The 48,411-nt window shown below is 65.0% G+C and carries 48 protein-coding genes and 1 pseudogene; 29 read left to right on the forward strand and 20 right to left on the reverse strand.

Annotated features, from left to right (window positions below; all coding sequences use genetic code 11):
* Positions 1–52: 52 nt before the first annotated feature.
* Entirely contained in the window at positions 53–1,516 is a 1,464-nt protein-coding gene (betB, locus tag NHF53_RS04845) for a betaine-aldehyde dehydrogenase (RefSeq protein WP_252833313.1), read from the reverse strand.
* Between the two features lie 106 nt (positions 1,517–1,622).
* Positions 1,623–2,255 carry a transcriptional regulator BetI gene (betI, locus tag NHF53_RS04850; RefSeq protein WP_252833314.1) on the reverse strand — a complete coding sequence of 211 codons (633 nt, stop codon included), beginning with the start codon at positions 2,253–2,255 and terminating at the stop codon, positions 1,623–1,625.
* Positions 2,256–2,462: 207 nt separating this feature from the next.
* Here betI and NHF53_RS04855 point away from each other — a divergent pair, with 207 nt between their 5' ends.
* From NHF53_RS04855 to NHF53_RS04875, 5 genes are all read left to right on the forward strand, one after another.
* Positions 2,463–3,011 (forward strand): HdeD family acid-resistance protein, encoded by a 549-nt coding sequence (locus NHF53_RS04855; RefSeq protein WP_114364503.1) that lies wholly within the window; start codon positions 2,463–2,465, stop codon positions 3,009–3,011.
* 106 nt (positions 3,012–3,117) lie between these two features.
* Positions 3,118–4,926, forward strand: coding sequence for a bifunctional diguanylate cyclase/phosphodiesterase (locus NHF53_RS04860; protein WP_252833315.1), 1,809 nt, complete (start codon positions 3,118–3,120; stop codon positions 4,924–4,926).
* 111 nt (positions 4,927–5,037) lie between these two features.
* Positions 5,038–6,039 (forward strand): NAD(P)H-quinone oxidoreductase, encoded by a 1,002-nt coding sequence (locus tag NHF53_RS04865; RefSeq protein WP_252833316.1) that lies wholly within the window; start codon positions 5,038–5,040, stop codon positions 6,037–6,039.
* A gap of 130 nt (positions 6,040–6,169) precedes the next feature.
* The gene (locus tag NHF53_RS04870; protein ID WP_252833317.1) at positions 6,170–8,098 is read left to right on the forward strand and encodes a glycosyl transferase; all 1,929 of its coding nucleotides are present in this window, start codon (positions 6,170–6,172) and stop codon (positions 8,096–8,098) included.
* Positions 8,099–8,439: 341 nt separating this feature from the next.
* On the forward strand, positions 8,440–9,447 hold the full coding sequence (locus NHF53_RS04875) for an asparaginase (RefSeq protein ID WP_252833318.1): 1,008 nt from the start codon (positions 8,440–8,442) through the stop codon (positions 9,445–9,447).
* 387 nt (positions 9,448–9,834) lie between these two features.
* On the opposite strand, the gene NHF53_RS04880 is transcribed toward NHF53_RS04875, so the two are convergent.
* Positions 9,835–10,254, reverse strand: a complete 420-nt coding sequence (locus NHF53_RS04880; RefSeq protein WP_114364508.1) for a VOC family protein — start codon at positions 10,252–10,254, stop codon at positions 9,835–9,837.
* 79 nt (positions 10,255–10,333) lie between these two features.
* Entirely contained in the window at positions 10,334–10,990 is a 657-nt protein-coding gene (locus tag NHF53_RS04885) for a glutathione S-transferase family protein (RefSeq protein WP_252833319.1), read from the reverse strand.
* A gap of 292 nt (positions 10,991–11,282) precedes the next feature.
* Here NHF53_RS04885 and NHF53_RS04890 point away from each other — a divergent pair, with 292 nt between their 5' ends.
* Positions 11,283–11,846 carry a DUF2087 domain-containing protein gene (locus tag NHF53_RS04890; RefSeq protein ID WP_252833320.1) on the forward strand — a complete coding sequence of 188 codons (564 nt, stop codon included), beginning with the start codon at positions 11,283–11,285 and terminating at the stop codon, positions 11,844–11,846.
* A 29-nt stretch (positions 11,847–11,875) separates the two neighbouring features.
* On the opposite strand, the gene NHF53_RS04895 is transcribed toward NHF53_RS04890, so the two are convergent.
* Positions 11,876–13,246, reverse strand: coding sequence for a TIGR03808 family TAT-translocated repetitive protein (locus NHF53_RS04895; RefSeq protein ID WP_252833321.1), 1,371 nt, complete (start codon positions 13,244–13,246; stop codon positions 11,876–11,878).
* A 190-nt stretch (positions 13,247–13,436) separates the two neighbouring features.
* Between NHF53_RS04895 and NHF53_RS04900 the strand changes: the two genes are divergently transcribed.
* The 3 genes from NHF53_RS04900 to NHF53_RS04910 all read left to right on the forward strand — a co-directional run bounded on the left by NHF53_RS04900 (position 13,437) and on the right by NHF53_RS04910 (position 15,622).
* A complete protein-coding gene (locus tag NHF53_RS04900) occupies positions 13,437–13,637 on the forward strand; it encodes a hypothetical protein (protein ID WP_114364512.1) in 201 nt (66 codons plus the stop codon).
* A gap of 274 nt (positions 13,638–13,911) precedes the next feature.
* Positions 13,912–14,724, forward strand: a complete 813-nt coding sequence (locus tag NHF53_RS04905; protein ID WP_374591024.1) for a L,D-transpeptidase — start codon at positions 13,912–13,914, stop codon at positions 14,722–14,724.
* A gap of 175 nt (positions 14,725–14,899) precedes the next feature.
* Positions 14,900–15,622, forward strand: coding sequence for a L,D-transpeptidase (locus tag NHF53_RS04910; RefSeq protein ID WP_252833322.1), 723 nt, complete (start codon positions 14,900–14,902; stop codon positions 15,620–15,622).
* A gap of 60 nt (positions 15,623–15,682) precedes the next feature.
* Here NHF53_RS04910 and NHF53_RS04915 read toward each other — a convergent pair whose 3' ends face one another.
* The gene (locus tag NHF53_RS04915) at positions 15,683–16,390 is read right to left on the reverse strand and encodes an SDR family NAD(P)-dependent oxidoreductase (protein ID WP_252833323.1); all 708 of its coding nucleotides are present in this window, start codon (positions 16,388–16,390) and stop codon (positions 15,683–15,685) included.
* A gap of 57 nt (positions 16,391–16,447) precedes the next feature.
* Here NHF53_RS04915 and NHF53_RS04920 point away from each other — a divergent pair, with 57 nt between their 5' ends.
* The 3 genes and pseudogenes from NHF53_RS04920 to NHF53_RS24265 form a co-directional block, all read left to right on the forward strand.
* Complete coding sequence (locus tag NHF53_RS04920; protein WP_252833324.1) at positions 16,448–17,077, forward strand: Crp/Fnr family transcriptional regulator; 630 nt, start codon at positions 16,448–16,450, stop codon at positions 17,075–17,077.
* 57 nt (positions 17,078–17,134) lie between these two features.
* Complete coding sequence (locus NHF53_RS04925; protein WP_252833325.1) at positions 17,135–17,701, forward strand: class I SAM-dependent methyltransferase; 567 nt, start codon at positions 17,135–17,137, stop codon at positions 17,699–17,701.
* 12 nt (positions 17,702–17,713) lie between these two features.
* Positions 17,714–17,833, forward strand: a pseudogene (locus tag NHF53_RS24265) (RES domain-containing protein); the annotation flags it as partial.
* Positions 17,834–18,139: 306 nt separating this feature from the next.
* Here the strand turns inward: NHF53_RS24265 and NHF53_RS04935 are convergent.
* Positions 18,140–18,682 (reverse strand): hypothetical protein, encoded by a 543-nt coding sequence (locus NHF53_RS04935; RefSeq protein WP_252833326.1) that lies wholly within the window; start codon positions 18,680–18,682, stop codon positions 18,140–18,142.
* Positions 18,683–19,389: 707 nt separating this feature from the next.
* The gene (locus NHF53_RS04940) at positions 19,390–19,839 is read right to left on the reverse strand and encodes a MarR family winged helix-turn-helix transcriptional regulator (protein ID WP_252833327.1); all 450 of its coding nucleotides are present in this window, start codon (positions 19,837–19,839) and stop codon (positions 19,390–19,392) included.
* Positions 19,840–19,988: 149 nt separating this feature from the next.
* On the opposite strand from NHF53_RS04940, the gene NHF53_RS04945 reads away from it, so the two are divergent.
* The 3 genes from NHF53_RS04945 to NHF53_RS04955 all read left to right on the forward strand — a co-directional run bounded on the left by NHF53_RS04945 (position 19,989) and on the right by NHF53_RS04955 (position 21,645).
* Positions 19,989–20,411, forward strand: a complete 423-nt coding sequence (locus tag NHF53_RS04945; protein WP_252833328.1) for an organic hydroperoxide resistance protein — start codon at positions 19,989–19,991, stop codon at positions 20,409–20,411.
* Positions 20,412–20,540: 129 nt separating this feature from the next.
* The gene (locus tag NHF53_RS04950; RefSeq protein ID WP_252833329.1) at positions 20,541–20,924 is read left to right on the forward strand and encodes an MbcA/ParS/Xre antitoxin family protein; all 384 of its coding nucleotides are present in this window, start codon (positions 20,541–20,543) and stop codon (positions 20,922–20,924) included.
* Complete coding sequence (locus NHF53_RS04955; protein WP_252833330.1) at positions 20,884–21,645, forward strand: RES family NAD+ phosphorylase; 762 nt, start codon at positions 20,884–20,886, stop codon at positions 21,643–21,645. The genes NHF53_RS04950 and NHF53_RS04955 overlap by 41 nt, the downstream gene beginning before the upstream one ends.
* A gap of 43 nt (positions 21,646–21,688) precedes the next feature.
* On the opposite strand, the gene NHF53_RS04960 is transcribed toward NHF53_RS04955, so the two are convergent.
* Positions 21,689–22,135 (reverse strand): MarR family winged helix-turn-helix transcriptional regulator, encoded by a 447-nt coding sequence (locus NHF53_RS04960; protein WP_252833331.1) that lies wholly within the window; start codon positions 22,133–22,135, stop codon positions 21,689–21,691.
* 68 nt (positions 22,136–22,203) lie between these two features.
* Here NHF53_RS04960 and NHF53_RS04965 point away from each other — a divergent pair, with 68 nt between their 5' ends.
* From NHF53_RS04965 to NHF53_RS04980, 4 genes are all read left to right on the forward strand, one after another.
* Positions 22,204–22,926: a thioredoxin family protein gene (locus NHF53_RS04965; RefSeq protein ID WP_252833332.1), complete on the forward strand. Its 723-nt coding sequence runs from the start codon at positions 22,204–22,206 to the stop codon at positions 22,924–22,926.
* Positions 22,927–22,983: 57 nt separating this feature from the next.
* The gene (locus NHF53_RS04970; protein ID WP_252834917.1) at positions 22,984–23,472 is read left to right on the forward strand and encodes a DUF1579 domain-containing protein; all 489 of its coding nucleotides are present in this window, start codon (positions 22,984–22,986) and stop codon (positions 23,470–23,472) included.
* Between the two features lie 24 nt (positions 23,473–23,496).
* Entirely contained in the window at positions 23,497–24,282 is a 786-nt protein-coding gene (locus NHF53_RS04975; RefSeq protein ID WP_252833333.1) for a VOC family protein, read from the forward strand.
* A 515-nt stretch (positions 24,283–24,797) separates the two neighbouring features.
* On the forward strand, positions 24,798–25,964 hold the full coding sequence (locus NHF53_RS04980) for an MFS transporter (protein ID WP_252833334.1): 1,167 nt from the start codon (positions 24,798–24,800) through the stop codon (positions 25,962–25,964).
* Positions 25,965–26,135: 171 nt separating this feature from the next.
* On the opposite strand, the gene NHF53_RS04985 is transcribed toward NHF53_RS04980, so the two are convergent.
* From NHF53_RS04985 to NHF53_RS05000, 4 genes are all read right to left on the reverse strand, one after another.
* Positions 26,136–26,924: a carbon-nitrogen hydrolase family protein gene (locus NHF53_RS04985; RefSeq protein ID WP_252833335.1), complete on the reverse strand. Its 789-nt coding sequence runs from the start codon at positions 26,922–26,924 to the stop codon at positions 26,136–26,138.
* A gap of 212 nt (positions 26,925–27,136) precedes the next feature.
* Positions 27,137–27,817 (reverse strand): phosphatase PAP2 family protein, encoded by a 681-nt coding sequence (locus NHF53_RS04990; protein WP_252833336.1) that lies wholly within the window; start codon positions 27,815–27,817, stop codon positions 27,137–27,139.
* Between the two features lie 90 nt (positions 27,818–27,907).
* Entirely contained in the window at positions 27,908–29,527 is a 1,620-nt protein-coding gene (groL, locus tag NHF53_RS04995) for a chaperonin GroEL (RefSeq protein WP_252833337.1), read from the reverse strand.
* Between the two features lie 147 nt (positions 29,528–29,674).
* Complete coding sequence (locus tag NHF53_RS05000) at positions 29,675–30,214, reverse strand: HXXEE domain-containing protein (RefSeq protein ID WP_252833338.1); 540 nt, start codon at positions 30,212–30,214, stop codon at positions 29,675–29,677.
* 224 nt (positions 30,215–30,438) lie between these two features.
* Here NHF53_RS05000 and NHF53_RS05005 point away from each other — a divergent pair, with 224 nt between their 5' ends.
* Complete coding sequence (locus NHF53_RS05005) at positions 30,439–31,506, forward strand: acyltransferase (RefSeq protein ID WP_252833339.1); 1,068 nt, start codon at positions 30,439–30,441, stop codon at positions 31,504–31,506.
* Between the two features lie 31 nt (positions 31,507–31,537).
* Here the strand turns inward: NHF53_RS05005 and NHF53_RS05010 are convergent, their stop codons facing one another.
* On the reverse strand, positions 31,538–33,094 hold the full coding sequence (locus NHF53_RS05010) for a helicase HerA-like C-terminal domain-containing protein (RefSeq protein ID WP_252833340.1): 1,557 nt from the start codon (positions 33,092–33,094) through the stop codon (positions 31,538–31,540).
* 250 nt (positions 33,095–33,344) lie between these two features.
* On the opposite strand from NHF53_RS05010, the gene NHF53_RS05015 reads away from it, so the two are divergent.
* The 3 genes from NHF53_RS05015 to NHF53_RS05025 all read left to right on the forward strand — a co-directional run bounded on the left by NHF53_RS05015 (position 33,345) and on the right by NHF53_RS05025 (position 35,277).
* A complete protein-coding gene (locus tag NHF53_RS05015; RefSeq protein ID WP_252833341.1) occupies positions 33,345–33,734 on the forward strand; it encodes a hypothetical protein in 390 nt (129 codons plus the stop codon).
* Positions 33,735–34,133: 399 nt separating this feature from the next.
* The gene (locus NHF53_RS05020; RefSeq protein WP_252833342.1) at positions 34,134–34,655 is read left to right on the forward strand and encodes a hypothetical protein; all 522 of its coding nucleotides are present in this window, start codon (positions 34,134–34,136) and stop codon (positions 34,653–34,655) included.
* Between the two features lie 82 nt (positions 34,656–34,737).
* Entirely contained in the window at positions 34,738–35,277 is a 540-nt protein-coding gene (locus tag NHF53_RS05025) for a hypothetical protein (protein ID WP_252833343.1), read from the forward strand.
* A gap of 437 nt (positions 35,278–35,714) precedes the next feature.
* On the opposite strand, the gene NHF53_RS05030 is transcribed toward NHF53_RS05025, so the two are convergent.
* The 3 genes from NHF53_RS05030 to NHF53_RS05040 all read right to left on the reverse strand — a co-directional run bounded on the left by NHF53_RS05030 (position 35,715) and on the right by NHF53_RS05040 (position 37,102).
* Complete coding sequence (locus NHF53_RS05030) at positions 35,715–35,969, reverse strand: BrnA antitoxin family protein (protein ID WP_252833344.1); 255 nt, start codon at positions 35,967–35,969, stop codon at positions 35,715–35,717.
* The gene (locus NHF53_RS05035; protein WP_252833345.1) at positions 35,911–36,201 is read right to left on the reverse strand and encodes a BrnT family toxin; all 291 of its coding nucleotides are present in this window, start codon (positions 36,199–36,201) and stop codon (positions 35,911–35,913) included. The genes NHF53_RS05030 and NHF53_RS05035 overlap by 59 nt, the downstream gene beginning before the upstream one ends.
* A gap of 76 nt (positions 36,202–36,277) precedes the next feature.
* On the reverse strand, positions 36,278–37,102 hold the full coding sequence (locus tag NHF53_RS05040; protein WP_252833346.1) for an aldo/keto reductase: 825 nt from the start codon (positions 37,100–37,102) through the stop codon (positions 36,278–36,280).
* A 213-nt stretch (positions 37,103–37,315) separates the two neighbouring features.
* Here NHF53_RS05040 and NHF53_RS05045 point away from each other — a divergent pair, with 213 nt between their 5' ends.
* Complete coding sequence (locus NHF53_RS05045; RefSeq protein ID WP_252833347.1) at positions 37,316–38,437, forward strand: FecR domain-containing protein; 1,122 nt, start codon at positions 37,316–37,318, stop codon at positions 38,435–38,437.
* Between the two features lie 35 nt (positions 38,438–38,472).
* On the forward strand, positions 38,473–41,235 hold the full coding sequence (locus tag NHF53_RS05050; protein WP_252833348.1) for an EAL domain-containing protein: 2,763 nt from the start codon (positions 38,473–38,475) through the stop codon (positions 41,233–41,235).
* Positions 41,236–41,471: 236 nt separating this feature from the next.
* Here NHF53_RS05050 and tam read toward each other — a convergent pair whose 3' ends face one another.
* Both tam and NHF53_RS05060 read right to left on the reverse strand, forming a co-directional pair.
* The gene (gene tam, locus NHF53_RS05055; RefSeq protein ID WP_252833349.1) at positions 41,472–42,242 is read right to left on the reverse strand and encodes a trans-aconitate 2-methyltransferase; all 771 of its coding nucleotides are present in this window, start codon (positions 42,240–42,242) and stop codon (positions 41,472–41,474) included.
* A 2-nt stretch (positions 42,243–42,244) separates the two neighbouring features.
* A complete protein-coding gene (locus NHF53_RS05060; protein WP_114364545.1) occupies positions 42,245–42,895 on the reverse strand; it encodes a haloacid dehalogenase type II in 651 nt (216 codons plus the stop codon).
* Positions 42,896–43,069: 174 nt separating this feature from the next.
* On the opposite strand from NHF53_RS05060, the gene NHF53_RS05065 reads away from it, so the two are divergent.
* Positions 43,070–43,402 carry a hypothetical protein gene (locus NHF53_RS05065; protein ID WP_252833350.1) on the forward strand — a complete coding sequence of 111 codons (333 nt, stop codon included), beginning with the start codon at positions 43,070–43,072 and terminating at the stop codon, positions 43,400–43,402.
* A gap of 40 nt (positions 43,403–43,442) precedes the next feature.
* Here NHF53_RS05065 and NHF53_RS05070 read toward each other — a convergent pair whose 3' ends face one another.
* The gene (locus tag NHF53_RS05070) at positions 43,443–44,672 is read right to left on the reverse strand and encodes an ROK family transcriptional regulator (RefSeq protein ID WP_252833351.1); all 1,230 of its coding nucleotides are present in this window, start codon (positions 44,670–44,672) and stop codon (positions 43,443–43,445) included.
* A 244-nt stretch (positions 44,673–44,916) separates the two neighbouring features.
* On the opposite strand from NHF53_RS05070, the gene xylF reads away from it, so the two are divergent.
* The 3 genes from xylF (at position 44,917) to NHF53_RS05085 (ending at position 48,314) form a co-directional block, all read left to right on the forward strand.
* Complete coding sequence (gene xylF / locus NHF53_RS05075; protein WP_114364547.1) at positions 44,917–45,954, forward strand: D-xylose ABC transporter substrate-binding protein; 1,038 nt, start codon at positions 44,917–44,919, stop codon at positions 45,952–45,954.
* Positions 45,955–46,188: 234 nt separating this feature from the next.
* Positions 46,189–47,514, forward strand: a complete 1,326-nt coding sequence (locus tag NHF53_RS05080; protein WP_252833352.1) for a sugar ABC transporter permease — start codon at positions 46,189–46,191, stop codon at positions 47,512–47,514.
* Positions 47,515–47,528: 14 nt separating this feature from the next.
* Positions 47,529–48,314, forward strand: coding sequence for an ATP-binding cassette domain-containing protein (locus NHF53_RS05085; RefSeq protein ID WP_114364549.1), 786 nt, complete (start codon positions 47,529–47,531; stop codon positions 48,312–48,314).
* The last annotated feature ends 97 nt before the right edge of the window (positions 48,315–48,411 follow it).

Genomic DNA, 48,411 nt, shown 5'->3' on the forward strand with positions numbered 1-48,411 from the left:
AGATGCCCGGCAGGGCAGAGGGGGGCGAACTTGCGCTACGGCTAGCATCATCTCAATACGGCGCCTCGCATTTGCCCATGCCGACATAGACCGTCTTCAGCTCGGTATAGTGCTCCAGCGCGGCGGCCGAATTCTCGCGGCCGAAGCCGGATTGCTTCGATCCGCCGAACGGCATCTCGACCGGGCAGAGATTGTAGGTGTTGATCCAGAGCGTGCCGGCTTCGAGTTCGTCGACCACCCGGTGTGCACGGGAGATGTCGGCGGTGAAGACGCCGCCGGCGAGCCCGAATTCGGTGGCGTTGGCCCGCGCGATCACGTCCGCCTCGTCGTCGAAGTCGAGCACGCACATCACCGGCCCAAAGATCTCTTCCCGCGCGATGGTCATCTCGTCGGTCACGTCGGCAAACACGGTCGGCTGCACGTAGTAGCCTTCGCCGGAGACGTTGTTCGGGATGCCGCCGCCGGTGACGAGGGTTGCACCTTCCGCCTTGCCCTTCTCGATATAGCCGAGAACCTTCTCGCGCTGCGCCCAGGAGACGAGCGGACCCATCTGGGTCGCCTCGTCCTGCGGATCGCCGATCAGGATGGCCTCGGTCCGTTCCTTCAGGCGGGCGAGGAACTTGTCCTTGATGCCCGTGTGCACGAAGACGCGGGTGCCGTTCGAGCAGACCTGGCCGGTCGAATAGAAATTGGCGAGCATGGCGCCGGAGATCGCGCTTTCGACATCGGCGTCGTCGAAGATGATCAGCGGCGACTTGCCGCCGAGCTCCATGGTGACGTGCTTCAGCTGGGAAGCGGCAGCGCCTGCCACCTTGCGGCCGGTCGGCACCGAGCCGGTCAGCGAAACCTTGGCGACGTCCGGATGGCCGACGAGCAGCGGGCCGGTGTCGCGGTCGCCCTGGATGACATTGTAGACGCCCTTCGGAAGTCCGGCCTCGATCAGGATCTCGGCGATCTTCAGCGCTCCGAGCGGGGTCACTTCCGACGGCTTGAACACCATGGCGTTTCCGGCGGCGAGTGCCGGCGCGCCCTTCCAGCAGGCGATCTGCTGCGGATAGTTCCAGGCGCCGATACCGACCACGACGCCGAGCGGCACGCGCTTGGTATAGGCCCAGTCACCACCCAATGGGATCTGGCTGCCATTCATCGCGGTCGCGGCGATGCCGCCGAAGAATTCGAAACTGTCCGCCCCCGAGGTCGGGTCGGCGACGATCGTCTCCTGGATCGGCTTGCCGGTATCGAGCGTCTCTAGTTCGGAAAGCTCGCGATTGCGCTCGCGCATGATCTCGGCCGCCTTCTTCAAGACGCGGCCGCGCGCCGTCGGGCTCCAGGACGCCCATTCCTTCTGCGCGCGCTTGGCAGAGGCGATCGCCTTCTCGACGATCGCCGGGGTCGCGGCGTGAAGCCTTGCGATCACCTCGCCGGTCGCCGGGTAGATGCTCTCGATGACGGTGCCGCCGGTGTCCTCGACGTATTCCCCGTCGATGAAGTGGGAGGCTTTCGGTTGGGCTTTCATGGGTTCGTCTCCGGACGGGTGTTGGCTTCCACCTCCCCCGCGAGGGGGGAGGTCGCCGCGAAGCGGCGGGTGGGGGTGATCTCGGTCTTAGGCTTCGCTGCGGTCATTACGGTTCACCCCACCCCGGACCTCCGGTCCGACCCTCCCCCTCGAGGGGAGGGTGGGAGGCGAGCTGCCCCGTCACATAATCCTCGACCAAAGCGACAGACGCATCAATCGAAAGCGGCGCGGCCTTCAGAGATTGCCGGATGTAGAGACCGTCGATCATCGCCGCGGCGCCATCGGCGATGCGGCTTGCGTCATCGACGGGGCAGAGCGGCGCAAGGCCCGACATCAGGTTGGAGTGCAGCCGCCGCGCATAGAGCGCGAGCAGCCGCCGCACCTCTTCCGAGCGCTGCGCCTGCGAATAGAAGGCGAGCCAGGCGGCGACCGTCTCGGGCGCGAACTGGTCGGCGTGGAAGCTGACCCGGATCACCGCCGAGACCCGCTCGCGCGGCGTCTTTGCGGCGCGGAGTGCCTCGGCCGCATCTTGGCGAAGCGCCTGCAGGAGATTGCGGATGGTGGCGATCAGCAACTGGTCCTTGCTGCCGAAATAGTGGTGCGCAAGCGCCGGCGACACGCCGGCCTCGCGGGCGATCTCCGACATGGTCACGGCAAGCGATCCATGATGGCCGATCGCCCGGAGGGCCGCGTCGACGAGCGCCTTGCGGCGCACCGGCTCCATTCCGACCTTGGGCATTGCTCTCTCCAGCGTTTCAGCCATTTTATTTTTGATTGACTGATCAATCAATAAAAATCTGACCGGCAGCCGGCGGCTCGACGGGAGCCGGGAACGGCAGCCTGCCGCGCCCGTCCTTCCGGTTGTCTGCAGCTCCGTCCTGCAACTATTTCAATGACTTTGCATGCGCCGGGTGCTATCGTCGGTTCGACACAGGAGGGTGCTGCCATGATTGACGATCTCGGGCCTGTCCGTTTCCCTGAACTGCGCGCCAAGTGGGGCTGGCTTCTTGCCTTCGGCGTGATCACGCTGATCCTCGGGGGCCTTGCGCTCGCCAACCTCTTCCTCGCGACCGTCGCCTCGGTCTATTACATCGGCGCGCTGATGCTGGTCGCCGGTGTCATGCACCTCATCCACGCCTTCCAGGTGAAGGGCTGGGAGGCGGTGCTCTTCTGGGCGCTGAGCGGCATCCTTTATACGCTCGCCGGCATCATGACCTTCCAGAACCCGCTTCTGGCGTCGGCCGTGCTCACCCTGCTGATCGGCATCGCACTGATCGCCGCCGGCATCTTCCGCCTCTGGGCAGGCCTCAAGCTCAAGGGCACGAGCGGCTGGGGCTGGCTTGCCTTCAGCGGTGCGGTGACCATCCTCGCCGGCTTCGTCATCGCCATGGGCTGGCCCGTGAACAGCCTCTGGGTGCTCGGCCTCTTCCTCGCCATCGACCTTCTGATGCAGGGCTGGTCGATGATCGCGCTGGCGTTCGCGCTGAAGCCCTGACCGTCACGAAACTTTCATCCAAATGTCATGTTTGGGAAAGGGTTTCTTGACGATTTTCCCCGAGCCTTCCGGTCAAAAGACAAGGCCTTGCTCGGAGAAAACTCACATGATCGCCAGCGTTGCCACGGAAGCGGGAAATGTGCGCCGCTTCGCCAAGGATCAATTGCTGACGCTTGCGAAACTCGTCGTTGAAAACGCCCTGCAGCCGATCGTCGAGATCGGCACCGGCGAGGTCTTCGGCTACGAGAGCCTGATGCGCGGCCACGAGCGCCTCGGCTTCAATTCGCCGCTCGAAATGCTCGACCAGGCGGAAAGCGCCGGCGACCTCCTCGCCTTCGAGCAGATGGTCGCGAGCAGGGCGCTCGCGAAATTCTCGGCGGTGCCGAATTTCGCCGGCCACACGCTGTTCCTCAATCTCGACGTCAGGCTGATCCCGCACGGCGACCAGTTGCTCGACACGCTGCTGGAACACCTGCGCAAGGCCAACATTCCGCCGTCCTCGGTCTGCTTCGAGCTTTCCGAACGCTTCGACAACACCAGCGTCCCGGAATTCGCCGAACTCGTCGCGCGCATGCGCCGCTCCGGCTTCAAGCTCGCGATCGACGATTTCGGCGTCGGCCACGGCGAGATGAAGCTGCTCTGCGATTTCCCGATCGATTACGTCAAGATCGACCGTCACTTCATCGCCGGCCTCGACGAGAACCCGCGCAAGCGCCATCTCGTCCGCAACATCGTCAGCTTCTCCCACGTGCTCGGCGTCCGGGTCATCGCCGAAGGCATCGAGACGGAAGGCGAGTTCCTCGCCTGCCGCGAATTCGGCGTCGACCTCGTGCAGGGTTGGTACATCGCCCGGCCGTCCACCTTGCTTGCCGAGCTCAAGCCCTCCTTCCACCACCTGCAGGACGTCGGCACGGCCCGCCGCAGCAGCCAGTCGCTCGACGAAATCCTGATCCGCAGGCAGATCGAGCTTCTGCCGACGGTCTACGAGCATGAAGGTATCGACAGCGTCTTCGATCTCTTCCGGCGCAATCCGCAGCAGTCGTTCTTTCCGGTGCTGAACGCCAACAACGAGCCGCGCGGCATCATCTGCGAGGCGCCGCTCAAGGAGTTCATCTACCGGCCCTTCGGCCGCGACCTCCTGAAGAACAAGGTCTACGAGCGCTCGGTCGCCAACTTCGTCGAGCGCGCACCGATCGTCGGCCTCGACGCCGACGCCGAGCGGCTGATGTCGATCTTCGCCAACATGGAAGGCTCGGACTGCGTCATCCTCACCGAAAACATGCGCTATGCCGGCATCGTCTCCGCCGCCTCGCTGATCCGCGTCATCAACGAGAAACAGCTGCAGATCGCCCAGGACCAGAACCCGCTGACCGGGCTTCCCGGCAACCGCGCGATCCGCGATTTCATGCAGGACGCCGCCCGCGACGGCGATGATGTCCGGCACCTGTGCTACTGCGACTTCGACAACTTCAAACCCTTCAACGATCATTACGGCTTCCACCTCGGCGACCACGCGATCACGCTCTTCGCCGCATTGCTGCGCCGCTATTTCTTCTCGGAGGGCGATTTCCTCGGTCATGTCGGCGGCGACGACTTCTTCATCGGCGTCCGCGACTGGACGCGCGAGGAGCTGACCGAAATCCTCGACCGGCTGCTCTCGGATTTCCATGTCGATGCTGCCGAACTCTATTCGGCGGAGGACCGGGCGGCCGGCATGATCCGCGGCCACGACCGGCAGGGCAGGGAGCGGGAGTTTCCGCTGATGCGCTGCTCGATCGGCGTGCTCGAACTGCCGGCGGACCTCGTCATCGAGGATATCCAGCGCATCAGCGCCGAGATCGCCGGCATCAAGAAGAAGGCCAAGGAGAGCGAAAGCGGCCTTGCTCTGGAGGTTTTCGGCGGATACGGCGCCTGACCGGCTTGTCGGCCGCCTGCGACATGCACCCGCCGCGGCAATGAGCCTCCTTTTCACCACAGGCATGCTACTCTATGCCATGTCCAGTGAGTGCAAAGAGGAGTTGCCGCCATGACGCTGCCTGCATCGATGTGCTTTGTCGATCTCCAGTCCTACGGCCCGCCGGAGGTGATGGTGCTTGGTTCCTCGGCGCTGCCGAGCCTCGGGCCGGGCGATATCCTGGTCCGCGTCGAGGCTGCCGGCGTCAACCGGCCGGACGTCGCCCAGCGGCAGGGCATCTATCCGCCGCCGAAGGGCGCAAGCCCCGTGCTCGGCCTCGAGGTCGCCGGCGAGGTCGTGGCGCTCGGTCACGGGGTCGAGGAGTTCGAGATCGGCGACAAGGTCTGCGCGCTCGCCAATGGCGGCGGCTATGCCGAATACTGCGCCGTGCCGGCCGGCCAGGCGCTTCCCTGGCCAACGGGCCTTGATGCCGTGCAGGCCGCGGCACTGCCGGAAACCTTCTTCACCGTATGGGCCAACCTCTTCCAGATGGCCGGCCTCACCGAAGGCGAGACGGTGCTCGTCCACGGCGGCACCAGCGGCATCGGCACGACGGCGATCCAGCTCGCCAAGGCCTTCGGCGCCGAGGTCTTCGCGACCGCCGGCTCGGCGGAGAAATGCGAGGCCTGCGTGCGGCTCGGCGCCCGCCGCGCCATCAACTACCGCGAGGAGGATTTCGTCGAGGTGATCCGCGCCGAGACCGGCAAGCGTGGGGTGGATACGATCCTCGACATGATCGGGGCGCGCTACTTCGAGAAGAACCTCGCCTGCCTCGCCAAGGACGGTTGCCTGTCGATCATCGCCTTCCTCGGCGGCTCGCTCGTTGAGAAGTTCGACCTGACCCCGATCATGGTGAAGCGCCTGACGATCACCGGTTCGACCATGCGCCCGCGCACCGCCGAGGAGAAGCGCGGCATCCGCGACGAGCTCGTCGCCGAGGTCTGGCCGTTGATCGAGGCCGGCACCGTCGCCCCGGTCATCCACAGCGTCCTGCCTTTCGCCGACGTCACCGAGGCGCACCGGCTGATGGAATCGAGCCGGCACATCGGCAAGATCATCCTCAAGCTTCCCTGATCCGGCTCGAAATCGGGTGTCTTCCGGCAAAGCGGCAACGATACCGTTTTCGACAGGCGCTTGACGCCTTCCCGCTTGCGGGGGAGTGTCGGAATGACACCGGGGGGCTTGGCATCGGGAGCGGTGAAACATGACGGAGGCATTCTCACAGGCGGTTCGCGAGTTCGAGGCGGGGCGGTTCCGCTCGGCCCTGGCGAAGGCCGGTGAGGCGCTCGCGGCTTCGGGCGGGCAGGAAGACGCGCCGCTGCTTCGCCTGATCGGCGATATCCGCCTGAAGATGGGCGAGCGCATCGAGGCGGCCGACGCTTTCGTCCGGGCCGCGGATGCGTCGGACACCCCGGCCGCGGCGCAATGTCTGAAACGCGCGGTTACGCTCTATGCTGCGGAGGGGGCGACGGACCGCATCCTCCCGGTCGGCGCGCGGGCGGCCAGCCTCAATCCGGACGACAGCGAGCTCGCCTTCGCGGTGGCAAGCGCCTTCTTCAGCCGTGGCCGGCTTCACGACATGGAGCCGCTTCTCGACCGCCTCGACCGCAGGATCGACCGCCATCTCGCCCTCGTCGTCAACCATCACCGGCTGACCGGCCGCTTCGAGGAACTCTGCCGCGAGCTCGACGAGGGCCTGAAGGCGAGCCCGTGGAACTGGTTCCTCAACACCTCCCGTTTCGCCGTTGCCCACGAGGCGCTGGATTTCGCCGCCATGGCCCGCCACGAGGCGCTGATGAAGGAGCCGGACGCGCCGTTCTCGGCGGGTCTGCTTGCCCGCGAACGGGCGCTCACCCGGCTGATCTGGAGCGAGGACGAGGCGCTCAATGCGCGTCCCTCGCTGGAGACGGCGGGCTATGCCGTGACGCTCCCGACCGCCGGGCACGGAAAGCGCCGACCCTTCTCCCCGCCCGGCGAGAAGATCCGCATCGGCTATCTCTCCAACGATTTCTATTGTCATCCGATGATGACGCTCTTCCTGCGGACCATGGCGTCGCACGACCCGGAGCGTTTCGAACTGCGCCTGTTCTCCTATACGGAACCCCATGCCGCCGCCAAACAGGAGGAGTGGCCGGAGCATCTGCGCCGCGCGGTGATTCCGGTCGGCGAGCTCAGCGACGCCGCGGCTGCCAAACGCATCGACGCCGAGCGGATCGACATCCTCGTCGACCTGAAGGGGCACACGATGGGTGCCCGCCTCGGCATCGTCAATCTCTGCGGCGCCCCGGTGAAGGCGACCTATCTCGGCTATCCGGGCAGTGTCACCGGCGTCGATCTCGACTACGCGATCACCGATCCGGTGGTGACGCCGGATACGAGCAAGCCCTTCTACGGCGAGAAGCTCTGCCGCCTGCCGGAGACCTACCAGGCGAACGACTGGCAGGCGCGGCCGCTGCCGGCCTTCATGGAGCGCGAGGATGCCGGCCTGCCGGAGGATGCCTTCGTCTTCGGCGCCTTCAACGCCCCCTACAAGATCACCCCGCGCACGCTCTCCCTCTGGGCCGAGGTGCTGCGGGCCGTTCCGGACGCGGTCCTCTGGGTTCTCTGCCCGCTGCCGCTCGCCCGGCGCAACCTGCTCGCCGCGCTGGAGACCTCGGGTGTCGCGCGCCACCGCGTCTTTTTCGCCGAGCGCAAGGCGGGTGCCGCCCATATCGACCGCCTGCCGCTCGCCGATCTCGGCCTCGACACGCTTCCCTTCAACGGCGGGGCGACGACGGCCGACCTGCTCTGGGCCGGGCTGCCGCTCCTCACCGTCCGCGGGCGGTCCTTCGCGGCGCGGACGTCCGCGAGCCTCCTTCTCGCCGCCGGCCTGCCGGAACTCGTCGCCGAAGACGACGGCGCCTTCGTCGATACGGCCGTGATGCTCGCCCGCGATCCCTTTGCACTGACCGGGCTTCGTCAGCGCCTCGATGCCGGCCGCTTCGTGCGCCCGCTCTTCGACGGTGCGCGCTTCACACGTCATCTTGATCGTGCCTACGAGATGATGGCGGGGCGGGCGCGGGCGGGACTTCCGCCCGACCACATCGACGTGCCCGCCGATCCGCCGCGCACCACCCCGTTCCACGCTCCGTGACGGCGGGCCGTCTATTTTAGCATTTGCGCTTGCAACGCGACAGCGCCCTTCCTATCTTCAGTCCAACGTCAACGAAACGAAGGGAGGTGATCCGATGTCTAGTGAGATTTCGGTTTGCGTGAAGGGCTTGGTCAAGGTGTCGGTCTCGACGGGGCGGCCCTCGGCCTGAACTGACCTTTGATCGGAGCGGCGATACGCCGATCCGGGTCCTTCGCCGGACCAGACTCATGGAAGGACCGCCTCGTGCGGTCCTTTTTTCGTTCGGGGGTATGCCTCCCCGGTGCATCGCGCGGCCGGATGGTCTATCAACGACGGCAGTCGAAACAGGATCGAGATCTGCCATGTCGAACCCCGTCACCGTCGAAGTCACCCGCGGCAACCGTGTCGAAAGCCGCCATCGCGGCATCGCCGTCGTGGTCGACGGCCAGGGAGACATGATCACGGCTGTGGGCGACATCGAGGCGCCGACCTTCCCCCGCTCGGCCTGCAAGGCCATGCAGGCGCTGCCGCTGGTCGAGAGCGGCGCGGCCGACGCCTACGGTTTCGGCAATCGCGAACTGGCGCTCGCCTGCTCCTCCCATTCCGGCGAGGACGCCCATGTCGAGACCGCCGCCGCCATGCTGGCGCGGGCCGGGCGCAGCGTCGAGACGCTCGAATGCGGCGGCCACTGGTCCTTCGACCAGGCGACCCTCATCCATCAGGCCCGCACGCTGGACAAGCCCACGGCACTTCACAACAACTGCTCCGGCAAGCATTCCGGCTTTGTCTGCGCCTGCTGCCACATGGGCTTCGACCCGAAGGGCTATGTCGGCTACGACCATCCGCTGCAGGCGGAAATCCGCGCCGTCATGGCGGACCTGACCGGCGCGCCGCTCGGCCGCGACAATTGCGGCACCGACGGCTGCTCGATCCCGACCTATGCCGTGCCGCTCGTTTCGCTCGCTCGCGGCTTCTCGAAGATGGCGACCGGCAGGGGGCTTGGCGCCCACCGCGCCGCCGCCTCCCGCCGGCTGATTGAGGCCTGCATGGCCGAACCCTTCTACGTCGCCGGCACGAAACGCTTCTGCACGAAGCTGATGGAGGTCGCGCCGGGCAAGATCTTCGCCAAGACCGGGGCCGAGGGCGTCTTCTGCGCGCTGATCCCGGAAACGGGCGTCTCGATCGCCGTCAAATGCGAGGACGGCTCCGCCCGCGCCGCCGAGGCCATGGTCACGGCGCTCCTTGCCCGCCAGTTCGACAAGGACAGCGCGGAAGAGGCAGCACTGACGGGCATGGCCAACCACGCCATGCACAACTGGAACGGCCTGCATGTCGGCGACGTGCAGGTGACGGACGCGCTGTTTTCGTGAGGCTCGAGCCCCTCACTCCGTCACCCCGGACCTGATCCGGGGTCCTGTGTATTGGGAGTGTGTTATAAGGATTGCGGGCGGAAGGCCGACCGGGGTCCAGGTCGTTTGAGACCGTTGGCTGGCTTTGGTCCTCCGCCCGCTTTGAACATCCCAACCTGAACAGTTGATGGAGGCCAGCCGGCGAGCGTCCGCGAGCCGAAGAGACTCTTCTCCTACGCGTCGCTCCCAAAGAGTCCCCCCGCGCGATGGACATCGCGCCGCTGGATGCCGGATCAAGTCCGGCATGACGGCAAGGTGTTTGCATCGCCGAAGGGACTCTTCCTTTGCCGATAGAATCTTCCGCGCAATGGAGATTGCCCCGTCGAGCGCCGGCGAGGCCAAGCTCCCTCACACGGCGAAGATCGCGAGGTCGTCGGTGAAGGCCTTGAATTCCAGCGCATTGCCGGAGGGGTCGAAGACGAACATGGTGCGCTGCTCGCCCGCCTGTCCCTCGAAGCGGAGCTTGGGTTTCAGCCCCCAGCGGGTCTCGGGATCGGCCTCCAACCGGCGCGCCAGCCCGAGGAAATCGTCGGTGCCGAGGATCACCCCGAAATGCGGGATCGGCACCACGTCGCCGTCGACCGAACCGGTCGCCGTGTCCTTCGGCATTTCGGAGCGCAGATGCGCCGACATCTGGTGCCCGAAGAGATCGAAGTCGATCCACTTGCCGGGGCTTTCGCGGCCGATCCGGCAGCCGAGCACGGTGCCGTAGAAATGCCGCGTCGCCTCGAGGTCGGTGACGGGAAAAGCCAGATGAAACGGGCGCATGGATCCTCCTCCGAAGTCTGTTCCGCCCGCAAGCCTAGCGTCTTCCCGCCACCATGCAAGCGGGGCAGGGGCGTGGCCGTCAGGGCGTCGGCTCGGAAAGACGCTTTTCCCACATCGCCTTGAAGGCGGCACGCGACTGGCAGCGCGCAAGCCAGGCCTTGAGCTTCGGATGTGCGTCGAAGAGCGGCGTGTGCGCCTGCGCGTAGCGGCCGATCTCGGCGAGGTTGATGTCGGCGACGGTAAAGCGGCCGCCGACCAGATAGTCGTTGTCGGCAAAATGCCGTTCGAGCACGGCGAAGGGCCGTTTGAGGAGCCGTGCCACGGCCTCCACCTCGTCCTTGCTGCTTTCGAGCCGGCCCTCGGCGGCGGCCGTCGAAATCTTCAGCGCATTGGTCTCGATCTCGGTGGCCCCGAAGAAGGACCACTGCGTCATCAGCGCGTCTTCGCCGAGATCGGCGGGCGCCAGCGGCCCGCCGTGCTTCTTGGCGAGGTAGAGATTGATCGCCATGCTTTCGAAGAGCACCAGCCCGTCATCCTCGATCGCCGGGATGACGCCCATCGGGCAGAGTTCGAGAAAGGCGGGCGTGCGGGTGTTGATCTGCGCGTCTTCGGCAAGCGGGTCGTCGAGCTTGCGGGCCTGGAGAACGGGCACGTGCTCGAAGGCGAGGCCGAGTTCGCCGGCGAGCCAGAGCGGGCGCGTCGCCCTCGATTTGTAGACGCCGTAGATCTTGAGCATAGGGGGGAATCTCCTGTGGGGATGGGCGGCAAGGCCGTCGGACTGACTCGCGACACTAGCGGGAAAGCGGCAGCGCTTGAAGCCGGCCACCGTGCCTGACATTGACAGGCGAGGCCCGAACGGCGTATTTCATCGGCCAGGGTCCGCAGTTCACCCAGGCGTCACCGCTCCTTGACGAGTGCTAAACCTGCTCGATAGACAATCACGACGGACACTTTTCCCGTGCCGTGTCGGAAAGACGGTGACCTCCGGCATAATCAGTTTCTGACGGCACGATATCGAGGAAAAGACGATGTCGCGAATATCGCTCCCCTATCAGGCGCCGGATGTTTCGGCGCTCGCCCGCCTGCTGAAGCGGGAAATCCACGCCCGCGAAGACAAGCCGGGCCATGTCGAATTGCTGAACATCCTTGCGAAGGCCGCCGGCTACCGCAATTTCCAGCATCTGAAGGCCTCTGACGCCGCCCGTGACCGCCTCGCGGCGCCGCAACCGGAGCCGGAAGCGGTCGATTTTCGCCGCGTCGAGGATGCCGCCCGCTGCTTCGGTGCGGACGGCGTGCTGACGCGCTGGCCGGCGCGCACGGTGATCCAGCAGCTCTGCCTCTGGCGGCTCTGGGCGCGCTTTCCCGCCGACCGCGACCTCTCCGAGCGCGAGGTCAACGAGATCCTGAAGACGGCGCATGCCTTCGGCGATCATGTGCTGCTGCGCCGCGAGATGTTCAACCAGAAGCTCCTCGACCGCACGGCCGACTGCCGCGTCTACCGCCGCATCGAGCAACGCCCGCCGCCGGAGGCGCTTGCGCTGATCCGCGGCGTCCGCGCATCCGCCACGGCGAGGGTGCCGGCCGCGGGCTGACGGAAGGCGAGGGCACCTGCCGTCCTCTGTCAGAGTGCGCGGTTGCCCTCGATCACCAGAGGGGCGGGGGCGTCGCCGCCGGTGACGAGGTCGCCGGTCGCCCGGTCCTTCCAGCGGTAGCCGACGATCGCGCCGTCCTTCGCGCCGGAGATCAGGTTGCCGGAGAGCATGGCCGTGCCGACCCCCTCGACCAGCGAGACGACGATGCCGACCGGCGCGTTGCGGATGATGTTGCCGCTCGCCACCACGTCGCGCAGATAGGGGCCCCAGCCGATCATCAACCCGGCGCGCGGGGCGTTCTCGATCACGTTGCCGGAGATCGCCGTATCCGCCTCGGCCGAGATGCCGGTGCCGAAGCCCGCCTCGTCGTTCGGATAGGGACCGTTGAGCGACAGATTGCGGATGACGTTGCCGCTGACGGTCGCCAGCCGCCCGCCCTCGTTGAAGTTGACGACCACAATGCCGTTCGCCGCGCCGTCGACGAGGTTCGAGGCGATGATCGTCCCCTCGAAGGCGAACTCGGCGAAGATCGCCGTCTCGCCCGAGCGCAGGCACTGGTTGCCGGTGATCTGCACGTCCGAGGAAGAGTTGGCGCGGATCGCCGAGAAGGCGCAGTCGGAGACGTGGTTGTCGGAGACGATCACGTTGTCGGCGCGGAAGAGATTGATGCCGTTGCCGTTCTGCCCGGTGCCGCCGTCATTGGCGGCGATCCGCGCGATGCGGTTGCCGGAGATCACGCTCTCGTCGGCACCCTTCGTCCAGCGGTGCACGAGGATGCCGCCGTTGCCGCAGTCGGAGATGTGGTTGCCGCTGACGGAGAGCGCCTTGCCCTCGTGCGAGATCAGCGCGGCGAGCGCCGCCCCGGTGACGCGGTTGTCCTCGAAGCGCCCGCTGCAGCGCTCCAGCGAGACGGCGTGCTTGCGGCTGCCGGCGATCTCGCAATTGACGATCCGGAGGTCCGCGACGTTGCGGAAGGAAAGGAGCGCCTCGGTATGGTCGCCGAGCCAGCGGTTGGCGCCGTCGAGCACGATGTCGGCGATGTCGATGCGCGCCGCGTCGGCGGCGGCAATCAGGTGGCCGTCGCCGCTGTAGGAGAGCCGGGTGGCGCCGGGCACGCCGGAAAGCCGGGTGCCGTTCGGCAGGCTGAGGTTGGAAACGCTGTAGTTGCCGGGCGGCAGGAAGACCTCCAGCCCCTTGTCCGCCGCCTCGTCGAGGAGCGCCTGCATGCGCCGGCTCAAGTTGTCGGAGGCGCCGGGCAGGATGCCGGCCTTGGCCGCATCGATCGAACCGCGCAGCTCGGTGCCCGCCACGCCGGAGGCGGCCGCCGCCGGCCGGCTGCCGATCGCGGCGGCAAGCGCCCCGCCCATGAGCCCGGTGATCACCTCGCGTCTCGTCGCCATCGCGCCCCGCCCGTCTCTCGTCCTTTTCCCGCCCCATGCGGCGGCGCGATCATGCGCGAACTTGCCGCAGGGCGACAAGGGCGATTTGCGCGGTCGCGTGTTCTCCGCGCCGGCATCGTTTGTTCTAGATCAATGCGCCTCATCCTTGCAGTAATAGTCTCGGAGGCGTGATATTTGACGGAGGTCATAAATGTTTCGTCTTTCTGCGGTCCTCTATATTCTTGTCGCGACGGTGCTGGCGGGTGCCGCGGTGACGGCTGTTCTTTCGCTCGGCATGATGCAGCGCTGGCAGATCGCCGGTGCCTTTGCGGTCGGCTGCGTGCTGGCGCTGCCGGTTGCGGCGGTTCTCGGCAAGAAGATCTACACGGCGCTGAAGCCGCCGTTGGCCTGATCCCTCTGGGGGAAGCAAGGCGCGCCTGCCAACGCCGGGCGGCGGCGAGGCGTTGGTTGACCCTTGGGCGCGCCACTGCTGGCTCCGGCTGGCCGCGACACAATGTCGGCGGCCGGCCGGAGTTCTTTTGTCGCTCCTGCAAAGTATAGGCAAGTACAGGAAGCTGTCTCCGTCCTCTCGCTTCCCGCTCTCTCTCGGTCGTTCGCGACGACAGCTTCGCGCCAGCCGCGTCTGGCAGGGTGTCGCAAGTTTGAGCGGCATGAAGCGGTGGACGATGGTGTCAAAGGCTATTTCTTCGAAGGTCGGGACCTTGCGGCGCGTAGGTGGCCTCGTCACCGGCGCGGCGATGCTGTCGGCGCTGGGCGGTTGCCTCTTCGTCACCGACACCAGTCGGATGAACATCGAGGTCTTCCAGGACGAGGTGGCGCCGGTCTGGAACGAGCCGGCCCGCGTGCCCCCGGCCGAAAGGCAGCCGGTGCCGCATCAGAAGCTCTATAGCACCCAGTTCCACCAGACCTACGGGCTTCCCGTCACCAATCCGGTGCACCGCACGATGTACGGGATCATGCGCGACGAGGGGCATACGCTGCCGCCCATCCCGCTCGACCGCGTCGACCGGCGCTACCTGCGCGAGGAGGTCGATTATCCGACCTCGGAGAAGCCGGGCACCATCGTCGTCGATACCAGGGCGCACTTCCTCTATTTCGTCGAGCCGGGCGGCAAGGCGATCCGCTACGGCGTCGGGCTCGGCCGCGCCGGCTTCTCCTGGTCGGGGCGCGGCGTCATCGCGCTGAAGCAGAAATGGCCGCGCTGGACCCCGAGCGGCGAAATGGTGTCGCGCCAGCCGGACCTGCGTCCCTTCTCCGCCGCCGAGGGCGGACTGGAGGCCGGCCTCAACAATCCCCTCGGCGCGCGTGCGCTCTACATCTATCAGGACGGCAAGGACACGCTCTACCGCGTCCACGGCACGCCGGACTGGCAGTCCGTCGGCAAGGCGACCTCGTCCGGCTGTGTGCGGATGTTCAACCAGGACATCATCGATCTCTATGAGCGCGTCGGCGCAAAAGCCCCGATCGTCGTCCTCTGACGACACGGCGACATCTCTTCGCCATCGCGCAAAAGTGAACGCTTCCTGCGGCATCAATGTGTATGTCTTTTAGCGACTCGTCATGTCACAACATGGCGTGTAAGGGGAACGTTTAGGGTTTCACGGCTTTAATCCTTCCCCGAACCCGAAACTGCACAGGAAGCCCGATTCCCCCATGACACTTCCCGGTTCTCTCTCTCGGCGCGCCTTTCTCTCCCTTTCCGGCGTCGGTGCCGCAAGCCTGCTTGCCGGCTGCGCCTCTTCCGGCACCTACAACAGGCCTTACGCCCCGGCGCCCGCCTATGGCGGGCCGATGACCATCGCCCGTCCGCCCGCCCGCGGTTCGGCCGAGGTTGCTGCGATGTACAGCGAGGTGGTCGACGGCGGCTTCGTCATCCCGGCCGTGCCCTACGAGCGGATCGATCCGCGCTATTATCGCCAGCGGGTCATCGACCCGACCGGCCAGGCGCCGGGCACCATTGTCGTCGATACGCCCTCGCGCTTCCTCTACCTCGTCGAGCCGGGCGGAACCGCGATGCGCTACGGTGTCGGCATCGGCCGCGAGGGCTTTGCCTGGCAGGGCACGGGCGTCATCCAGTGGCGCCAGAGATGGCCGAAATGGACGCCGCCGGGGGAAATGATCGCCCGCCAGCCGGAACTCGCGAAATATTCGGCCGACAACGGCGGCATGCCTCCCGGCCTCAAGAACCCGCTCGGCGCCCGTGCGCTCTACATCTTCCAGAACGGCGAGGACACGCTCTACCGCCTGCACGGCTCGCCGGAATGGCAGTCGATCGGCAAGGCGGTCTCCTCCGGCTGCGTGCGCCTGATGAACCAGGACATCATCGACCTCTACGACCGCGTGCCGAACAAGGCCCGCGTCGTCGTCTGGCAGTGACGGAAACGCTCTAACGAAAACGGCGGTCCATGGGACCGTCGGTTTCGTTGCGGCCAGCCGTCACATCCGTCGCATGATCCGCGCCGCGATCGACGGTGCGATCCGTGCAAGGATGCGTAGCGCCTTCGCCTTGCCGACGAAGACCTCCCGCCGCCGGCCATCGAGCGCCGCGACGATCGCCTCCGCCGCCACCTGCGGCGCGATCTTGCCCTTGCCCCGGCCGGCCGTCATTGCCGTGTCCACGAGCGGCAGGATGACATCGACCACCCGGATCTGCAGGCCCGCCTGCGCCGCCATCGCCTCTGCGAACATCCTGAGCCCCGCCTTGGTCGCCGAGTAGACGGCGGAGGTCGACTTCGGGAACAATGCCAGCCCGGAATTGACATTGACCACGGTCAGCGGCCGGCGGCTATTCCGCGCGACGAGATGGGTGAGCAGGATCGGTGCCGTCAGGTTGGTGGTGATCTCCGCGCGGATCGCATCGGGTCCATAGGTGTCGGCATCGAAGCGGACGTTCTCCTGGATCGCGGCATTGTTGATCAGCCCGTCGATGTCGTATCCGGAGAATTCCTCTGAAAGTCGCGTGATCGCGTCAGGATCGGAGAGGTCGATCGGAACCGGCACGATGAGACTGTCGCTGGCCGCGAGCGCCTCCAGCCGGCTCTCGGACCGCGCCAGAGCCAGCACGCGATGCCGGCGCGCCGCCAGCTGCAGGGTGATCTCGCGGCCGATTCCGGCACTCGCCCCCGTGACGATATAGGTTCCCATGCTATCTTCCCCGTGTGAATGAGATGTCCACCCGCAGGATGCAGCAGGAGCGGTGCCATGGCATTAACCCGGGTTAAGCCCGAAGACTGTGTGAGCCTCACCCTTTTCGAGCGCATCGCCGCCGCGGCCCTGCCGGAGCGCGACCGGGTGCTGGCGAGCATCGACCGCATCGACGTCGGAGCAGGTGAGGCGGTCTTTCGGCAGGACGATCCGCATCCCTTCGTCTACGTGGTCCGGCAGGGCCTGCTGAAATTCACCTATCTGCGGGCTGACGGCGAGGAATGGATCAAGTCGTTCGTCGCCGAAGGCCAGTTCTTCGGCAGCCTGTCGGCGCTGGTCGCCGGACGGGCGAGCTTCACCGTCACCGCAATCGAGGCGTCCAGCCTGGAGCGGTTGCCCTTTTTTCTGCTGGAAGACTTGGCCGACCGGGACCTCGCCTGGTCGCGCATGCTGCGTAACGCGCTCATTATCCTCGCCGAACGCAAGGAGCGGCGCGAGCGTGAGTTCCTCACCCTGACGGCGGAGGAGCGCTACCGTCTGCTGGTGCGCGAGCAGGTCGCTCTCCTGGGGCGGATCCCGCAGAAGGACCTTGCCGCCTATCTCGGCATTACGCCCGTCGGCCTGTCGCGCATCGCCCGCCGGGTGCGTGAGGAGCAGGAGAGCCGGGCCGCGCTTAACCCGGGTTAATGCGGCTTCGGCCGAAGCGGATGAGAAGGTTTCCGTCATTCGAGACGGAGCTGCCCGATGAACCGCCCCTTGCACCCTTCCGATCACCTGCTGTTCTTCAAGTCCTGGCTGGCGAAGCCCTTCGAGACTGCCGCCATCGCGCCGTCGAGCCGCCGTCTGGCGGAGGCCATGACGGCGCAAATCGAGCCCCGATCCCGGGTGCTTGAACTCGGCCCCGGCACCGGAGTCTTCACCCGGGCACTCGTGGAAAGGGGTGTAGCCGAGAGGGATCTGTTGCTGGTGGAGCGAAATCCGGTTTTCGCCCGGCTGCTGGCGGATCGGTTCCCCGACGCGCTGATCCTGACCCGTGACGCGGCCACGCTGCCGGCGGAAGCGGGAGCCTGCGATGCGGCGGTGAGCGGCCTGCCGCTTCTCTCGATGCCGGTACCGCAGGTGACCCGTATCCTGAAGGGGGCCTTCCGCACTCTGAAGCCGGATGCGCCTCTCTGGCAGTTCACCTATGGGCCGCGCTGCCCGGTCCCGCAACCGCTCCTCCGCCGCCTGGGCCTCAGGGCCTGCCACACCCGCTTCGTGCTATTGAACCTGCCGCCGGCCAGCGTCTATCGCATCGAACGCGTGGGGTAATACCAGGTCTCGATGATGAAGCTCGTCGACACGGTCGAGGAACAATCGCTGCTCGAAAGCCTGCTCGAAGAAACCAAGCCGGCGCTGCCGCCGGAATGCGCCGGCCTCGATTATCTCCTCGCGACCATATTCTCGAAGGTCTGCGAGGTTTTCCCTATCGCGGGAGGTGCATCTATTTTCGCACCTACCCCGATCGCGTGGTGATCCTCCGCGTGATGCACGGGGCGCAAGACGTCAAGGCGCAGGATTTCGACGGCTGAGGGGAGATGTCCGAAATCAGGCCGCAAATGCCGCCGAGCGATACCGGCGCGACGTCGGAGGGGTTGCGCCAATAGTGGTCGTTCGTTGTCCAAATACTTTTGTTTTCACCCGATGCCAGACTGTAGCTGGGCCATCCAGCAGAACGGCAAAGCTCACAAAGAGGCGTTTTGTACTGACCTATTTCAGGGGTGCCGGTATCGGTTCACCCAATTCCTGAAGCTTGATGACGTAGTCGCTCATGGCAACAGGCGCGATCATCGCAAGATTGCCAAGTCGCGCGGAGGAGTTAAGCGTCACGCGGAGCGTTCTGCTCGTAGGCGACGGCTGAAGACGCAGTCTGTGGATCGACCCTTTTGGATGGAATTCATAATTGAATTCCATTTCCTTCAGAGGAAACCGGTCTTCGTAGGAGCGCAACTTCACGCAGCCACGCTCGACGAGTTGGTCATTTTCCACGAAGAGAACGGTACGGTTTCGCGCGACGCCAAACACCGCACTGCCTGCAACAATCATGAGGACCAGGAGTCCTGACAATGCATAAGAGCCAATTCGGCCCCCGCTCACGTGCACCGCGCTAGCGTCAGTATCGCGGTTCAGGCGAGCGATGATTATCGCGATGAAGGAAAAGGCGGTCAAAGAGATCAGAGCGATCAGGAAGGCCCAGTATCCTCGCTGAAGACAGTTCGAAATATCCGATAAACTGCCATCCAAGATCAGCATGTTCCCCAGCACCCGGCTTGCCCCTCAACCAGAAGCCGATCAGCGGCCCCCACAGCTCGTTTCTTCGGATACGACCTTCGGCTTTCAATTTTGTGAATGGTCTATTTAGGGTTGCGCGCGATATCCCCTCCGGCCCCAAACCGGTAGTCGGTGTCCCCTGCTACATGACACCTGCCGCGACCTCCGCCTCCTATTCCTCCGGCGCGAGCTCGCGGCAGCTTTGCTTCAGGGGCAGTCATTAATGGTTGCTCGCTAAGAGGGTACATGTCCGGTTTTGGTGCTTCGACGGAGAGATGCATGCCTTGGTGGGTAACAGTGGTGATAGCACTCAGCGCGGTATGCAGTGGCGTGCCCTACCTGTATGCGCGTAAAATCACGAGCGAGCATGATGAGGGCGATGGCAAGCCCGTATGGTTTGGCGGAATTGCGAACTTCTATTTGGTCACAAGCGTCTTGAGGAAGCGTTCCAGGCAGGGCGACAAATGGGCTGGCAGAGCGCATTTCGCCTATTGTATCGGGGTTGCGATCATACCCGTTCTTATAGTGAGCCTCGCCATCCATGATTACTGGATGCGTTGATAGCTTTCATACTGCCCCACTCTGAATCACTAGATTGATGGTGACGAAACCATATTACGATATCCCCTCCGGCCCAAACCGGTCGCCAGCGGCACCTGCTACATGACACCTCCCGAGACCTCCGCCCTCTATTCCTCCGGCGCAAGCTGCCGGCGCAGCGCATGCAGCTTCTCGCGCATGCTGTCGATCTCCTCGCGGGTGCAGCCGGTCGCGATACCGATCGATTGCATGACGTCCGCCGCCCTCTGCTGCAGGGCGGCGCCGGCGTCGGTCAGGGAGATGATGACCTGCCGCTCGTCGCCGGAGGAGCGCTCGCGCGCCACGTAGCCCGCCTGCTGCAGGCGTTTCAGCAGCGGGGAGAGCGTGCCGGAATCGAGGCCGAGGCGCTCGCCGATCGCCTTGACGGGCTGAGAGTCGTTCTCCCAGAGCACCATCATCACGAGATACTGCGGATAGGTGAGTCCGAGCGGCTCGAGCAGCGGCTTGTACGCACGGTTGAACGCATGTGCGGCGCCGTAGATGGCGAAGCAGAGCTGGTTGTCGAGACGCGGTCCTTTTACGGCCTTCTTGTTCTGCATGATTCTTCCGATCCGTCGATCGGTCCCAGTGTTCCCCGGCGCATTCTCTCAATTCTGTGCCGCGGTCGCAACGTGCAAAAATAAATTGCACACAATTCAATTGCTCGATATATAAATGCGCATAAACCCAACGACGAAGGAGAACACGAATGGCAATCCTCTATACCGCCCAGGCTTCCGCAACCGGCGGTCGCGCAGGCCGCGCGGTCTCCGACAACGGCGTTCTCGACGTGAAGCTGACGGTGCCGAAGGAGCTCGGCGGTGACGGCGCCACCGGCACCAATCCGGAGCAGATGTTCGCCGCCGGTTATTCCGCCTGCTTCCTCGGCGCGTTGAAGGCCGTCGCCGGCAAGGAGAAGATAAAGCTCTCGGAAGACACGACGGTCACGGCGCGCGTCGGCATCGGCCCGCGCGACGACGGCACCGGTTTCGGCATCGAAGTGGCGATCTCCGTCAATATTCCGGGCGTCGAACGCGCGGTCGCCGAACGTCTGGTGGCCGCCGCCCACATCGTCTGCCCCTACAGCCATGCCATGCGGACCTCGACCGAGGTTCCGGTCAGCGTCGAGTAAGGCCGACTGCGGGAACCCATCAGGCGCAGGACAGGGCGGTCCCGTGCGGGCCGTCCGATGCCTCGGCCATAAAATCCTTGTCTCTGGAAAGAAATCTATTATATTTCTTCCATGGAAAGGAGTGAGGTCATGCTGGAAGCTCTGGAAGAACCATCCGCACCCGCCTCCGAGGCCACGGTCGTCACCAAGGCCGTGGTCAATGCCGCCGACCGGCTCGGCCTCAGCGCCCGCACGCTCGCCGCCGTGCTCGGCCTCTCCGAGGCGAGCGTCTCGCGCATGAAGCGGCTTAATTTCCGGCTGGAGCGCGGCAGCAAGCCCTTCGAACTTGCGCTCCTCTTCGTCCGCGTCTTCCGCTCGCTCGATGCGATCACCGGCGGCGACGAGGCCGTGGCGCGCAACTGGCTGCGCAACGAGAATACCGCGCTCGGCGGCATACCGGCGCAGAAGATCCTCACCATATCCGGGCTCGTCGATGTCCTTGCCTATCTGGACGCCCGCCGCGCTCTCGTCTGAGTTCCGCGCCGTCTCGGGTGCGTGGTGGCGGCTCGTCGAGGCGCAGCACCAGGTCTCGACGATGAAGCTCGTCGACACGGTCGAGGAACAATCGCTGCTCGAAAGCCTGCTCGAAGAAACCAAGCCGGCGCTTCCGCCGGAATGCGCCGGCCTCGACTATCTCCTCGCGACACCGTTCCGCTACGGCGCCGTCTACCCGAAGGGCTCGCGCTTTCGCAGGGCCGGCCGCACGCCGGGCGTCTTCTATGCCGCCGAAAGCGTCACGACGGCACTCGCCGAAATGGCCTTCTACCGGCTGCTCTTCTTCGCCGAATCGCCCGACACGCCGCTGCCCGCCAACGCTGCGGAATACACCGCCTTTTCCGCCCTCGTCACGACAACGCGGGGGCTCGACCTCACCGCGCCGCCGCTTTCGCGCGATGCCGCCGCGTGGGAGCATCCCGTCTCCTACGAGGCCTGCCAGTCGCTGGCCGATGCCGCGCGCGCGGCGGAGGGGCAGGCGATCCTCTACCGCTCGGTGCGCGATCCGAAGCGCGGCATGAACATCGCGCTTTTGAGCGCGCTCGCCTTCGCCGCCCGCGAACCCCTCGAGCGCCAGACCTGGCACATCCGTCTCGGTCGGGCGGGCGTGCAGGCGCTCTGCGCGTTTCCTGAGCGGCGGCTCGGCTTTTCCCTCGCCGATTTCTCGGCCGATCCCCGGCTGAAGGAAAGCTTCGGGTGAAGTTCTTGCGTCCTTCTCTCCGCAAGCGGGGAGAGGGGACGCGTCATCGCGCCACCTCGATCAGCCCCTGGCGCAGGATCTGCGGATCGATGCTGAGGCCTGCCTCCAGTTCCTCGTGCTCGCGCCGCCAGATCGGCACCGCCTCGGCGAGCACGGCCATGCCCGTCTCCGTCAGCTTCAGCCGCTTGCCGCGGCGATCCTTCTCGTCCGCCACGACGGCGACCCAGCCGCGCTGGGTGAGTGGTTTCAGCGCCGCCGTCAGCGTGGTGCGGTCCATGGCGAGCAGATGCGCCACCGGTCCCATGGGCGGCGGCTCGGGTCGGTTGAGCGCCATCATCAGCGAGAACTGGCCATTGGTGAGCCCGAGCGGCTTGAAGGCGGCATCGAAGCGGCGCGCCAGTGCGCGGGCGGCGCGCTGGGCGTGGAGGCAGAGGCATGTGTCGCGGACATGGAGGGTGGTCGAAAAAGGAATCAGCGGCTGATTTGACATGTAATAAATATGTTGATATCAACCTAAATGTCAAGCAAAACCGCGCCTGTCCGGAGGAGGAGAGGATCATGGACCACCCTGTCGTATCCCGCGAAGAATGGCTGGAGGCCCGCCGCGCCCTGCTCTTGAAGGAGAAGGAGGCGACGCATCTGCGCGACCGGCTGAACGCCGAGCGCATGGCCTTGCCCTGGGTGAAGGTCGACAAGGATTACGTCTTCGACACGCCGTCGGGGCCGAAGACGCTCGCCGCGCTCTTCGATGGACGCAGCCAGCTGATGATCTACCACTTCATGCTCGGCCCGGACTGGCAGGCCGGCTGCCCCGGCTGCTCCTTCCTCGCCGACCACTTCGACGGCACGCTGCCGCATCTGAACCATCACGACGTGACGCTGGTCGCCGTCTCCCGCGCGCCGCTCGAAAAGATCGAGGCCTACAGGCGCCGCATGGGCTGGCACTTCCCCTGGGTTTCGTCCTTCGGCACCGATTTCAACCGCGACTATCACGTGTCCTTCGATCCGGAGGACCTCGCTTCCGGCAAGGTCTTCTATAATTTCACCGCAATGCCGGCGGAGGATGCCGGTACCGAGCTTCCGGGGCTCAGCGCCTTCTACCGCGATGCCGGCGGCAGCGTCTTTCACACCTATTCGAGCTATGCGCGGGGACCGGAAGAACTGATCGGCACGCTGATGATCCTCGACCGGGCGCCGAAGGGGCGCAACGAGAGGACGACGATGGATTTCATCCGTCGCCACGACGAATACGACGGCAAGCCGCGCGCCGCCGCGTCCTGAGCCGTCCACATCTGCAGGCATCTTTTCTGAAACCCCATCGAGGAGGATGAGGTCATGATGGAATTCGCCGTACCGCAGCAGGAACACCACTTTCTCGAAAGGCTTCTCGGCGACTGGGTCGTCACTTCGGCCACCGGCAACGAGGATTGCGGGCCCGACAGCCCCGATGACTACTGGACCGAGACGGTCCGCTCGCTCGACGGCCTCTGGTATGTCGCCGAGAGCCGCGGCAAGATGTCGGACGGGCGTCTGGCCACGGTCCTGATGACGCTCGGCTACGACCCTCAGGCCGGCCACTATGTCGGCAGCTGGGTCGGCTCTATGATGACCAAGCTCTGGGTCTACAAGGGCTGGATCGAGCCCGACGGCAGGACGCTGACGCTCGAGGCGGAAAGGCCGGATTTCGAGGATCCGTCGAGGTCCGCGATCTACCACGACACCATCACCTTCGTCGACGACAACACTCGCCGCTTCACGTGCAGCGTCCGCCAGCCCGACGGCAGTTTCGACACCTTCATGACGAGCGAAATGCAGAGACAATCCTGAGCAACCCGAGGAGGGAAGATACCGATGCAAGGCAAATTCGTCTGGTACGAGCTGATGACCAACGACGTTCCGGCCGCCGCCGCGTTCTACAAGAATGTGGTGGGCTGGGAAGCGAAGGACTTCGAGAGCGCGACGCCGCAGGGAAACCCCTATACCGTCTTCAACATACCGGGCCGTGAAATGGGTTCGGCCGGGCTCATGGCGATCACGCCGGACATGGCGAAGGATGGCGTGAGGCCGGCGTGGTGCGGCTATGTCGCCGTCGACGACGTCGATGCCAAGGCGAAGGAATTTGCCGAAAACGGCGGCAAGATCCTCCTGCCGGGGACCGACATACCCGGCATCGGCCGTTTTGCGGTCGTCGCCGATCCGCATGGCGCCTTCCTCAACGTCTTCAAGCCGAACATGCCGGAAGGACCGATGCCGGAAGAACCGCCGCCGATGACGCCCGGAACCGTCGGCTGGCATGAGCTCATGGCCGGCGACGGCAAGCAGGCCTTCGACTTCTACGCCCGCATGTTCGGCTGGACCAAGGGCGAGGGCTACGACATGGGCGCGATGGGCATCTACCAGCTCTTTGCCCGTGACGGCATGGACATCGGCGGCATCATGACGAAAACGCCGGACATGCCGGGCGCCTTCTGGGGCTACTACTTCGTCGTCCCGGAACTCGACGCCGCGATGAAACGGGTGACCGGCGGCGGCGGAACGATCTGTTCCGGGCCGATGGAAGTTCCCGGCGGCGCCTGGGTGACCCAGTGCCTCGATCCGCAGGGCGCCTTCTTCGCGCTTGTCGCGGGCAAACGCTGACGTCGGGAGGCGACGTGTCGGCCGCTTCGTCTCCCCTGGCGGGAGAGGACACGATTTCGGCATCTTAGGTCGAAGGCCTAAGTGCCAGAAATCGCAGGCGAGGGGGACACCGCGTCTGCCCGATCTCCCCCCTTGAGGGGGAGATGTCACGAAGTGACAGAGGGGGGTGATCGTCAGGCGCTTTGTCGGGGGATACCCCCTCTGCCCTGCCGGCGTTCGTCGCTGCAATCGATTCACCGGATCGATTGCCCGACTTCGCCGGCCGCTCCTCACCCCCCTCAAGGGGGGAGATCGGCATCCGGCACCCTGCCGGCAGGTCAGGGTGAGGGGCAGAGAACATGCGGAATTATGGAACAAATACCAGTGACGTCCACCGTCGGCCCAAAGCGGACGAACCAACCGTGCACTTCTTCATATCACAACTAGCCTGTGACACGGCTGTCATAGTTCGTGCTTATCGACCTGAATTTGCACGTTGCGGAAACATCCACGACAGCATCTCGAAAGGCATTTCCATGAGTGCGACGATGAGCAGCCGGTCGCTCTCGCTTTATCCCTTCTTGCTTGTGTTGTTCATAGGCACGGCCTGCAGTTCCATGATCGGGCCGTTCATGGCTTACTACATTGTGGAGGGTTTGGGGCGCGCGCCGTGGACAATCAGCCTCTATGCGGGTGGCGTTACCGTTCTCGGCATAATCTGCACCCGCACCTTTGGTCGCTGGCTGGATGCGGGAATTGCTCCTTTTCCGCTGATCGGAGTAGCACTGGCGGGCTACCTTCTTGCCACGACTGCCTTGTCGATTTCACCATCCTTCTGGGTTGTTTTGAGCTTCGGCGTGCTCGGATTCGGTCTGAGCAGTAGTGCGATATCCACCATGTTCAGCCTCGGTGCGGTCATAGCAGAACGCGGCAAGATTACGCGTGGCCGGTCCAACGCATTCCTGCGCGCCACGACATCAACCGCCTGGATGATAGGCCCGGCGGTCGCCTTCCTGTTCGCCGAGCGCTTCGGCGAAGGTGCCGTCTTCAAGCTCGCTTTTGCACTGGCATGCTGCTGGGCGTTGATGTGGTGGATAATTATCCCGCGCGATATGACGTTTCGTCCCAAGTCCGGATCGGTACACGCACATTCTTCCAACAAGCCCGTCGGCCTGTGGTTGGCGGCCGCGTTCGTGTTCTGCCTGTCCTCAGCCCACTCTCTGACATTCAGCGCACTGCCATTGTTCTACGTGCGGGAAGTTGGGCTACCGGGCTATGCGCCGGGCACAGCCTTCAGCATGAAGACCTTCGTGGAGGTCCTCGCGATCTTCACAACGCCAATGATCATCTCCCGCTTTGGCCTGAAATGGCCACTTGTCGCGGTGGCGGTGTTGGCAACCGTAACGATCCTGCTGCTGTCCTGTGTGCAGACCTATCCACAGATGTTGGCGGGCGCGGCCTTGGAGGGGCTGTATTATGGCCTCTATGCCAGCATCGGCATCAGTTTCGTGCAGTCTTTCTCCGGCGATCGCCCTGCGCAGACCACCGCGCTTTACTGGAATGTTCTGAGTGTCAGCGGCATTCTTGCAGGCCCCGCGACCGGCCTTATAGCGCAAGCCTACGATTTCCGAGCAGTTATCCGGGTGGCCTCGGTTGTGGCTGCTTTCGCCGCTCTTCTACTTTTCAGTAAGCACTTGCGATAAAAATCAGAGCCCTACGGGGCGACTATCAGTCAGCAATGCAGCCCCGACCAGCGATGATTGTTGATAAGATCAACGATGACTCTGAACCACCTCAAGGTATTTAGTTTCGGTGGCAGCGGCAACGTCTGCTGTTGGCGCGATCCTGCCATGACGGCAGTCGGCCCGACGCGGTCACCGGATGCGACGAAACCATTCCTTTTCCTGAGCGGCCCTTAGCTGGTCGAGATCGAAGTCCGTGTAGATGATGCCCTGTTGCTTGCCTCCCATTGCGAGCATCTGCCCCGACGCGCCCACAGCAAAGGAATGTCCGTCATCTTTAGGTTCGGGGTAATTTGCGACCGCGATTCCGATCACTGATTGAAAAGCTGTTGCACGGATCCCGGCAACGCGAATGTCGCCGACCTCGACATCATCGACAAGAGGGCTGCTGTTCGGCACGAGGATGACTTCTACTCCAGAACGAACCAGATCGGATGCAACATCCGGAAACTCGCGATCCATGCACACCATGATCCCGACAGCAACCTGCCCACGGCGGATGTCAAGACGAAAAACTGAAGAACTATCCCCAGGCGCGCAGGCCTCTTCGGGCACATCGAAAAAGCAGATATGCCGCTTTCTTTGATGAAGTACGATGTCACCGTTACGATCAATCAGAACGGCGGAATTGAAAGGCTTGGGCTCCGCCTTCTCTAGGAAGGTTGCAACAATCGCAATCTCTGTTCTGCGCGCGGCGGCACGGAATTTTTCGATAAACGCTCCCTGCAAATCTACAGCGCCATCGAGCCACGCAGCACGCGCGGTGGCGTCTTGAGGATCGAATTTGCTGTATCCGTTCGAAAACATCTCAGGAAACACGATAACATCTGCCGCTGCGTCGGACGCGCTGTCGATGACGGCATCAATGTCTGCATCCGATAGAACCTGGGCGAGCGCCACCCGAAAAGACTTGGCCGACAAATGCATCCACTCCTCAACTAGCGTAACTTCATTTATTGCTCAGCGGCCTACGCCACGGGCAGGCATCTGGTCTGGAACGTATGCGAGCAGACGCGCCTGTGGCTTCAACGCCCGCAACTGGCGCGTCGCCGCCCACCCCACGCAGGTATCGTTTGCCGGCATTTGCTGCCTGATTTCGGAACATGGAGGGCAATTCCCTCCGCCACCCGCACTCACCCCTCCGTCTTCATCCGCTTGCGCACCAGATGGGCGGCGAGCGTCCAGGCGAGCGCCCAGCCCGCACCGATCGACCAGCCGGCGATGACGTCCGTCGGATAGTGCACGCCGAGATAGACGCGGCTTGCGCCGACGATGACGGTGAGGAAGATCGCCGAGCCGAGATAGAGCACCTTCTGGCTCCTCCGCTCCGCCATTTCCGCAAGCAGCGCCCCGAGCGTCAGGTAGACGACGGCCGAGACGGTCGCATGTCCGCTCGGAAAGCTCGCTGTGAAGACGCGCGCCACGCCGGTGAGTTCGGGGCGGGGGCGGTCGTAGAAGGATTTGAGCGTCGTGCTCATGATCGTCCCGCCGATCACCGAGAAGGCGACGAACCAGCCGGTCCGCTGTCGTCCGATGAGGAAGAGGTGGATGACGACGACCAGCACGAGAATGGTCAGCACCGAGAAACTGCCGAGCGCGGTCACGTCGCGGGCGGCCTCCTCGAGCCAGGCCGGGCCGATCGGATCGGCGGGATTGCCCGGCGTGCGCAGCGCCATCAGCACGCCCTCGTCGAGGCCGAGCGTCTCGCCCTCGCTCACCTCGTCGGCAATCACGCCGAAGGCGGCAAGCAGGCCGGCGACCACCGCGCCGGCGGCATAAGGATAGAGCGAACCGTTGTTGATGCGAAAGGCCATCCGTCTCCTCGTCTTCTCTTGCCGCGTCGAGGTGGACATGGCGGCTGGCGGCGAGGCGGTCAAGGCCGGCCCGGCGATCCGAGGTAAATTTCAGACGCCGCCCATCTCCGGTTCCGGTGGCTTCGCCGGCTCGCGCACCTCGGTCATCGTCGCCTCGGTGAGCAGCAGGATGCCGGCGACGGAGACGGCGTTTTCGAGCGCGATCCGCACCACCTTGGTCGGGTCGATGATGCCCGCTTCCATCAGGTCGACATATTCCCGCCGCCCGGCATCGAAGCCATAGGCGCCGGAGCCCTGCAGCATCCGCTCGACGACGACGCCGTCGTCCGCCGCCGAGTTGAGTGCGATCTGCCGGGCCGGTGCCTCCAGCGCACGCTTGAGGATCTGCACGCCGGTGCGCTCGTCGCCCTCGCATTTCTGTTCTTCGGCGGCGACCGCACCGACGCAGCGCAGGAGCGCCAGCCCGCCGCCCGGCACGATGCCCTCGGCGACCGCCGCCTTGGTGGCGTTGATCGCGTCCTCGATCGCGTCCTTCTTCGCCTTCATCTCGGCCTCCGCCGGCGCCCCGACGCGGATGACGGCGACGCCGCCGGAGAGCTTGGCGAGCCGCTCTTCCAGCTTCTCCTTGTCGTAGTCGCTGGTGGTCTTTTCGATCTGGCGGCGGATTTCGTCGATGCGGCCCTTGATCCGCACCGGGTCGCCGGCGCCGCCGACGATGGTCGTCGTCTCCTTGTCGATGACGACGCGGGCGGCCGAGCCGAGCTCTGCGAGCGTCACGTTTTCGAGCTTGGCGCCCGTCTCTTCCGAGATGACCTGGGCGCCGGTCAGCACCGCGATATCCTCCAGCATCGCCTTGCGCCGGTCGCCGAAGCCCGGCGCCTTGACGGCACAGTTGTGGAAGGTGCCGCGGATCTGGTTGACGATGAGGGTGGCGAGCGCCTCGCCCTCGATGTCCTCGGCGATCACCAGCAGTGGCCGGCCCGACTTGGCGATCTGTTCGAGGAGCGGCACGAGGTCCATCAGCGCCGAGATCTTGCGGTCGAAGAGGAGGATGCGGGCGTCTTCGAGCACCGCCTCCATGTCCTCCGCGCTGGTGATGAAATAGGGCGAGATATAGCCGCGGTCGAACTGCATGCCCTCGACGACGTTGAGGTGGGTTTCCGTCGTCTTCGCCTCCTCGACGGTGATGACGCCGTCGTCGCCGACCTTCTCGATCGCCTCGGCGATCAGTGCGCCGATCGTCTCGTCGTTATGGGCGGAAATCGCCGCCACCTGCTGCTTTTCGCGTGTCGTGGCGACCGGCCGCGACAGCGTCTTCAGCGCCTCGACCGTGCATTTCGTCGCCCGGTCGAGGCCGCGCTTGATGTCGACGGCGCTCGCGCCCGCAACCACGTTGCGAAGCCCTTCGGAAAAGATCGCATGCGCGAGGATGGTGGCGGTGCTGGTGCCGTCGCCGACCATGGCGCCGGTCTTTTCCGCCGCCTCGCGCAGCATGCGGGCGCCGAGGTTCTCCTCGGGGTCCTTGAGGTCGAATTCCTTGGCGATCGTCACGCCGTCGTTGCAGACGACCGGCACGCCCCACTTCTTCTCGATCAGCACCGATTTCGAACGCGGGCCGAGCGTGATGCGCACCGCGTCTGCGAGAAGGCTTGCCCCGCGCAGGATTTTCGCGCGGGCCTCGTCACGAAAGAGAACCTGTTTATGCGCCATGCCGGACGTCCTTCAAATGCCGGCCGGACAAGGTCCGGATGCCGGCCGCTGCGGGAAAGTCTTCTACATCAGCATTTTATAACATTAGGCGCGGCGCCTGCCCACAACATTGATCCGGATCAGTTCGGGGCAGGGGACCGGCTTGCGTCAGCGCGGGGTGGCGAAAGTGCTGCCGATCCACGCCTCGAAGCGGCCGGCGAGACGGAGCGCGAGCCAGAGATTGAGATAGACGAGGACCGTCGCCGCGACCGACCAGATCGCCGTCGTACCCGGCGAGATCACGCCCGACCGGACGAGGGCGGAGAGCGCGTAGAGACAATAGGGGAGCGCAAGCAGGCTGGTGACGATGAAGGGGCAATAGCCGCGCCAGAGGATCGTCTGGCCGACATGGACGAGAAGATGGAAAAGGAAGGCGACGAGCAGGCCCGCCCAGAGATCGTGGAGACCGAAGGCGATCGCCGCATAGGTGAGCGCGGTCAGGATGAGGAATTCCTCCAGGACCGCGACCGTGAAGGCCGAGGTCGAGAGGCTGCCGTAGAGCGGCAGCACCCGTCGCGCGACGGCCGGAAAGCGCCGCTCGAGTTCCGGGCCGTTCTTCGCCAGCCACGGCTTCAGCATGATGATCTCCTCGAACTCGTGCAGCATGAAGACGACGGGCAGCAACCCCATCAGCATGTCGATCGTCATCGCCCCGACACTCCCGGCTCCATCCTTGGCCGCGATCATAGCGCAAGCGCATCGGCCCGGCACGCCCGCCTCTGGAAGCCTGCCACATATGTCGCAAAGCTTGCGGTTGCGTGTCCGCGTTTGACGTTTTCCACCAAAGGTAGATTGTTAACATTTCCCCGCTAAGAAGGGGCGGGGGAAGGCGCCCGTGCGCGGCGCGGATTGCGACCGGGGGCTTCAGGATCATGGAAAAGCACCTCTTCGGGCTCGACGGGCTGCGGTTTCTCGCCGCGATGGCCGTGGTCGGCTTCCATTTCCTCTTTCGCGGCGAGGCCGCCGGCGACCTGCCGCAGATGCCGCTGCCGGATATGCTCCGCAGTGCCGCGGCCTACGGCTATCTCGGCGTCAGCATCTTCTTCATCATCAGCGGCTTCGTGATCCTCTATTCGGCGGAAGGCCGCACGCCGCTCGAATTCTTCGTCTCGCGCTTCGTGCGCATCTATCCAACCTTCATCGTCATGATGACGATCACCACCCTCGTCGTCGTCATCGCCGCCAATCCGCGCTTCGAGGTCAGTCCCGGGCAGTACGGGGCCAACCTCATGGTCTTCTCGCTGCTGCTCGGAGAACCCTTCGTCGACGGCGCCTACTGGTCGATCGTGCTCGAACTCGTCTTCTACGGCTGGATCTTCCTGCTCCTCGTCATCAAGCGGCTGGACGACATCGAGACGATTGCCTTCGGCTGGCTGGCACTCTCCCTCGCCAACGAGGCCTTCTTCCAGGTCCGCCTGCTGCAGGATGCGCTGATCACCGAATATAGCGGCTTCTTCGTCGCCGGCATCGCGCTCCAGCGTCTCGGCAAGGGCGTCACGCCCACGCGGCTCGCGCTGCTCGTGCTCTCGCTCTCATACGGCGTCTTCACCTCGCTTCGCGCCGCTTCCTGGTTCGAGGCGGAATATGGAAGCGCGCTGTCGCGACCGGTGATTGCGGCCGCCGTCCTCGGCGGCGCCGCCCTCTTCGTGCTGATCGCGCGGGCGAACCTGCCGCGCCGGTTCTGGGGACCATTGAAGCTCGTCGGCGGCGTCACCTATCCGCTCTATTTGATCCATCAGCACGTCGGCTATGTCACGATCCCGCCGCTCGCGGCCCTCGTTCATCCGGGCGTCGCGATCCTCGTCGCAGTCTTCGGCCTTCTCGCCTTCTCGCTCGCCTTCCATACGCTGGTGGAGCGCTCGGCGCTGCCTGTCCTGAGAGCGCGGCTCTATCGTCTTCTGCAGCCGTTTGCCCCGGCGCTCGACCGCCGCCCGTCGTGAGGGGAGGTCGAGCCCGAAGGCCTGGTGCTCTCTACCGCTTGAGGCTGCCGAGAATGCCGCGCACCAGCGCCCGGCCGACGGAGGTTGCGACCGAGCGCGCCGCGCTCTTCATCGCCGCTTCCAGCACCGATTCCCGCTTGTAGCCGGAGCTGCGGCGGGTGCCGTTCTTCGCCGTCTTGGTGCCCTCTTCGGTCTCGTCGCCGAAGCCCGGCAGCGTCCAGCGGCCGCCGACACTCTCCTGCTTTTCCTCCTCGGCGCGGCGGGCGGCTTCCGCTTCCGCGGCCTTGCGCGCCCGTTCGGCCAGGATCTCATAGGCCGATTCCCGGTCGACATCGCGGTCGTAGAGGCCGGAAACCGGGCTTGTCGCCATCAGTTGCTGGCGCTCCGCCGGGGTGATCGGTCCGAGCCGTGAGGCCGGCGGGCGGACGAGCGTGCGCTCGACCATCGAGGGAATGCCCTTGCCCTCCAGCGTCGAGACCAGCGCCTCGCCGGTGCCGAGCGTGGTGATCGCGGTTTCGCAGTCGAAGGCCGGGTTGGGGCGGAAGGTCTCGGCGGCCGTCTTCACCGCCTTCTGCTCGCGCGGCGTATAGGCGCGGAGCGCATGCTGCACGCGGTTGCCGAGCTGGGCGAGCACCGTCTCCGGAACGTCGAGCGGGTTCTGGGTGACGAAGTAGACGCCGACGCCCTTGGAGCGGATGAGGCGAACCACCTGCTCGATCCGGTCGGTGAGCACCTTCGGCGCGTCGTCGAAGAGGAGATGCGCCTCGTCGAAGAAGAAGACGAGCCGCGGCTTTTCCGGATCGCCCACCTCCGGCAGTTCCTCGAAGAGTTCGGAGAGCAGCCAGAGCAGGAAGGTGGCGTAGAGCCTCGGGTTCATCATCAGCTTGTCGGCGGCGAGCACCGAGATCATGCCGCGGCCGTCGGTGGTCGTGCGCATGATGTCGGAGATCGCAAGCGCCGGCTCGCCGAAGAAATTCTCCGCCCCCTGCTGCTCGAGGATCAGCAGTCCGCGCTGCAGCGAGCCGACGGAGGCCTTGGAGACAAGCCCGAACTGGCTCGAAAGCTCGCTCGCGTGCTCGCCCATGTAGTTCAAGAGCGCCTGCAGATCCTTGAGGTCGAGAAGCGGCAGCCCGCCCTGGTCGGCGATCTTGAAGGCGATGTTCAGCACGCCCTCCTGCGCCTCCGAGGCGTCCATCAGCCGCGAGAGGAGGAGCGGGCCCATCTCGGCGATGGTGGTGCGCACCCGGTGGCCCTGCTCGCCGTAGAGGTCCCAGAAGATCACCGGCGAGGCGCGGAATTCATAGGGCGAGAGCCCGATTGTCTCGGCGCGTTTCAGAAGGAAGTCCTTCGCCTCGCCCTTCGCGGCGATGCCGGAGAGGTCGCCCTTGATGTCGGCGCAGAAGACCGGCACGCCGGCCTCGGAGAAGCTCTCCGCGAGGATCTGCAGCGTCACCGTCTTGCCGGTGCCGGTCGCCCCGGTCACCAGTCCGTGGCGATTGCCGAACTTCAGCTCCAGATATTCCGGCTTGTTGAGGCTGTCGTCGGGGTTGCGGCTGGTGCCGATGAAAAGCTTTCCGTCAACAAGCATGAGGCCTCGTCTTTCGCAGGGAGGGCGGCGCCCGGCATTCCCGCATTCATCCAAACAACAGGTTGTAACTATAAGGATAGTATGGAACATGACAACAGCCCGGTGCTTCCCCCGGTGCTCATCTGGCGCTTCCCCGGCGCGGCGGCGCGGTGCGGCGAAAAAGCCTGTGGGGAGCGGCCCCGGCGCTTGAGTTCGCAGGCGGAATTAATTACGTTGACGTTCACGTCAGAATTTCAAACGGAGGCAGACCATGAATGAACTCGTAAACCGCATCGCCACCAATGTCGGCATCGACGCGGATGTCGCCGAAAAGGCGGTCGGCATGATGCTGGGCTTCCTCCAGCGCGAGGCGGCCGACGGCCCGGTCGCAAAGATGATCGAGGCAATCCCCGGCGCCGTCGACCTCGTCGCCAGGTATAACGGCGAAGGCGAGGGCAAGGGCCTGCTCGGCGGGCTGATGAGCGCGATCGGCGGCGGCGGCATCATGGGGCTGGGCCAGCAGCTGATGGCGCTCGGCCTCGGCATGGGCGAGATCACCTCGCTCTCGCGTGAAACCATCGCCGCCGCCCGCGAATACGCCGGCGCCGACGTCGTCGACGAAGTCGTCGCCTCCGTCCCGGGCCTCAGCCAGTTCGTCTGATCGGGGCCGACACGTCTCGGATGAAAGAAACCGCCGGAGCGATCCGGCGGTTTTTTCGTGGGGGGGGGCGGCGCAAGCACGACACCGCCGTCATGCCGGACTTGATCCGGCATCCAGCGCGATCAAGTCCTTGATCGCGAAGGGAGCCTTTCGCGGCGCGGACGCGCCGCCGCTGGACTCCGGCTCGCAGGCCGGAGTGACGGAGGAGGTGGAGGCGCGCCATTCGCGATGAAATTCGCCTATATGTGCGTCTGACCTTTCGGTCCCCGCATCGGTAGTGATTTTTTGCCGCGCGCTTTAGGGGATAGGTTCGACGAAAGCAAAAAAACGGATAGTATTGCATCAAGTTGGAAATAGACCTGCCGACACGACAGCGGCAATCTTGAGGCAGGAGGAAGAATGACTTTCAAGTGGGGCGTGGCCATCATCATCGGAGGGGCAATCGTCATATACTCACTATGGCGGTTTCATGTGGTGCCTCCGATGCACATCGGCGTTTGTGATCCAACAGTACCAAACGAGCAATATCAGAAAACGGTCGAACTCCTTGATAGCATTGTTCAGCTTGGACTTACTCTTGCGACAGGCCTAATTGGACTATGTGCGGCGCTCATGATTGGGTTGCAGGGCGGCTTGCGCATGACCCCGCGGAACGTCACGTTCTTAGTCGGATCCGTTATCTGTTTAGCACAAGCTATAATTTACGGCATCTGGTGGAAAATGGGAGTGGCGAATCTATGGTTCAATGAGTGTTGGGAAAAGATAGACGCGGATTTCCTTCAGTATCGATACTCTAATAGTTACTATTTCTTCATGCTCGGGATAGCGCTAATCAGCATTTTGGTCGTTGTGACCGCATTGCAGCGATCTGAGGAAGAATCCGTCTCCGTTGGAGGCGCTGACACAGGAAATGCTGGGTGAGGGTGGGATGACAAGAACTACATTCATCATGACTGTTTGCCTCGTGTTGACATGCCTCGTTCCAACCGCACGAGCGCAAGAGGTGATCCAGGAGTTCAATTACGAGGTCCAGATAACAGCATGGGAAGCAACGACGGGAGAGATGGTCACTTCGTCCGCTCGCGAAGCCGCTCTGAGGGCCATCGCAACGGACTTCAGTTCGACTGCGACTGCTGAAGGCATTAGTCAGGGGGACGCTTTAATCGTCGCGCAAGCGATCAGAGATGCCGGTTACTTCTCCGTGAAGTCGCAAGGAGTGATTGCCAAGTCGTCGTCTGGTGAAGTGCGATTTGCTTGGGCTGATGCTACTCAGTTTGCAAAGGTTGCCAACACGCTCAAGCCGGAGCTAGTCTCGTTTCAAATCGAGCGACTGCCGACCATTACCGTAGTCGTCGATCCTGCTCCGCCGGTCGATTACCTTATTGAGATCAACGGGGAGCGTGTTCGAGCAATTGACAAGGGTAGATACCGCGTCGACAAAGGCGACGTCGTGGTTCGCGTTACTCGTGCCTCACGCCAAGATTGTTTCTGGAGAGGCACTCTTCAGGCGGGAGATGAGCAACAGGTTACATGCAAGCTCTAAGCCGACAGACTTTCGCGTCGGCGGACGATCCCTGCTGGCCGCGACTCAGTCAACCATTGAAGGCCCCCTCAATCCCACGTGGGCGCCAGATGCGCGCGGTTGACGATCCGGCCGTCGGAGTGATCGGAGAGCTCTCTTGTCGGAGGAGGCCCCGACAGCTTGCGGCGCAAGCACAAACCCGCCGTCATGCCCGTCCTCGGGTTAAACCCGAGGATGATCCGGCATCCAGCGCGATCAAGTCCTTGATCGCGAAGGGAGTCTTTCGCGGCGCGGACGCGCCGCTGCTGGACGCCGGCTCGCAGGCCGGAGTGACGGCGGAGGTGGAGGCGCGCCGCGGCAGAGCGTTCGGACATTTCTTGCGAGCCAACATTTCAATCCGCTCCGGCCGTCCGGGCGGGCGAGGGCGGAGATCGCAACGTCGCCTGCGCCGTGCCCTCTCACCCCTTCTCCGCCAGCCAGTCGCGCAGCGCGGCATTGATGCGCGATTGCCAGCCGGGGCCGGTCTTGCGGAAGCGTTCCAGCACGTCCTGATCCAGCCGGATCGTGGTCGATACCTTCGGGCTTGCGCTTTTCGGACGTCCGATGCGGACCGGTGCCGCGTCCAGCTTCTGGCGCCACGGCGCCCGGCTGAGGTCAGGGGCGTCGTCCGGGTCCTGCCAGGCGTCCGCCATAGGCTTGTTGTTCGCGGTCATTGGCTTTTCTCATGCTGATAATGCGTTGATCGTCGTCGCGCGGCGTCCAGACCACCACGACCATCCGCCGTCCGAGGAATCCGATGGTGAAGAAGCGCGTTTCGCCGTAGTCGAACCGATCGTCCTCGATCGTCAGATGCGGGCCGTCGAAAACTTCGCCGGCGGCGGCGAAATCAAGTCCGCGCTCGACAAGCGTCTTCCGCCGCTTCTCCTCATCGAACACGATTGCCATTATTGTTACTACAAAAATGGATGCAGGCCAACAATAGAATGACGGCCTTCGTGCGCTCGTTCAAGCCCGGCCCCCCTCAATCCCACGTTGGCGCCAGATGCCCCGGATTGACAATCCTCCCGTCGGGGCGGGCGAGCGCGGAGATCGCGTCCATTTCCTGCGCGCCGAGATGGAAGTCGAAGACGGCGAAGTTTTCGGCGATCCGGTTTTCCGTCGCCGTCTTGGTGAGCGCCACCACGCCCTGCTGCTGGACGAGCCAGCGCAGCGCCACCTGCGCTGCCGTCTTGCCGTGGCGGGCGCCGATATCCTGCAGGAGCGGCTCCTTCGGCACGCGCCCGTCGGCCATCGCATAATAGGCGGTGATCGCCATGCCGTAGGAGCGGGCCGCGGCGATGACCGCCGTCTGGTCGAGATAGGGGTGGTATTCGACCTGGTTGGTGACGATCGGTGCCTCCGAGAGCGCGACCGCCTCGCCCATCAGCGCGCAATTGTAGTTGCTGACCCCGATATGGCGCACCTTGCCGGCCTTCACCACCGCGTTCAGGCAGCCGATCTGCTCGGCGAGCGGCACCGGGCTCTTCGGCCAGTGCAGAAGCAGGAGGTCGACATAGTCGGTCCTAAGCTTCTTCAGGCTCTGGTCGACGGAGGGGAGGAAGTCCTTGGCGGCAAACTTGTCCACCCAGACCTTGGTGGTGAGGAAGATCTCCGCGCGGGGAATGCCGGAGGTGGCGATCACGTCGCCCACCTCCGCCTCGTTGCCGTAGATCTGCGCGGTGTCGACATGGCGGAAGCCGGTCTTGAGCGCCAGCGGCAGGATGCGGATCACGTCGGGGCCGGGCATCCGGAAGGTGCCGAAGCCGAGGGCTGGAATGGCGGCGCCGTTGGCGGAAACGATCTGCATGGGGTCTCCCTCATCTTGCTGCGGCGGCGTGGGGTCACCCATGTTCGCGGTTTTCGCGCGGGGGATCAAGGCCGGCCCCGCGGGGCGGCGACCGGGGCGAAAATGTGAGCAATTCCGTTTACCCGGCCTTAAGCAGTTCTCGAAACGGCCGGATTTATTCATTGAAGATTAAGGGGCTTTTCCTCCAATGCCCCCTGAAATTGGAGTGATACCATGTTGTTTTCAGCCAGACTGTTTTCAGCTTTGCTTTTCCTTTTCGTGTCGGCGGGTGCAGTGAGCGCCGCCGAGTGGGTCGCCGCCAAGGTGAGCCAGCCGGTGCAGTACACGCTCGACAACAAGAGCTGGACCGCCGTCACGGTGGGCACGACGATCCCGAACAAGGCGCTGGTCGTCACCGGCGCGCGCGGCCGTCTGGTCCTCACGCGCAACAAGGAAAGCATCACTTTCCAGCCGAACAGTCTCGCCTCGATCACCACCTCCGGCTTCTTTACGCGCAAGACCGAGGTCGCCCAGCAGTACGGCGCGATGCTCTTCGACATCGAGACGCGCGGCAAGCCGCACACTTCGGTACAGACGCCCTTCCTGGCGGCGGTCGTCAAGGGCACGAAGTTCGAGGTCAAGGTCGACCGCAAGACGGCGTCCGTCAGTGTCGAGCGCGGCCTCGTCGAGGTCACCGGCTTTGCGAGCGGCGAGCAGACCCATGTCAGCCCCGGCCAGAGCGTCACCGTCGATCCGAAGAGCCGCAAGGGCATGCGGGTCGCCGGCATTGGCCCGAAGAATCCGGTCGTCACCGTTCGTCCGGCGGCGCCGAAGGTCGCCGTCCTCGGGCCGAAGACCCCGGATGCAATCGCTGCGGCGGCGGAGAAGACGAACAAGGCCGAAAGCACCGGCAGCACCGGCGGCGATGAGGCCGCAACGACTTCCGGCAGCGGCAATTCCGGCAATGGCAATGCGGGCGGGAGCAAGGGTAACGCCGGAGGCAATTCCGGCAACGCCGGCGGAAACGGCAACGGCAATAGTGGCGCCAACGGAAACGGCGGCGGTAACGCGGGCGGTAATGCCGGTGGCAATGGCGGTAATGGCGGTGGCAACGGTGGCGGCAACGCTGGCGGAAACGGCAACGGCAATGGTGGCGCCAACGGAAACGGCGGTGGTAACGGTGGCGGTGGAAATGCCGGCGGCAACGGTGGCAACGGCGGCGGTAATGGTGATGACCACGACGGCCACGGCGACGACGACCACGGCGGCAAGGGCGGCGACCATGGCGGCCATGGCGACAAGGGCGGCGATGACGACCATGGCGGCCGCGGCAAGAAGCCCCCGAAACGCGACTGACGATCATGGACGCAGTGCGCAAGCTGATACGGAGAATGGGACGGGCGGGCACCTATAGCGTGCTCACCGCGCTCCTTCTCCTCGTCATGCCGCTGGCGCTGCCTCCGCTCGGCGTCCTGAAGGGCGTCGATCTCTTCCTCACCGAATGGCGGGCGGCCGCGGCGCCGCGGGCGGCGGGCGGCAAGTTCGTCTTCGTCGCCATCGACAAGGTGAGTCTCGATCAAATCGGCGTCTGGCCCTGGCCGCGTGACGTCCATGCCGAAGTCATCGACCGGCTGGTCGCGGCCGGCGCCGCCGACATCTTCCTCGACATCGATTTCAGCGCCCGCTCCACCGCCGCGTCCGACGACCGCCTTGCGAAGGCGCTCGCCGATGCCGGTGGCGGTGTTGCGCTCCCGGCCTTCGTGCAATACCGCTCCGCGGCCGGCGACGCGCCGGAGACGGTGGTCTCGCGTCCACTTCCCGAATTCGAGGCGAATGCCTGGCTCGCCACCGCCAATGTCGCTCCCGATCCCGACGGCGTCGTGCGCGGCCTGCCCCATGGCGTGGCGCTCGATGGTCAGGTGGTGCAGTCGGTTGCCGCCCTGCTTGCCGGGGAGCCCGAGCCGCGGGCCGGAAATTTCGGCATCGATTTCTCGATCTCGCCGGCGAGCGTGCCGGTCTTTTCCGTTTCCGATCTGCTTTCCGGCCGGGTGCCGGCGGAGGCGCTTGCCGGCCGTTCGGTGGTCGTCGGCGCCTATGCGGCGGAGCTGAAGGACGTCTTCGCCGTTCCCGTCTACGGCCTGCTCGGCGGCCCCATGCTGCATATCCTCGGAGCCGAGACACTTTCGCAGGATCGCGTGCCGGTTCCGCTCGATCCGATGCCCTATGGGCTCGCCATCGCTGGCCTCCTCGTTCTGTCGATCCGTTCCGGGCGGCCGCTGTCCGGCCGGCTGCTGCTGCCGCTTCTCGGGCTGACGGCGGCCGGCGTGGAGGCCGCGGCCTTCTTCCTGCAGGCACGTTATTCGTTCGTCCTGCCGACCGCGGGCATCCAGCTCGTGCTTGCGGCCGGCCTGCTGCTCTACCTGATCGAGCACGTCGACATCGGCAACTGGCTTGCCGCGCTCGCGCAGGTCGAGAGCCGCAATTCGCAGACGCTTCTGCGCCGGGTGATCGACGACAGCGTCGACGGTGTCGTCGTCCTCGACCATGAGGGCCGCCTCGTCGAGGTCAGCCGTTCCGCCGAGACGATCTTCGGTCCCGGCCTTTATCGGGCCCTGCTTGCCGACTTCACCGCGAATGCGCCGCTGCCGATGCAGGCAGCACTCGAAAAGGCGCGGCGCGAGAAAGGTGAGGCGGGCTCTGCCCCCGTCGGCTTCGACCTGGAACTGCGGGAGGCCGGCGCCAGCCGCTATCTCGAGGGCCATGTCGCCGTCTCGCTCCTCGAAACGGCGGAAGAGGCGGGCGAACCGGCCGAGCGTCCCTTCGTCGCCTGCGTCACCGTCCGCGACGTGACCGCCAAGCGCGCCTACGCGGAGAAGCTGAAGGCGCTCTCGCAGTATGACGAGCTGACCGGTGCGCTCCGCCGCGACGAACTCGTCCGCCGCATGGATGCCGCCGCTTGCGACGACTGGGCGGTCTTTGCGATCAACCTCCACCGTTTCGCCGCGATCAACATGGTTCTCGGCCGCTCGACCGGCGACGACCTCCTGAAGGCGGTGGTGGCGCGGCTCAAGGAGAATGCGCCACGCGGCGCGCTGATCGCCCGAAGCGAAGGCGACGGCTTCTCGGTCGCCGTTCCGGCCGCAGCCCTTGCCATGCCGCCGGCCGAATTCGCCGAGCACCAGATCGGCCTTCTGTCGCGCGCCTTCACCCTCGGTCCCTCGCTGGCGGAGATCGGCGCCCGCATCGGCATCTGCACCTCGGGCGAGGGCCGCGATCCGGCCGGCCTCATCGCCGGGGCGGAAGCCGCACTCGACCACGCCCGCAAGAGCGCCGGCTCCGGCTACAGCCTTCATGACTCCGACGAGGCGCGCCGCCAGATCCGCGCCCGCGCGCTGGAAGCGGAAATGAAGGGCGCGCTCGCCGCCGGCCAGTTCTTCCTCCTCTACCAGCCGCAGGTGGTGCTTGCGGACGGTCGTCTCACCGGCGCCGAGGCGCTGGTGCGCTGGCGTCATCCGGAACGCGGCGTCGTCCCGCCCTTCGAGTTCATCGAGATCGCCGAGGCGAGCGGATTCATCTGCGCGCTCGGCACCTTTGTGGTCGAGGAAGCCTGCCGGCAGGCGATCACCTGGCCGGAGCACCTGAGCGTCTCCGTCAACGTCTCGCCGCTGCAGTTCACCCGCATGGACATGGTGGCGGTCGTCAGGAAGGCGCTTTCGGAAAGCGGTCTTTCGCCCGAACGGCTGCACCTCGAAATCACCGAATCGGCCTTCCTCAACGTTTCCGACGACATCCTCGGCCAGCTTGCCGCACTGCGCGCCCTCGGGGTGAGGATCGCGCTGGACGATTTCGGCACCGGCTATTCGTCGCTCGGCTATCTCGCCCGCTTCCCGCTCGATTTCATCAAGATCGACCAGTCCTTCGTCCGCAGGATCACGAGCGATAGCGCCAGCCTGACGATCGTTAGCGCCGTCAAGTCGCTTGCCGCCGGCCTCGGCGCGCGCGTGGTCTGCGAAGGGATCGAAGGCGAGGCGGAGTGGCAGATCCTCGCTGCCATGGGCTGCGAGGAAGGGCAGGGCTATTATTTCGGCAAGCCGCAGCCGGGCGAGGACATCCTCCGCGCGGCCGCCCGAGCCCCGGAACGCAAGCGGGCGTGAGGTTTTCCGCACTCTCTGACAAGGCTCGTCTTATTTGATGCAGCCCCCGATCCTCCGTCACCCCGGACCTGATCCGGGGTCCTGTAACGACGCGTCTGCGCCGTGAAAGAGTCCTTTTGCGATCAAGGACTTGATCGCGCTGGATGCCGGCTCGGAGGCCGGCATGACGGATGGGCGTGTCCGCCGCAGATTGCCGAAAAGCTCGGCCAGAGGTCTGTCGGTGTTCTGAAACGCCTTCACGCCTTCACGGCAACAATGAAGAGCCGTGGAAAGCGCAACAACCGCCGCCCGTCCGCCATCGGCGGATAGGCCCGCTCGATGCGGGCGGTGTAGTCCGTGAGGAAGGCGTCGCGATGCTGAGCACCGGCGGCGTCGAGATAGGGGCGAAGCCCGGTGCCCTTCACCCATTCGACGATCGCCTGGGCACTTTCCATCGGGTGATAGTAGTCGGTGCACCACATGTCGACGCGGCGGGCATGGCGCGAAAGCCGGTCGTAATAGGCAGCGGGCGGGGGAAGGGGCGTGCGGCGGATGCGCCCCTCGGCGAAGAGTTCGCGCCAGGGACCGGCGGCCCCCGTCGCCTCCATGGCGCGGTGCGAGGGCTCGTCGAGATTGTCGGGCATCTGCACGGCGAGCACGCCGCCCGGTGCCAGATGCGCTATCAGCCGCTCCATCAGTGCCAGATGGCCCGGCAGCCATTGCAGCACGGCATTGGCATAGAAGAGGTCGACGTCGTGCGGCGGCTCCCAGGTCGAGAGATCGGCGGCGACGAAGGGCGTTTCCGGCAGGCGCGCGCGGGCCTTCGCGAGCATGTCGGCATCGCTGTCGAGCCCGGTGACGGCGTTGCTGCCGAAGCGCCCGACGATGAGCTCGGTCGAGTTCCCCGGCCCGCAGCCGAGGTCGTAGGCGCGTTTCGCCTGCGCAAGCGGCACGTGCGCCAGCAGGTCGCGTGCGGGCCGCGTCCGCTCGTCCTCGAATTTCAGGTATTGTTCCGCCGACCACGCCATCGTCAGAGGCTTTCGAGCGAGGGCAGGATGAGGTCGGGCGGAAAATCCCGGTACTCGTCGGGCATCCGGCTGCGGTTCAGCCAGACGGTACGGAAGCCGAACTTCTTGGCGCCGGCGGCATCCCAGCGGTTCGACGACTGGAAGGAGACTGCGTCCGGATAGAGCCGGTAGGTGGTGGTGACGATCTCGTAGACGGCGGGCGCGGTCTTGTAGAGCCCGAGCGCATCGACGGAAAAGACGTCGTCGATCACCGTTTCGAGCGCGGCGTTCTTCACCGCCGCGGCGAGCATCAGCGGCGAGCCGTTGGAGAGGATCGCCACCTTCGCGCCGCGTGCCTTGATGTCCTTCAGCACCGCCGGCACTTCCGGATAGCAGTCGAGCGTCCAGTAGGCGGCGAGCAGGTCTGCCCGGAGCTTCCGGTCGACGCCGGGAAAGCGCTCGAACGTATAGTCGAGCGCCTCTTCCGTCAGGCTCCAGAAATCGCGGTAGGCGCCCATCAGCGTGCGCACCCAGGAATATTCGAGTTGCTTCGCCCGCCACATCTCTGAGAAGACCTGGTAGTCCGGCCCGGCCCGCTCGGCATGGCGGCGCACCGCGGCATGCACGTCGAACAGGGTGCCGTAGGCATCGAAGACATAGGCTGCCGTGGACATGGGTCCTCCCTTAATCGCATTCCCCGCAGTGATAGGACGCGGGCGGCATCGCGGCAAGGGCGCCCTTCGGCTCGGATAGTTGCATGGCCCCGTGAATCAGTGGCAGAATTAAGATGGTGAACGTGAATTGGATTCAATCGCTGCGCGAAAATTGGTGCGCAATGGGAAGGCGCAATGCTGACGAAAAGACAAACCTTCTGGGCCGTGCCGATCCTCATATTGTCCTTTGCAGCGCTCTGCTTGTTGGGCTACGTCTTCGAGGTCGTGTTCGAGCAAGAAAATGGGGCTGTCAGCGCACTTCTCGTATCGGCTCTGATGGCCAACACCTTCGCCTTGATCTTCGTCTTCTTCTCGATCTTCGCGTCTTTGGGAACTGCGCTTCTTTTCAATGCTTCAAGTCCGCAATGGTGGGAGACAACGGGCAATCCGTTCTACTATCTGCTCTGGAAGGAACTGCAGGAGGCGACGACGCGCGAGCGTGAGAATGAAGCCGATCGACCCATGTGACTGAGCAGGCAAATCCCATCTGCTCTCACGACCTGCACCCTCAGCGCGCCGTCGCCTCTTCGACCCTCAGGCCCGCCGCGTCGTGGTCGATCTCGGCGAGCGCCCGTTCGACATGGCCCTCGAAGACAAGGGTCGCCTCGTCGGCGACGACGGTGATCTTCGGCGTGCCGTAGATGCGCGCGTGCAGCGATTGCTGCAGCCCTTCCTCGATCCCGCGCGACAGGAGGTCCATGTAGCGTGTGCCGTGGCCGGCGATCGCCACCGGCATGTCGCCGAAGAGGCTCAGCATCCGCGAAAGCCCCTGGCCGATCGCGAGCCCCGCCTGGCGGAAGGCGTATTCCGACATGCGGTGGCCTTGGCGTGCCCGAAGCGCGATCTTGTCCATCTCGGCGAGCGGCACGAATTTCGCCGGGATGGTGTCGGGCGGCACTTCGAAGGCGGTCCGGAGGATGCCGTAGAAGCCGGCCGAGGCCTCGATGCAGCCGCGCGAGCCGCAGCGGCAGAGCTTGCCGTCGGCGGCGTTCAGCATGTGCCCGAAATTCGGCGCGCTCACCTCGATTTCGCCGCTCGTACCCCGCCGGGCGATGCCGAGCCCGATCGAGTGCCCGAGCGAAAGTGCGGCAAGCGAGCGGAAGCGATCGCCGTCGTCGCGGTCGGCCCGCCGTGCGAGCGCCTGCGCCACCAGCAGCGTCTCGTTGTTGAGCCTGACCCGCGTCGCGGGCGGCAGCGAAAGTGCGGCGGCGAAATCGATCTCCTCGTAGCCGAAGACCGGCGACCAGAGGAGCCGCGATCCGTCCGGGTCGACGAGGCCCTTGCTGCTGATCGAGATCGCCGCGATCCGTTCGGGATCGAGGCCGGAGCGGCGCATGAGCCTGAGCAGCGCCTCGCGGAAGGCGGCGACGAACTGGGCGGACGAGGAGCCGGCCTCGTCGCGCGGTTCGTCGAAGCGGTCGATCAGCGTGCCGGTATAGTCGGCGAGCGAGTATTGCAGCGTGTCGGAGGAGATCCGCACCGCAATCAGGTAGCGGTGGTCGCGCCTTCGGGCGAAGAGAACCCGCGGCCGGCCGCGCCCGCCAGAGACGGATTGTTCGTGGCGTTCGAGCGCGCCGGTCCGCTCGAGATCGGCGGTGATCGCCGAGACGGTTGCGGAGGCAAGCCCGGTCGCGGCGGCAATGTCGGTATGGGCGAGCGGCCCGTGACGCCGGAGCGATGACAGGACGAGCACGCTGTTCTGCTGACGCACCATTTCGGTGCTGGATTTCGTCAGCATAAGGGCTTTCCGGTCATGTCGGTCGTCTGCAGCACATGCTCCTCCCAAAGCATCCGGCCGGCTCCTTGGCAAGCCCTCGCCTTGTCCGGACGGGGCCTGTTGACAGCTGGAGAATCTTCTGCCAGTTATTTTCTCGACTGTCGAGAAAAACCGGTGAGACGGGAAAACGAGACAGTGATTTCCGCCGGGCTGAGAGGGGGGGAGGGAGTTCCACCGCCGGCCTGCATCCAACAGGGAGGCTTACATGAAGTCCATTTCGAAGCTGATGGCATGCGCTGCCGTCATCGTATCCATGCATTCCGCCGCCGCCGCCAAGGATCTGGTGGTCGGCGTTTCCTGGTCGAACTTCCAGGAAGAGCGCTGGAAGACCGACGAGGCCGCGATCAAGGCCGCGCTCGAAGCGTCCGGCGACAAGTACATTTCCGCCGACGCCCAGTCGTCCGCCGCCAAGCAGCTCACCGACATCGAAAGCCTGATCTCGCAGGGCGCCAACGCGCTCATCGTTCTCGCCCAGGATTCCGACGCCATCGGCCCGGCAATCGAGAAGGCCGTTGCCGAAGGCATCCCGGTCGTCGGCTACGACCGCCTGATCGAAAACCCGGATGCCTTCTACATCACCTTCGACAACAAGGAAGTCGGCCGCATGCAGGCCCGCGAAGTGTTCAAGGTGAAGCCGGAAGGCAACTACGTCTTCATCAAGGGCTCGTCCTCCGACCCGAACGCGGACTTCCTGTTCGCCGGCCAGATGGAAGTGCTGAAGGAGGCGATGGACGCCGGCAAGATCAAGAACGTCGGTGAAGCCTATACCGACGGCTGGAAGCCGGAAATCGCCCAGAAGAACATGGAGCAGTTCCTGACCGCCAACGACAACAAGGTCGATGCGGTCGTCGCCTCGAACGACGGCACCGCCGGTGGTGCGGTCGCTGCCCTCGACGCCCAGGGCCTCGCCGGTTCCGTTCCGGTCTCCGGCCAGGACGCCGACAAGGCTGCGCTGAACCGCGTCGCGCTCGGCACCCAGACCGTTTCCGTCTGGAAGGACAGCCGTGACCTCGGCAAGCGCGCCGCCGAAATCGCCGTCGAACTCGCCGGCGGCAAGAAGATGACCGAGATCGAAGGCGTGACCTCCTTCAACGGCGGCCCGAAGGGCGTCGCCATGCAGTCGGTCTTCCTCGCTCCGCTTCCGATCACCAAGGACAACCTGAACGTCGTCATCGACGCCGGCTGGATTTCCAAGGACGAAGCCTGCCAGGGCGTCAAGGGCGACGTCGCCGCCTGCAAGTAAGCACCCGCACGCGGTGTGATCCGAACCTTCGCAAGCGCCGCGACGCACCCCGTTGCGGCGCTTGCACAAGGTCGGTGCGAGGCGGACAATGGCGTCCGTAGTCGCTCGGTCGGCCGCTCGGGGGAGCAGGGCAGACGCGATCCGGACCGTATCATCAGACCAGCCGCATCACGCTCCGGCCCCCGGCCGCAAGGACGGCGGCTCTTAAAGAACAAGTGGGGAGAAGGCACGTACATGGCCGACATCACACATGCTACCCAGAGTAATCCTGCGCGAAACGCCAACGAGCGCGCGGTGAAGCGCTTCTTCCGGGCAACCGAGATCGACACCCGCCTTCTCGGCATGGTCGGCGCACTCGTGCTCATCTGGCTCGGTTTCCAGATCATGACCGGCGGCCTCGTCGACGGCCTGTTCCTGAAACCGCGCAACCTGTGGAACCTGACGGTGCAGACCTCCTCGGTCGCCGTCATGGCGAGCGGCATGGTGCTGATCATCGTCACCCGCAACATCGACCTTTCGGTCGGCTCCGTGCTCGGCTTCTGCGGCATGGTCATGGGGGTCATGCAGGCGAAGATCCTGCCGCAGTATCTCGGCCTCGAGCACCCGGCGATCTGGATCCTGACGCTCGCCTCGGGCATGGTCGTCGGTGCCGCCATCGGCGCGCTGCACGGCGCGATCATCGCCTTTTTGAACGTGCCCGCCTTCATCGTCACCCTCGGCGGCCTGCTGGTATGGCGCGGCGCCACCTGGTTCGTCACCTCCGGCCAGACGGTCGCGCCGATGGATGCCACCTTCCGCCTGATGGGCGGCGGCACCGAAGGCTCGATCGGTGCCACGGCGAGCTGGATCGTCGGTCTCGTCGCGTGCCTCGCGATCGTCGGCGCCATCCTGAATTCCCGCAAGCAGCGCAAGCGCTTCGGCTTCCCGTTGCGCCCGGTCTGGGCCGAGTATTTCCTTTCGGTGCTCGGCTGCGTTCTGGTGCTCGGCGCCGTCGCGATCGCCAACCACTACTACTGGCCGATCAACATCGCCCGCAAATATGCCGATGCCAACGGCATCGCCTGGCCTGAGGGCGGGCTTCTGATCTCGCACGGCATCGCCATTCCGGTGCTGATCGCCGTCATCGTCGGCATCGTCATGACCTTCATCTCGACGCGCCTGCGCTTCGGCCGCTACGTCTTTGCGATCGGCGGCAATCCGGAGGCCGCCGAACTCGCCGGCATCAAGACCCGCTGGGTGACCGTCAGGATCTTCACGCTGATGGGCATTCTCTGCGCCATCGCCGCGGCGATCTCGACCGCCCGCCTCAATGCCGCGACCAATGCGCAGGGCGAGCTCGACGAGCTCTACACCATCGCCGCGGCCGTCATCGGCGGCACCTCGCTCGCCGGCGGCGTCGGCACGATCGCAGGCGCCATGATCGGCGCCCTGGTCATGCAGTCGCTGCAATCCGGCATGGTGCTCCTCGGCATCGACAGCCCGTTCCAGCGCATCGTCGTCGGTGTGGTCCTCGTCGTTGCCGTCTGGCTCGACACCGTCTATCGCGCCCGCGCCAAGTAAGAAGGAGTACGCTCATGTCAGACAAACGCACTCCGCTGGTGGAAATGAAGAATGTTTCCATCTCGTTCGGCGGTATCCACGCGGTCGAGGACGCCTCGGTCGATTTGTACCCCGGCGAGGTTGTGGCGCTCCTCGGCCACAACGGCGCCGGCAAGTCGACGCTGATCAAGATCCTCTCCGGCGCCTACCGGCGCGACGCCGGCGAGATCCTGATCGACGGCAAGCCGGCCGACATCGACAATCCGCGCGACGCTAAGAAATACGGCATCGAGACGATCTACCAGACGCTCGCCGTCGCCGACAATGTCGATGCCGCCGCCAACCTCTACCTCGGCCGCGAGCTCAGGACCCCGTGGGGCACGCTCGACGACGTGGCGATGGAGGCGAAGGCCCGCGAGGTGATGGGGAGGCTCAACCCCAACTTCCGCCGCTTCAAGGAACCGGTGAAGGCGCTCTCCGGCGGCCAGCGGCAATCGGTGGCGATCGCGCGCGCGATCCTCTTCGACGCCCGCATCCTGATCATGGACGAGCCGACGGCCGCACTCGGGCCGCAGGAAACCGCCCAGGTCGGCGAGCTGATCCAGCAGCTGAAGCGGGAGGGCCTCGGCATCTTCCTGATCAGCCATGACATCCACGACGTCTTCGATCTCGCCGACCGGGTCTTTGTGATGAAGAACGGCAAGGTGGTGGGGGAAGCCCGTACCGCCGACGTCACCAAGGACGAGGTGCTCGGCATGATCATCCTCGGCAAGTGCCCGCCGGCCGCAATCCCCGGCCCGGGCGCCATGCAGACGGCCTGACGCCGCATTCGGGGCCGGGCCGAGGGGCGCCCCGCCTCGCCGCGCTCCCCGTTTCGGGGAGAGCCGCAGCACCGGTCTTCCCGCTCGGGAAGACCGG

It is taken from the genome of Ciceribacter sp. RN22 (genome assembly GCF_024054295.1).
GTDB lineage: Bacteria > Pseudomonadota > Alphaproteobacteria > Rhizobiales > Rhizobiaceae > Allorhizobium > Allorhizobium lividum.

What these genes read in the sequence shown, in the direction of transcription:
- betB (WP_252833313.1), bottom strand. Translation starts at nt 1,516, where the DNA reads ATGAAAGCCCAACCGAAAGCCTCCCACTTCATCGACGGGGAATACGTC.
- betI (WP_252833314.1), bottom strand. Translation starts at nt 2,255, where the DNA reads ATGCCCAAGGTCGGAATGGAGCCGGTGCGCCGCAAGGCGCTCGTCGAC.
- NHF53_RS04855 (WP_114364503.1), top strand. Translation starts at nt 2,463, where the DNA reads ATGATTGACGATCTCGGGCCTGTCCGTTTCCCTGAACTGCGCGCCAAG.
- NHF53_RS04860 (WP_252833315.1), top strand. Translation starts at nt 3,118, where the DNA reads ATGATCGCCAGCGTTGCCACGGAAGCGGGAAATGTGCGCCGCTTCGCC.
- NHF53_RS04865 (WP_252833316.1), top strand. Translation starts at nt 5,038, where the DNA reads ATGACGCTGCCTGCATCGATGTGCTTTGTCGATCTCCAGTCCTACGGC.
- NHF53_RS04870 (WP_252833317.1), top strand. Translation starts at nt 6,170, where the DNA reads ATGACGGAGGCATTCTCACAGGCGGTTCGCGAGTTCGAGGCGGGGCGG.
- NHF53_RS04875 (WP_252833318.1), top strand. Translation starts at nt 8,440, where the DNA reads ATGTCGAACCCCGTCACCGTCGAAGTCACCCGCGGCAACCGTGTCGAA.
- NHF53_RS04880 (WP_114364508.1), bottom strand. Translation starts at nt 10,254, where the DNA reads ATGCGCCCGTTTCATCTGGCTTTTCCCGTCACCGACCTCGAGGCGACG.
- NHF53_RS04885 (WP_252833319.1), bottom strand. Translation starts at nt 10,990, where the DNA reads ATGCTCAAGATCTACGGCGTCTACAAATCGAGGGCGACGCGCCCGCTC.
- NHF53_RS04890 (WP_252833320.1), top strand. Translation starts at nt 11,283, where the DNA reads ATGTCGCGAATATCGCTCCCCTATCAGGCGCCGGATGTTTCGGCGCTC.
- NHF53_RS04895 (WP_252833321.1), bottom strand. Translation starts at nt 13,246, where the DNA reads ATGGCGACGAGACGCGAGGTGATCACCGGGCTCATGGGCGGGGCGCTT.
- NHF53_RS04900 (WP_114364512.1), top strand. Translation starts at nt 13,437, where the DNA reads ATGTTTCGTCTTTCTGCGGTCCTCTATATTCTTGTCGCGACGGTGCTG.
- NHF53_RS04905 (WP_374591024.1), top strand. Translation starts at nt 13,912, where the DNA reads ATGGTGTCAAAGGCTATTTCTTCGAAGGTCGGGACCTTGCGGCGCGTA.
- NHF53_RS04910 (WP_252833322.1), top strand. Translation starts at nt 14,900, where the DNA reads ATGACACTTCCCGGTTCTCTCTCTCGGCGCGCCTTTCTCTCCCTTTCC.
- NHF53_RS04915 (WP_252833323.1), bottom strand. Translation starts at nt 16,390, where the DNA reads ATGGGAACCTATATCGTCACGGGGGCGAGTGCCGGAATCGGCCGCGAG.
- NHF53_RS04920 (WP_252833324.1), top strand. Translation starts at nt 16,448, where the DNA reads ATGGCATTAACCCGGGTTAAGCCCGAAGACTGTGTGAGCCTCACCCTT.
- NHF53_RS04925 (WP_252833325.1), top strand. Translation starts at nt 17,135, where the DNA reads ATGAACCGCCCCTTGCACCCTTCCGATCACCTGCTGTTCTTCAAGTCC.
- NHF53_RS04935 (WP_252833326.1), bottom strand. Translation starts at nt 18,682, where the DNA reads ATGCTGATCTTGGATGGCAGTTTATCGGATATTTCGAACTGTCTTCAG.
- NHF53_RS04940 (WP_252833327.1), bottom strand. Translation starts at nt 19,839, where the DNA reads ATGCAGAACAAGAAGGCCGTAAAAGGACCGCGTCTCGACAACCAGCTC.
- NHF53_RS04945 (WP_252833328.1), top strand. Translation starts at nt 19,989, where the DNA reads ATGGCAATCCTCTATACCGCCCAGGCTTCCGCAACCGGCGGTCGCGCA.
- NHF53_RS04950 (WP_252833329.1), top strand. Translation starts at nt 20,541, where the DNA reads ATGCTGGAAGCTCTGGAAGAACCATCCGCACCCGCCTCCGAGGCCACG.
- NHF53_RS04955 (WP_252833330.1), top strand. Translation starts at nt 20,884, where the DNA reads ATGTCCTTGCCTATCTGGACGCCCGCCGCGCTCTCGTCTGAGTTCCGC.
- NHF53_RS04960 (WP_252833331.1), bottom strand. Translation starts at nt 22,135, where the DNA reads ATGTCAAATCAGCCGCTGATTCCTTTTTCGACCACCCTCCATGTCCGC.
- NHF53_RS04965 (WP_252833332.1), top strand. Translation starts at nt 22,204, where the DNA reads ATGGACCACCCTGTCGTATCCCGCGAAGAATGGCTGGAGGCCCGCCGC.
- NHF53_RS04970 (WP_252834917.1), top strand. Translation starts at nt 22,984, where the DNA reads ATGGAATTCGCCGTACCGCAGCAGGAACACCACTTTCTCGAAAGGCTT.
- NHF53_RS04975 (WP_252833333.1), top strand. Translation starts at nt 23,497, where the DNA reads ATGCAAGGCAAATTCGTCTGGTACGAGCTGATGACCAACGACGTTCCG.
- NHF53_RS04980 (WP_252833334.1), top strand. Translation starts at nt 24,798, where the DNA reads ATGAGTGCGACGATGAGCAGCCGGTCGCTCTCGCTTTATCCCTTCTTG.
- NHF53_RS04990 (WP_252833336.1), bottom strand. Translation starts at nt 27,817, where the DNA reads ATGGCCTTTCGCATCAACAACGGTTCGCTCTATCCTTATGCCGCCGGC.
- groL (WP_252833337.1), bottom strand. Translation starts at nt 29,527, where the DNA reads ATGGCGCATAAACAGGTTCTCTTTCGTGACGAGGCCCGCGCGAAAATC.
- NHF53_RS05000 (WP_252833338.1), bottom strand. Translation starts at nt 30,214, where the DNA reads ATGACGATCGACATGCTGATGGGGTTGCTGCCCGTCGTCTTCATGCTG.
- NHF53_RS05005 (WP_252833339.1), top strand. Translation starts at nt 30,439, where the DNA reads ATGGAAAAGCACCTCTTCGGGCTCGACGGGCTGCGGTTTCTCGCCGCG.
- NHF53_RS05010 (WP_252833340.1), bottom strand. Translation starts at nt 33,094, where the DNA reads ATGCTTGTTGACGGAAAGCTTTTCATCGGCACCAGCCGCAACCCCGAC.
- NHF53_RS05015 (WP_252833341.1), top strand. Translation starts at nt 33,345, where the DNA reads ATGAATGAACTCGTAAACCGCATCGCCACCAATGTCGGCATCGACGCG.
- NHF53_RS05020 (WP_252833342.1), top strand. Translation starts at nt 34,134, where the DNA reads ATGACTTTCAAGTGGGGCGTGGCCATCATCATCGGAGGGGCAATCGTC.
- NHF53_RS05030 (WP_252833344.1), bottom strand. Translation starts at nt 35,969, where the DNA reads ATGACCGCGAACAACAAGCCTATGGCGGACGCCTGGCAGGACCCGGAC.
- NHF53_RS05035 (WP_252833345.1), bottom strand. Translation starts at nt 36,201, where the DNA reads ATGGCAATCGTGTTCGATGAGGAGAAGCGGCGGAAGACGCTTGTCGAG.
- NHF53_RS05040 (WP_252833346.1), bottom strand. Translation starts at nt 37,102, where the DNA reads ATGCAGATCGTTTCCGCCAACGGCGCCGCCATTCCAGCCCTCGGCTTC.
- NHF53_RS05045 (WP_252833347.1), top strand. Translation starts at nt 37,316, where the DNA reads ATGTTGTTTTCAGCCAGACTGTTTTCAGCTTTGCTTTTCCTTTTCGTG.
- NHF53_RS05050 (WP_252833348.1), top strand. Translation starts at nt 38,473, where the DNA reads ATGGGACGGGCGGGCACCTATAGCGTGCTCACCGCGCTCCTTCTCCTC.
- tam (WP_252833349.1), bottom strand. Translation starts at nt 42,242, where the DNA reads ATGGCGTGGTCGGCGGAACAATACCTGAAATTCGAGGACGAGCGGACG.
- NHF53_RS05060 (WP_114364545.1), bottom strand. Translation starts at nt 42,895, where the DNA reads ATGTCCACGGCAGCCTATGTCTTCGATGCCTACGGCACCCTGTTCGAC.
- NHF53_RS05065 (WP_252833350.1), top strand. Translation starts at nt 43,070, where the DNA reads ATGCTGACGAAAAGACAAACCTTCTGGGCCGTGCCGATCCTCATATTG.
- NHF53_RS05070 (WP_252833351.1), bottom strand. Translation starts at nt 44,672, where the DNA reads ATGCTGACGAAATCCAGCACCGAAATGGTGCGTCAGCAGAACAGCGTG.
- xylF (WP_114364547.1), top strand. Translation starts at nt 44,917, where the DNA reads ATGAAGTCCATTTCGAAGCTGATGGCATGCGCTGCCGTCATCGTATCC.
- NHF53_RS05080 (WP_252833352.1), top strand. Translation starts at nt 46,189, where the DNA reads ATGGCCGACATCACACATGCTACCCAGAGTAATCCTGCGCGAAACGCC.
- NHF53_RS05085 (WP_114364549.1), top strand. Translation starts at nt 47,529, where the DNA reads ATGTCAGACAAACGCACTCCGCTGGTGGAAATGAAGAATGTTTCCATC.